The following is a 56,551-nucleotide window of genomic DNA, read 5'->3' on the forward strand; positions in this document are numbered from 1 at the left end:
TCATACGGCATGCGCGTCACGCCCGGCATGCCGACACCTGCGGCGCCGCGATGGTGCTGATTGCCGGTCGCCGCCAATGCGCCCAGCGTCACGCCGTGAAAGCCGTTGGTGAAGGATATGATGTTGCTGCGTCCGGTAATCTTGCGCGCCAGCTTCAATGCCGCTTCGACGGCGTTGGCGCCGGTCGGGCCGGTGAACTGCAGCACGTAATCCATGTCTCGCGGTTCAAGAATATATTTCTCGAACGTCGTCAGGAATTTTTCCTTGGCCCGCGTATGCATATCAAGGCCGTGCGTGATCCCGCCCGAACCGAGGTAATCGACGAGCGCGTCGCGCATGTCGGGATCGTTGTGTCCATAGTTCAGGCTGCCGGCACCGGCCAGAAAATCGATGTATTCATTCCCCTTCTCGTCGGCAAGGATCGCACCATGCGCCTTGTCGAAGGTCACCGGAAATGAACGTGCATAGCTCTGCACCTGTGATTCGCGTCTTTCGAAAATAGACATACTGAAGGACCTCGTTTCTCGTCGTCAGTTAAAAGTCACCGTTTCATGGCTGTGTCGAAAACCGGCGCCGCCGATGCGACATCCGATGAAACGGGGGATTGATTGATTTGTTGTCGCCCGGTTAGGCGATCAGGCGGCGCGGCTCAGCACCGGCATCAGATCGGACCGCTTGAACGGACCGATGTTCCACAGCATCTCGGTTTTTTGCTGGCCGTCGAAATGCTCTTCACGGTCGAACAGAACATCCCTTTCGATATCCGCGCCAAGTTCGCGGGCAATCGACTTGAAAACGCCGTGCGATGCCTTGTTATCCGGCGTGATCGTCGTCTTGATGTGGCGGATGCCCTTGATCGAAGGGCGCCGCAGAATATCGAACACCATCCGTTTGGCCAACGACAGGCCGCGTGCTTCGGGCGCCACGGCAACCTGCCAGACGAACAGGCTGTCTTCGTGTTCAGGCATCACATAGCCCGAAACAAAGCCGGCAACGTCGCCATCCAGTTCGGCAAGCGCGCTGGTCTGGCTGAAATGCGAACATTGCAGCAGATTGCAGTAGACCGAGTTCTCGTCGAGCGGCTTGCACTGTTCAACCAGTTCATTCACCGCCACCCCGTCTTCGGGGGTCGGGCGGCGCAGAATCAGGTCGCTGTCAATACGGTCAAGGCGTTCGGAAATCGTCATGGTTCTTGCTGTTCCTCTTATTTATATCAATTACCGATATAATTTTCTTGCGCATGACATAGCTTTTCATACGAGGGGCGTCAACAGGTGCGCCATAAATTCATGAATTAATTTAAATATTTCAATTTTCCGCAACATTCTGAGAGAATGCGCTATCAGAGAGTACTATAATTACATTGTATTTTGATGGTTTTAGGCTTATCTCCCATTTCATGCAGGAAGACATGTCATTTCTGGGGTATGTTTCGCTGTCTGGCCCTGATTCGGGCCTTCGGGGAGCGGGAAACATGGATCAACTGAACGAAGCGCTGGTCTCGATCAGACAGATTCTCCGCGCCACGGAACTGCACGGCAAGGCGCTGCGCGTGGCCACCGGGCTCAAAACATCGCAACTACTGGTGTTGCAGGCGCTGGAAGACACGCCGGAAATGACCGTCGGCAAAATTACCGCCCAGGTACACATGGCCCAGGCCACGGTGACCATGATCGTCGTCAGACTTGAAGAGCTGGGCCTTGTCGTCCGCAGCCGCGGCACGACGGACAAGCGCAAGGTCTTCGTCAGCCTGACCAAAGCCGGCCATGAAATTCTGGAGCAGGCACCGGAAGCGCTGCACCAGCGGTTCGCGGAACAGTTCGTCCCCCTGAAGGAATGGGAAAAGACCATGCTCGTCGCATCCCTGCAACGGGTCGCATCCATGCTGGATGCATCCGACATAGACGCCGCACCAATCTTGCAGTTTGGATCAACCGATCAATCGGAAAGCTGAAACAAGCTCCGTCATTGACAAATAAGGGGCCTGCCAGTAAACCCGCGCATGGTTTGGAGCACCTGCCGCTCGCGGGCACTGCCTTGGTGAAGCTCCGGTTTTGTTCTGTCCTACTGATCTTTGCAGTCAGCGGATCGATGGAAATGCGAGCCCCGTCAAGTATCCGGCACTGACTAGGGGATTGAGCAATGGACAAATCGAACCTATTACCACCTATTGAAGATATCAAAAGCCAGGCGAAAGCCCTGCGCCGAGCACTCAATGACGATGGCTCAGACATCAGTCATAGCCGTTCACTTGAGCTTGTCGCAAAGACTTATGGGTATCGAGATTGGAACACCCTGTACGCAACAGCCGGCAATCGTCGTGATCTGAAATTACGGCCCGGGCAGCGCGTATCCGGCGAATACCTCGGTCAACGATTTGCCGCCGAGATCATTGGTATTGTCCGCCATTCCGAAGACCGGCAGCGGATAACGCTCCAATTCGATCGCCCTGTTGACGTCATTACCTTCGAAGGTATGTCCAACTACAGATCGCGTGTTTCGTGCGTCATTAACAACGACGGTGTGACGGCAGAAAAAACGTCGAACGGCCGCCATCACCTACGTCTTGAGCGGCCGTGATCTTGACGGAGAAGACATCGCCTTAAGAAAACGCCTCTTTCAAAGCGTCACCGACATGCACGGGCGTCGACAGCACGTTGACGCCGGCCGCTTCGAGCGCGGTTTTCTTCGACGCATACGTTCCCTTGTCACCCATGACGATGGCGCCCGCATGGCCCATTTTCTTGCCCGGCGGGGCGGCGCCCCCGGCAATAAAGGCAATGACCGGCTTCGACATCGCCTTTGCATATTCGGCTGCGTCTTCTTCCATCGCGCCGCCGATCTCGCCGACCATGACGACGGCTTCGGTACCGGGGAAATTATCGAGCGCTTCCAGGGCATTACGGGTCGTCGTGCCGATCACCGGGTCGCCGCCTATACCAACGAACGCCGTCTGGCCATAACCCGCCGAGACGATGTTCTGGCACATCAGCGTGCCGAGCGAGCCTGAGCGCGACAGTACGCCGACCGTCCCCTTCTTGAAGATGCGCTGATTGAACGCCGGCATGAAGCCCATGAAGGTTTCGTCGACCGTGACGCCACCCGCGGTGTTGGGACCGACGATCTGCGTGCCGGCTTCTTTTGCCGCCGCCATGACGTACATGACGTCGTGCACCGGCACGTGTTCGGTCAGGCACAGGATCATTTTCGCACCGGCCTCGATGGCGTCGAGCGCTGCGGCTTTGACGCCCAGCGGCGGAATGAACAGCAACGAAGCATCGAAGCCCGTATCGTTCTGGGCATCGACGGCGGACGCGTGCACCGGCACGCCACAGTGTTCGGTCCCTGCCTTTTTCGGGTTCACGCCGCCGACCACGGTGGCGCCGTATTCCTGCATCCGTTCGGTCCAGAAGGTGCCCTGCTTGCCGGTGATGCCCTGCACCAGAATGCGCGTTTCCTTGCGTGGGATAATCATGTCATGCACTCCCTTTCGCGGCGTCCACGGCGGCCTTGCAGGCCTCGCTCATGTTGGGCAGCGGATCCATGCCGAGCTTTTCCTTCAGCATCCGGATCGCTTCCTCGTCGCCGGTTCCGGCGATGGAAAAGAACACCGGGATATCGGGTTTCAGCTCTTCCCAGGCGCCCAGCAGCCCTTCCATCATCACGTCGCAACGCGCGAAGGCGCCGCAGAAATTGACGACCAGACTTTTGATGCCGGGCTTGGCCAGCACCATTTCCAGGGCGAATTTCGCTTTCGTATAGGCCTCGCCGCCGATCTCGCAGAAGTTGGCGGGCGCGCCGCCGTGGTGGCGGACAACATCCATCGTCGTCATTGTCAGACCGGCGCCGTTGGCCAGTACACAGACGTCGCCGTCGAGTTCGATGTATTTGATCCCGGCAGCCTCACCGCGCGCTTCAAGTTCCGTCAGCTTTTCCGGCGCACCTTTGGTGGCCAGGTCCTCCTGACGTTTGATGGCGCTGTCATCGAGCGTGAACTTGCAGTCCAGCGCCACGACCGAACCGTCGCCGGTGACGATCAGCGGATTGATTTCCAGCAGCTCCGCATCGTTGACCATGTAGGCGTCGTAGAGTTTCACCAGCGTGTCCGCGACGCCCGCTTCGGCGCCCGACAGATCGAGACCGGCGATCAGCGCCGCCGCGTCATCGAGGCTGAAGCCTTTGCGGATGTCGACAGCGTGGGATTTCAGTTTCTCCGGCGTATCGGCGGCGATCTCCTCGATATCCATGCCGCCCTCGGTCGAGAACATGACCATCGGTCCCTTGGACACCGGATCGTTCAGCACCGCGGCATAGAACTCTCGGCGGATATCGGATTTTTCCTCGACCAGCACCTTTTCGACGGTGTGTGTGCCGATGGTCATGCCGAGGATCGCCTTGGCGTGCGCCCTGGCTTCATCCGGGCTGTCGGCGAGTTTGATGCCGCCCGCCTTGCCGCGCTTGCCGGTCGGCACCTGCGCCTTGACGACGCAGCCGCCCAGCCGCTCGGCCGCTTCCGCCGCCGCATCCGGATGATATACCAGCATGCTTTCCGGTACCTTGATGCCGCTTTGCGCCAAAAGCGGCTTCGCCGCATATTCCTCGAAGTTCATTTGGATATTTCCCTTGGTCTTCGTTTGTTATGGCTTCACGTCATTCCGGCGAAGGCCGGAATCCAGAGAGGGAGTGACACCCATGAGACAGCAGGCCCGCCGTTCTGGACCCCGGCCTGCGCCGGGGTGACGCAAAAGTGTTATCGCCCGAATTTTTCCCAATAGCCGCCGAACAGCTCTTCTTCGGAAGGCTTGTCCTCGGGAATGGTTTTGACGAGATGCGTGATGTTGATGAAGTGCGTGTAGTTCAGGTTGTCGGAAATCGAGTTCCCGGCCCACGTCCCGCCGCCCATGGAAAGCGTGAAGTTGAGGCCGTTGTTGAAGCCGCCGCCGTTTCCGAACGTGTGCGCCTGATTGACCAGCACGCGGACCACGTCGATTTCCTCGGCCAGGCGTGTCGCATGCTCTGGCACGTTGGTGTGGATACCGACCGAATGGCCCTTGCCGCAGACATCGAGGATCGTATTCAACTGGCGGATGACGTCGTCCATGTCCTTGGCGCGGTAAACGGTCAGCACCAGCGAGAGTTTCTCGTCGATAAACGGGCTGTCGGCATCGGCCGAGCCTTCCTCGACCATGAAGAACTTGTTGCCCTTGGCCTGCTCGCCCAAGCCGAAGACATCGGCCAGCACGTCGGCATCCTTGGCGATGACGTGGCGGTTCAGATGCCCGTCGACCCAAAGGTTTTCCTCGACCTTGTCCTTTTCCTCGGCCGAGCAGAGATAGCCCCCGGCGCGCTTGAGCGCATCCATCGCCTTGTCATAGACGCTGTCGAGAATGATCAGAGAGTTTTCCGACGAGCACGAGGTTGAGTTGTCGAAGATCTTCGACATGGTGATCTTTTCCGCCGCATCGTCGAAATCCGCCGTCTCGTCGATGATCACCGGGACGTTCCCGGCGCCGACGCCAATGGCCGGCGTGCCCGATGAATAGGCGCGTTTCACGTTGTTCTGCGAGCCGGTGACGATGACCAGATCGGACTGGTTCATGAGCTGCTGCGTCAGTTCCTTGTTCACGGGCGCCGGCAGGACCTGCACCAGATCGGCGGGAAGGCCGATTTTTTCAAGTTCGGCGCGCATGTAGCTGACGGTTTTCGTCGTCGTGCCGAGACCGGCCGGCGACGGCGCAATGATCACCGCGTTGCGGCCCTTGATGGCAAACATTGCCTTGTTGACCGGGGTCGCGGCCGGGTTGGTCGACGGCGTCACGGCAGCGACGACACCGACCGGCTTGGCGTATTTGACGAGGCCCTTTTCGGGAATTTCCTCGATGATGCCGACCGATTTGACGCGGCTGAGATCGCGCAGGCAACCGAAGGTCTTGCGCGTGTTCTTGATGACCTTGCTTTCGACGTTGCCGAGGCCCGTATCCTCAACCGCCAGCTCGGCAAGCTCGCGCGCCCGGCCCGGCTCGTAAATCGACCACGCCAGCGCCGTCACCGCTTCATCGACGCGGGCCTGGTCGGCATTGGCGAACTGCGCCATCGCGGCGCGGGCCTTGGCGACCAATCCACGGATGATTTCTTTTTCAGGTCCTTGTTCAGATGCTTTTGCAGCAGCTTGGGTGCTCATGACGTTTCCTCTGGGCAGATTTTCTCGGGAACCGGATTGAGTATAAAGCATACGCAAATCGAATCATAAATCAACAATTAATGAGATTAATCGTCCCATAAAATGAGATCAAAGCATATTCTAGTCGTGACTGCAGGCACCGCAATGTCCATGCAATTCGACGACGGCGCGCTCGGTCACGAAGCCGTTGCCTCCCGCCAGTGCGCCCAGGGTTTTCACGGCTTTCGGGACCGGAATTTCCGAAACCGCGCCGCAGTCGTCACAAATCGCAAACGCGACGGCGGCGTTATGGCGGTGTTCGTGCCCACCGCTGTCATGTTCATGTGCACACGCGACAAAGGCGTTCATGCTTTCAATACGATGTACGAGCGACAGTTCCATCAGGCTTTCGAGGGCGCGGTAGACCTGCGCCGGGGCGCGGATGCCCTGTGCGCGGACATCGTCGAGGATTTCGTACGCCGTCATCGCCCTACCCGCCTTTTCAAGGCGACCGAGCACGGCCTTCTGGTTCTTCGTCAGGCGGTCCGCATCGGTCATCGCCGCCCCCCGTCACCTAAGGCCACCCGGCGAAACCGGCGGGGCAGCAAACTGACCAGAAAAATAACGGCCGCCGCAACGACGATGCTGGGTCCCGATGGCGTATCCCATGCCAGCGAGCCGCCAAGACCGGCAAAAACAGCGCCACTCCCCGCGAGCGCGGCAAGGACGGCCATGATCTCTGGCCCGGACGCATACCGCCTGGCCGTTGCCGCGGGAATGATCAGCAAGGACGTAATCAGCAAGATTCCCACCACCTTCATGGCGATGGCGATCACCGCAGCCATCAAAAGCATGAAGACGACCCGCGCACGTTCCGGGTGCAGGCCTTCGGCTGCCGCCAGTTCGCTACTGATGGTGCCGGCCAGCAAAGGCCGCCAGATTATGGCGAGAACGCCCAGGACAACGGCACCGCCGCCGTAAATCATCACGATATCGGTCCACGACACGGCAAGGATATCGCCGAACAGAAACGCCATCAGATCGATCCTGAGCCAGGTCATCATGGCAACGATGACGATCCCCAGCGCCAGCGTCGAATGCGAAAGAATCCCCAGCAGCGCATCGCTGGACAGGGTTGCGCGCCGCTGCAGGGCGATCAGCGCCAAGGCACCGAGGGCGGCGACGGCAAACACGGCCCCCGTGATTGAGACATCGAAAAGCACGGCCAGTGCGACGCCGAGCAGCGCCGAATGTGCCATGGTATCGCCGAAATACGCCATCCTCCGCCAGATGATGAAACAGCCGAGCGGCCCCGCGACCAGCGCAACGCCGATCCCGGCCAACAGGGCGCGGAGCAGAAAATCATCCATGCGGCTCGTGCTCCGGGTGCGTACAGGCCGAATGATCGTCGGCGCCGTCGGTATGAACCACCGTACCGTCGGGTAGGTGCCGGTGATCGTGATGATGGTGATAGACGGCCAGCGCCTCGGCGGCGCGGGCACCGAACAAGGAGCGGTATTCGGGACTTTCCGATACCGTCTGCGGCGTCCCGGAGCAGCACACATGCCCGTTCAGACAAACAACGGTATCCGTCGCCGCCATGACGATGTGCAGATCGTGCGATATCAGCAAGATGCCGCAATCGTGCCGGTTGCGGAGTTCGGCGATAAGTTCGTAAAGCGCGATTTCCCCCGTCGCGTCGACACCCTGCACCGGCTCATCGAGAACCAGCAGTTCCGGCTCTGCAATGATCGCGCGGGCCAGCAAAAGGCGCTGGAATTCACCACCGGACAGAACCTGGACGTCGCGATTGGAAAATCCGTTCAGACCGACCTCGTCCAGGGCACGGTCGATGGCCTGGGCGGCATGTTGCGCGGTCAGCGTCATGAAACGGCGCACCGTCAGCGGCATTGTCCAGTCGATGGCAAGTTTCTGCGGTACATAACCGACCCTGAGCCCCGGCGCCCGCTCAATGCGCCCGGCATCGTGCGCAATCAACCCGAGCAGGGCGCGTACCGTGGTGCTCTTGCCGGAACCGTTCGGACCGATCAACGTAACGATCTCGCCGGCATGCACTTGCAGATCGACATGGTCGATCAGCCAACGCTGGCCATGGCGTACACCGACCCCGGCCGAGGCAATCAGCAGACGGGCAGACGATGCATTTGTTTGACCGGTAAAATTCATGATGTTATATCATAACAACATCTGCATTCCCGAAACAACATTAAAAGCGAGTTTTCCGACGATGCGTACCCCTTTTGTTATCGGCGTTCTGGCACTGTGTCTGTCCTTGCGTGCCGTTTCCGCAACCGCCGAACCGGTGCGCGTCGTTACCACGATAAAACCCGTCCACTCTCTGGTTTCGATGGTGCTGGCGGGTGTGGCTGAGCCTTATCTGATCGTGCGCGGTGCCAGTTCGCCGCACGGCTTCGCGATGCGCCCGTCGGATGCCAGGGCATTGGCGCATGCCGATGTCATTTTCTGGGTCGGCCCGGAACTGGAAACGTTCATGATCAAGCCGCTTGAAACCCTGCCCGCCTCTGCACGCGTGGTTGCTTTCGTCGACGATGACGATGCGCACGGCAAGGAAAACGGCGCACACGAACACCAAGGCCACCTGCACAGCGATGGCGAGGATTTACATATCTGGCTCGACCCGGCGCAAGCCGTGGAAATGATCGAGCAGATCGCCGCCACCATGTCGGCCGCATTGCCGGCGCAAGCACCCAGAATTAAGAAGAACACTGCCGACGCCATCGAACAACTGATCAGTGTCGATGCCGAGGTCCGCCGTCTTGTCGCGCCGCTGCAAGACGATTATCTGGTCGTCCTGCACGACGCTTATGACCACTTCACACATCATTTCGGGCTACTGGAATTCATCGCACTTTCGGTAACGCCCGAACACGAACCGGGACCGGGAAAGATCAGCGAAATCCGCAGGAAAATCAGCGACTACAATGTCCGCTGTGTCTTCGCTGAACCGCAGTTCTCAGACACCTTCGTCCGCCTCCTGATCGAGGGCACGGGCGCGAAGGCGGCCGAGATCGATCCGCTGGGCGCACAGTTGATGCCTGGTCCGGAACTTTACCTGCAACTCCTCCGGCACATGGGTTTTGCGCTCAGGGGATGTTTCGAAGAGACCTCGTAAGCGGTTTCTCAGGCCAGAACGCGGGCGAAGGTCCGCACCTCGATCGAGCGGCGCGGCGGCATATCCGCCGTCGTTTCCGGATGCTCGAACGCGGAATGCGGCGTAAAGCGCGCACGGCCGTCCAGCAAACTGTCGTAACCCTTGATCAGAATTGCCTCGGACATGGTCATTTCCGGGAAATAGAACCAGCGATGCCCTTCACGGTGCGCGACACTGTAGATCCTGCCGACACGCCCGTTCTGGCGTTGGTTGACGATACGGGTGTCGACCAGGTCGCGCGCGTCCATGCTTGAGGCATCAAGCAGCGCCAGCGGCATGCGCCGCACCGGCTCGGCAATCGGCCGCCATACATTGACCTGCACCAGACGGTCCTTGCGCCAGGCCTGGGCACGTTCCTCGCCGATCATGTCGCTGAGCCGGTCCGGACCGGATTCCTCGGTATAGTCATTATGCGCATGGCTGGCCGGGCGGCGGTAAGACGTCTGCGGATCGGTGACGCGCAGGGTGTGATCGAAAATCTCGACCTCGGCGGCACCGGTGGCAGCGGTGACGAGCTTTCTGATTTCGGGGTAGTACACTCGCTCGATTTCGGCGTCGTCTTCGAAATTCCTGACCGCGCTGGCCCCGCTGACAAAGGCGAAGCCTTCCTTGTCGAGGGAGAAGCTCGCCGCCGCATCGCGTCCGCTGGCGATCAGCACCTCGCGCAGATCGAGCCCACCCCGGCACGTCGTCCCCTGGTCATCCTTCGGAATGATGACGCTCGGCGTTTCGCCATCGGGATCGGCAAACAGCAACTCGGCCCTGACGTGGCGTAGATCGGCAATCTGTCTGAGTATCTTGCTCATGGTCTCCTCCTCAAATGGAAGGCCAAGCTTATTATATTCTAAAATGGAAACAATAAGATCATTTTACCGAGTGTTGTTCCTCACAGGAATTAATACAAGGTAATAACATTTTTACAATGTGGTAGGATTCATTTCTACGCATGAAACATATCACCGACCCTGAATATATCTGGCAAATGCCCGGGAAAGTTATTACACTGCAATGCAATATACGATTCGTAGCGTTCGGGGTTATTCCCGCTAAAGGATAAATGAGATGGTAGATCAAGCAATGCTCGCAGGCGCCTCACAGGCGGCGGATTTTCTTAAGGCGCTCGGCAATGAGAACAGACTTCTTATTCTGTGTCACCTGAGTGAAGGCGAACTGTCGGTTTCCGAGCTTGAAACCGCGCTGGGGCTGCGTCAGCCGACCCTGTCGCAACAGCTTGCCCGGCTACGCGCCGACGGTCTTGTGGAAACTCGCCGCGACGGCAAAACCATCTATTACTCGCTCGCCAGCGATGACGTCGGCCAGATTCTCGAACTGATGTACAACCTGTTCTGCTCGGCCGAAGCAAAAGCCGCACGCGAAAAGATGTCTGCACAACGTAAAAGCGCCGCAGCCTGATTTCCCTGTAAATTTAAATGCTGTTTCCGCAAGACGGTTACGTCCCCGAAACCTTTGCCATGAGCAAATTTCGGCACGATCCAGGCGCCGACGTCATCCCGCGGACTGGGCGCGCACGAATTCGTGGAATTTCTGCTTGGTGTAGGCTTTTGCCTCGACATATTTAAACATGGCGAGAAAATGCGCCGGTTTGAAATAACCGGGGATCCGCGCCACTTCATTTTCACGCCCATTCTTGCCGTCCGCGGCTTCCGCATCGTCGGTAAAGAACTGAATAGTCGGTGTAAAACGAACCTGCCACTTGCGCGCCAGTTCCTTTTCCGACAGTTCCTCGCCATCGAAATCGGTCACCATACGCGACCCGATAACATTCAGCTGCAGGATCGTGAAATTGCTTTTCACATAGTCGAGGATTTCAGGCTGCGCCAGGTTGACGCGGTGCGTCTCCTTGCAATACGGGCAGCCTTTGAGTTCCCAGAACACCGCAAACCGCTTGCCGTTCGACGTCGCCTCAGCCAGATCCTCTTTCAGGATCAGAAACGATTCCAGAAACCACGGCTGAATAATCAGCCCGTCATCGTTGTATTTCAGATCATCGGCAAGAAGCCTACCCGGCCACGTGCCGATCGCCGTAGCGGCGGTGGCCAGTCCAAGTTGGTGAAAACGTCGGCGCGTCAGTGTATTTTTTTGCACGGTAACCTCTAAACGCATTCCCATTATCGAATGTGTAGATTAGTCTAGACGTTGTCGTTCGCCAAGATGGCAAATGCATTCTCAACAGGATACAGCACGATGTTTCGTTTCATACTCGTCCTCGGCCTTTTTGTATTCATGACAGGCACGTCCGCACGTGCCGACAGGAATACCGCGTTCCACGATGCCCTGAGTGAGGCATACGGCGGCTACCGGGCAGCGACGAGTTATCTCAGAACGGAAAACCCGGGTCTCGCCTCTCTGGAAATCGCCGGCGCGCTGGATGTCTGGCGCGATATTGTCCAGACCTACGCCGGATCGCCGCCGCCCGCCTATGCCAAGGACAGCAGCTTCAGGGACACGCTCAGCGGAATCGGAAAGGTACTCGAGGCCGCCCTCGCCGCGGCTGAAGAAGGCGACACCAAAGCTGCCGCCAAGTACCTGACCCCGGTTCGCGACACGCTTTACGATCTTCGCAAACGCAACGGCGTGCGGCTTTATGCGGATTGCATTACCGAGCTGAACCGCGCCGTCGAGCCGCTCTACAAGCATCGGCACCTGACACCCGAGCTGGGAATTCCAAAAGTCCGCGAACAGATCACCGGGGAAAGCCGGACTTACGAAACGCTCTTGTTGGATTGCCGGGGCATGGCGCCGAAAAAATACACCGAAGACCCTGAATTCATCCGCCTTTTCGACGGCACAACCGATTCCATCCGTTCCATGTACCCGGCCATCAAAAGCGAAGACCCAGTCCGAGTCATCAACGTGCTGCGTGAACTGCGCTCGTTCGACCGGATCATATACTTCCGCTTCGGCGGCTGACGATCAACCTCCCCATGCTTCGAGACGAGCGCAATGCGCTCTCCTCAGCATGAGGGCGGTAAAAAGCTGCGCCTCATCCTGAGGAACGGCGCAGCCGTGTCTCGAAGGATGGGGTGAAGACTCAGCCGACCTTGCCGAGTGACGGGAAGGCTTCGAGAAGCCAATAGGCGACGTCGGCAATATTCCCGGTCAGGAACAGTATGCCGGTCAGAATCAGGAATACCCCGATCACCTTTTCCACCGTCCCCATATGCTTGCGGACACCCGGCATGAGCCGGAGGAACGGCCCGATCCCGAGTGCCGCAATCAGAAATGGAATACCGATCCCGGCCGCGTAACTGGCCAGCAAAAGCGTACCACGGGACACGGATTCCTCGCTACCCGCCATCATGAGGATCGCCGCCAGCACCGGCCCGACGCAGGGCGTCCAGCCGAACGCGAACGCCAGGCCCATCAGGAAAGCCCCGAAAAAGCCGACCGGCTTGGCCGGTCCCTGAAACCGCGCTTCACGGTACAGCAGCGGAATTTTGACGATGCCGAGGAAGTGCACCCCCATGACGATGACCAGCACGCCGGCAAAGCGGCCGATCCAGATCATGTTTTCAGCCAGCAGTTGGCCAAGGAAGGATGCCGTCGCGCCGAACAGGATAAAGACCAGTGAAAAGCCGATGACGAAGAACAGCGCCGACATGAACACGCGGCGGTTGGCGCCTGGCGGCGGCCCGTCATCCCCTGTCATCTCCGTCAGGCTGACACCGCCAATGAAACAGAGATACGGCGGCACCAGCGGCAGCACGCACGGTGACAGAAAGCTCAGCAATCCGGCGATAAACGCACCGGCAAACCCGATATCAAGACCTGCCATGGCCAGTCCACCCTTAGATGTTCACATGGGCCGCCCCGACGGAACGGCGTTTATCAGGCGCCCCGGACCGTTACGGTCTGGTTCTCCGGTATGTTAACCGTCTTTTTCTTGGCAATATAGCCGGCAACAAGATCGTACGCGGGCGGCCCCTCGGTGCCTTCGTTGACCGAAGCCCAGCCGGACACAACATAGTTGCGGTTGGGATCGATCGGCTTGCCGTCCTTGTTGGTGGTCATGTTGGAAATACGCGAACCGATTTTCTTGCCGACATCGATGGTGTAGCTCATGCCGCCGACGCGCACCATGTCTCCGCCCTGTTGATAATACGGATCGGGGTTGAACAGGTTATCGGCAACATCTTCGAGGATTTCCTTGATGAAGGATCCCTTCATTTCGGTCCGGTACACGTTCGGATAAGTGATCGAGGTGTGGTGGTGCACATGCTCGACGGTGATTTCCTGACCCGGTAACAGGCTTGAGCCCCAGCGGAAGCCCGGCGACAAGGCGATTTCCGCATCGCGTTCTTCCAAAAGCGCCTGACAGATCAGATCGTCGAAGGTGCCGTTGAAATTGCCGCGGCGGTAAAGCGTGGTGTCGGCCGTCCCGAGAACCTTTTCGATCTCGTCCTTGTGCGGCGCGCGGATTTTCTCGACCAGTGCCGCCATTTCCGCATCCGGCGTGATGACATCCGAAAAAACGGGGATCAGCTTGAAGCGGTAGGCATTGACCTTGCCGCCCTGCACATCGAGATCGAGGCGGGACAGGAACTTGCCGTGACTGCCCGAGGCGACGAGGATCGCGTTGTTGACGATCTCGACCTTCGGCAGCGCGTCGTGCGTATGCCCGGTCAGGATTACATCGATGCCGTTGACCCGGCTGGCCAGCTTGCGATCGACGTCAAAGCCGTTGTGCGACAGCAGCACCACAAGCCCGGCGCCCTGGGCGCGTGCATTGTCGACGTGCTTTTGGACTGTCTTTTCATTGATCCCGAACGACCAGTCGGGCATCAGGTAGCGCGGGTTGGCAACCGGCGTATAGGGGAATGCCTGGCCGATGACCGCAACCTTGACGCCGCCGCGGTCGAAATAGGCGGTCGATTCGAATACCGGCTCTTTCCATTCCGTATCGGTGACGTTCCCGGCGAGGAACGGAAACGCGAGCATGTCCTTCAGCTCGTTGACACGGTCCTGCCCATAGGTGAATTCCCAGTGCGCCGTCATGGCATCGAGGCCGAGCGCATTTTGTACCTGAACCATATCCTCGCCCTGGGTTTCAAGCGACGTAAATGATCCTTGCCAGGTGTCGCCGCCGTCCAGGAACAGGGTGTTGTTCGGCCGTTCGGCGCGGATCGCCTTTACCAGGGTCGCCATGCGGTCGATACCGCCGACCTTGCCGTATTCCTTGGCCAGGGATGTGAAGTCCTGGCTGGACATGGCATAGGCTTCGGGCGTGCCGGGCTTGATGCCGTAATGGCCGAGGAAATCCTTGCCGGTAATATGCGGCGGCAGTCCGTTAACCTCGCCGACACCGATGTTGACGGACGGCTCGCGGAAATAAACCGGGGTCAATTGCGCATGGAGATCGGTGAAATGCAGAAGCGTCACCTGGCCCAGAGCGTCGAACTCCAGAAGGCTGGACTGATCGATTTTCTGCTGTGCCATGGCACGGCCGAACGGCATGCTGGTACCGGTAACGGCTGCCGTTGCGGCGGCAAGATGGAAGAATTCGCGACGGGAGATCACGGCGCAGACCCTCTGTACTGGAATTTGAAAATTAGACCGGAGGGACGATCACGCCCCTCCGGTCCAGGCTGTGGTTTGCTAGTTGCGAACTGCCGGCGTTTCGACCGGAAGTCCCATGCCACGAGATTTCACGTAAAGTTCGAGGTTCACATACTCATCCGAACCATAGGCATACGGTTTCGCGCGAACCATCTTGTTACATCCGCGGAAGCGGCGGTGTACGGAACCCACCTTCTGCCATTTCAGACGGTACGTCGGGAACCCGTTGATCTGCCCCTGTGTCAGGGTATTGGCACGGATGATCCCGCCGGCATAGTCTTCGTGGCAATGCTTGCACGCCAGATCGAGCTGGCCACGGCGCTCGTAATAGAACGCCTTGCCCTTTTCGAATGCGGCGGCAGCGGGGCCGTCGATCTTGACGTTGACCGGCATGCCGAGCGACTGGTTGTTGATGAACACCGTCATCGACAACATTTCACCCGATTCCCACTTGTACGGCTTGGCTTCCATGCGGTTCTCGAGGCAGTAGTTGATCTGCTGCTCAACGGTCTGCACTTTGCCGAGTTCCTGATCGTACTCAGGATAGCTCGCCGCAACGCCCTTCATGGTTTCTCCAGAATCGCCGTGACAACTGGCGCAGGATTTACCGGCCTTGCCGTCAACCTTGCTCCAAAGTTCGGCACCCTGTTCAGCCCAGAGCATGCCCGGGTTCTGGAAGTTGTCGACCTGCATGGCCCGGCTTTCGTCGGTCATGTAGGTGAAACCGCTTCGGCGGTCATCGACTTGATATTGTCCCCAATCCGCAGCATCGGCGGTAGCGGCGAACACGCTTAAACCGACAGCAACGGCAGCCGACAGAAACGTGATCTGTTTCCAGTTCATTTTCATAGGTGTTTGCCTCCCAATGTTTTGTTAGCCGCTTATGCTACGGTGATGCTCGCGGTTTTCTTATAAACGGAACCGTCGTCATCAGTCCAAGCGAAGGCAAACTCACCACTTTCTTCGACCTTCGCAAAGAAGGACATGTATGGATTTGCCGAAATAGCCGGAGCCCAGTCAGAACTGAACAACGGCTTGCCGTTAAACGTGACTTCCATCTTGTTGATGATGCTCCGGGGGATCAGCTTGCCGTCCTTACCTTTACGGCGACCGGATTCCATCTTGTGCGAAATCAGTGTCTTGATTTCGACGATCTCGCCTTTCGCAGCCTTCTTCTGGACACGAACGCGGGGTTTTACATTTTTAGCCATGATATTCTCCTTTTGCTCGCGTCAGCCGCCGCAGCCGCCGATTGTGACTTTAACTTCCTGCTGGAAACGGAACGCACTGCCGTCGCTCATTTCGGCGACTGCAACAACGTTCTGCGTACCGGCAAGACGCATACGCGTCGACGCCGAAGCTTTCCCGCTCATCGGTGTGAAGTACATCGAAGCGACTGCCGGCGCCGGGTTGCCGTCAGCGAACAGGTGCACGGCTTTCACATAGTTATCGGCGGTCATTGGGCTTTCGACCGTGAAACCGACCGGAACCGTGTTGCCGTTTTCGGCGATTTGCGGAAGATCGAGCGTGATCTTGCCTTCGGCCGGTTTTTTACCGACCAGTTTCATGACTGCTTCATCGACCATTTTCTGGTCTGCATTTGCGGTGCCGCTCGTCAAAACGACGCCCCCGGCGGCGACCATCGTCGCTCCGGCAGCCAGCAACAGTGCCTCGCGGCGCGTCAATGCTGAAAGTGCTTGTTTCGTGGACATGTCTGTTCCTCTTGGTTTTTTATGCTTACTTGAGGGTTTTCAGATAAGCGACGACATCCTCGACCTCTTCGGCGTTGAGGATCGGCTTATCCTTGAATTTATCGAGTACTCGGTGAAAACCGTTAACGCGATAAAATGCCGGCATGATGGTGTCGGGGTTGATCACCTTTGCGTTGATGACCTGCATACGAAGCTGTCCTTCGCTGTAACGCCCCGCAACACCGTCTAGTGACGGGCCGATCTCACCGTGGAACGGCTGAGCCGACAATGCAGTCACTTGATGACACGCCAGACAGTTCCCAAGCTTGCGGTTGGTGAACGTCTTAACCCCCTTTTGGGGATCGCCGGCTTTGCCGGTCAGTGATTTGTTTACGGAATTATCGACGACCTCGTATTTCACGAGATCGGCGGCATAGGCCGTCCCTGCCAGCAAAAATGCAGCAGCAAGGGCCGGAACAAATGTTCTCAACTTTGGCATAGGGCAATCGCCTCCCAATAAAATGTGCCTCATTCAGGAGCGATCATTTTCCTTGTATTCGGAATCATATTCCACACGTGGTGAATTATGATCGTCGCTCCAATTCCCTTAATCATATTCAAAATATATTATATATCAACATTGAATACGATTCCTAAATAACACATCCTAGTGTGAACAGGGTTGGGGGAGTTTGACAAGTTCCTGTGCCAGAAGCGGCCAGAAAAAATCTTCCCCCGCATAACCGACGAGACGGGCAACTTCCTTGCCCTCATGGAAAAGGACGAAGGTCGGAGTGTATACGATGGCGGAAACACCACTAAGATCGTCGGGCCGCTGATCGTGAATATCCACACGGCGCAAAGGCGCACACTTGGATTCCGGCGTGTTAGGATAGGCTGGGCCGATTTCATCATGCCAGCGCTTGCACCACGCGCAAGTCTCGCTTTCGAACATCACCAGCTCTGCACTTCCGGCTGTTCCGGAGATACCGCACAGCATCAAAGCAATCGCAAAACAGCGCCCCGCAGCCAGGATCGATTTTGTACCCATGGATTGTATTATACCCTTCATTGACCGGCCCCACAGCTGCAACAATCGCTACAGGAATTCATACTAAATGACCAAAACTCCGTACACACGCCGGAACATGCTGATAGGCAGTGCGGCTTTTCTTGCTACGGGCGGTGCCGTGCTTGCCGATGGCAAAAGCCCCAGAATGTCGCAGGCAAAGGTGCGGATCGTTATCATCGGCGGCGGCTTCGGCGGTGCAACGGCGGCGCGCGCGGCGCGGGCCAACATGCCGGCGGCCGAGGTGACCCTGCTGACCGACCAGCCGAAATTCTGGATGTGCCCGGGCAGCAATTCCGTCATCGCCGGATATCATGAACTTGCCTCGGTCGAAGTCGGCTACGACAGCATCAAGGCGCACGGCATCGCCGTCGAGCTTGACCCCGCCGTCGGCATCGACGCCACCGCCCACACCGTCACCACGGCCAGCGGCCGCAAGCTTGTCTATGACAAGCTGATCCTTTCGCCTGGCGTTGCCTTTAATTACGATTCCATCGACGGCATCTCGCTCGACACCGCCGAGCGCGTGCCGCATGCCTGGAAGGCCGGCCCGCAGACACTGCTTCTCAGAAGCCAGTTGCAAGCCATGCCCGACGGCGGGTTGTTTGTCATGACCATGCCGCCGGCGCCATACCGCTGCCCCCCGGCGCCGGCCGAGCGGGCCTGCCTTGTCGCGGATTATATCAAGAACAACAAACCCGGTGCGCGGTTGCTGATCCTCGACGCCAAGGACGAATTTCCGTTTCAGGACCTTTTCAGCGAAGCCTGGGATCAGCTTTATCCGGATATTATCGAATACCGCTCGATCGCCGATGACGGCGTGGTGCGCGAGGTCGACCCCGAGACCCTGACCGCAATTACCGATTTCGAAGAGATCAAGGCCGACGTGCTCAACGTTATTCCGCCGCAGACCGCCGGTCGTATCGCCATCGATGCCGGGGCCACCGATGAAACCGGCTGGTGTCCGGTCGACATCCGTACCTTTGCCTCGACGCTGCTCGACGACGTGTACGTCATCGGCGATGCCGCCCTCGCCGATCCGCTGCCCAAGGCGGGGTCTACGGCCGCCAGCCAGGCGCATGTCGCCATCGAGGCTATTGCCGCCGAACTCAACGGCGATCCGGTCCCCCAGCCGTCGTGGATTGCCAACTGCTATTCGCTGGCCGCGCCGGATTACGGTGTGCGTCTCGGCGCGACATATACATACGAAACGGATCACGTCATCCGCAACAGCACCAACTTCTCCGAGCTGGGCGCCAGCGCCGGTGACCGCAAGGCCGACGCGGAATACACCGATGCATGGCTGCAGCAGATCAAGCTCGAAGTCTGGGGCTGAAAACACGTCGAAATTCCCTTCTTAACTCATCCAGAGGGGCGGCTGGTTGCGCCTCGTAGGATGAGACCCGCGCCACTGTCCGGGGCCGCGTTCTATTCGAACTCCATCTGTACGAACACACGGCCTGCATTGCGGGTCGCCAGCTGTTCATAGGTATCGAGATGCTTGTACGGTGTCTGATCGACGTAATACGCCTGTTCAAGCGTGCCGCCGTTCTCCAGATGCGCCGCGATCTTGCCGCGAAGATAAACCAGATAATCATGGGTATAGCGGCGCACCTGCGCCATGTTCGTCGGGTGCCCGTGGCCCGGAATGACGTAGGTCGCTTTCAAGGCCTCGAACGGGCCCTCCCAGGTTTCCAGCCAGCCCTTGGTGTCGGTGTCGTCGAAGATCGGCAGCATGCGTTCGTGAAACGCCATGTCCCCGGCGATGACCAGCGACTGTTCCGGCAACCAGACCTGAATATCGCCGGGGCTGTGTGCGGGGCCGAGATGCAGGACCTCGATCCTGAAGTTGCCCATCTCGATCTCGTATTTGTCCTCGAAGGTTTCCGTCGGCCCCTGGATTTTCGTGCCCTGGGCACGCTCCCTCAGCTGCCGCTTGGCGCTATCCATAATTTGCCCGGCACGGTCGTTGAATTCGTGTGCGGCATCGGCATGCGCGAGAATCTTCACGTTCTGCTCGATCCAATAGCTGTTGCCGAGCATGGCGTGACCCTGACCGTTTTCATTGATCACCAGTTTCACCGGCTGATCGGTGATCAGTTTTATTTCGTCATGCAACGCCTTGGCCAGCAGGTATGCCCCGCCGCCGTTGACGACGATCACCCCGTCGCCGGTGACGATGAAGCTCAGATTATTGTTATGCCCGGTGTTGTCGTAACCAGGCGGGGCCGTGGCGCCGATCGCCGACCAGACATGCGGGATCACCTCGACCGGTTTCGAATACAGCATTGATGCCGGATATTGATCGGGGATGTCCTCGCTGGCGAATGCCGTCAACGGCACTATCAGAGCCATGAATAAACAGATGACTGAACGCATGAATTCCTCCGGTACTTTTTTGCTTACGGGAAGTATGCCTAAACAATTAAGAAAAATCGAATATGAAAATCCGATGTACGCGGCGGGCTGGATTTCGGCGGCACGGGACATGATTTCAAGGCGCACCGGGGTGCTGCTCTGAGGCACGGATTTTCCGCAAATCCATTGTGCTACAAGGGAGGGTTGGCCATCATTGCATGACCGTCCCCTATGGGCCGGCAACAACTCCGGGAGACTCTGCTGAATGACGGATACCCTACCCGAAGTCGCCGTCAGCGACGCCGATACGGAAACCCGCGACATCTACGAGCGTATCATGACCGCCACGGGGGTCGGCTCACCGGCGCTGATATACAGGCACTTTGCCGTGTATCCCGGCATGCTCGCCTGGGTCTGGTCGATCGTCGGCGCGTCCCTGGAAAGCGGACAGATCACCGCACACGCGCTCAAGGCCGTCGGCGACACTCCTATTGTCCCCTTGCCCGCCGTCAGCGCCGCTGAGATGCAGGCCACAGGAGTCGATGCCGACGGGCACCGGCTGATCGAGGCCATGATCGCCACCTATAATCGCATGAATCCGGTCAACCTGAGCCTGATCACGGCGATCCGAAATCTGCTCGACCCGACTCAACCGCCGGCACCGGCGGCATCGCTTCCACCTGTTGCCGTGCAGCCACCACCCGTCGCGCACAAGCTGCCGGCGCCCTTGAGTCTGAATGCCATGCGCGGTGACGTGCGCGACGCGGTACTGGACCTCAGCGCCGCCATTCCAAGCGCGCTCCCCTCATCCGGGACGCAGGTGATCCCGACGCTGTACCGTCACCTGGCGATCTGGCCGGATTTTCTGATGCATGTGGCGCCGGGCCTTTTGCAGGCAATGCACCGCGGCGAGGTCGAGGCCCGCATGGCCGACCTGAACGCCGCCATGCAGCCGCTCATCGACAGCGTGACGGCTGCGGCCCGCGATGCAAACCCGCCGGCACCGCCGCTCGACGATCCGCAGGCGATGGTGACGACGCTGAATTCGTTTCTGTACACAATCCCGCAACTGGTTGTCGTCGGCACCGCATTACGCGCCGCCATTCCCACCGCGAAAACCACCTGACAGGATTCAGGCCGGCGCGTCGACCCGGCGGAACGTCGATGGATCGGCACGCCGCCAGTGCATGGCGTATTCCTCGGGACAGTCGTCGCGCAGCAGCTGACCCGGCTCCAGCGTCACCATGGTGGTGCCGCTCAGATGCGGTTCGCGGAAATTGATCATGTTCAGCGTGATCTGATCCGGCGCGGTCAGGCCCATGGCACCCAGCATCTCGGCAAAGCCGAGCAGTGTGTTGCCGTGGAAATTGGCGACGCGTCGGGCCTTGTCGCCGACGTGCAGACCGGACTGGCGCATCTGATCCTGCGTTGCGACCCCGGTCGGGCAGCGGTTGGTATGGCAAGCCCGGGCCTGGATGCAGCCGATCGAGAACATGAAACCGCGCGCCGAGTTACACCAGTCCGCACCGAGCGCGAGCGCCCGCGCCATGTCGGCACCGGAGACGATCTTGCCGCTGGCGCCGAGCTTGACCTTGTCGCGGATACCGGCGCCGACCAGCGCCTGATGCACGAAATGCAGCCCGTCCCTGAGCGGCAGGCCGAGAGAGTTGGAAAATTCGACTGGTGCGGCCCCGGTGCCGCCTTCCTTGCCGTCGATGACGATGAAGTCGGGATAACAGTCATTGGCCAGCATCGCCTTGATCATGGCCATGAATTCGCGCCGGTGTCCGACGCAGAGCTTGAAACCGACCGGTTTGCCTTCGGCGTTATCGCGAAGCAGTTGAATGAAATCGACCAGACCCTGCGGGCTTGAAAATGCCGAATGCGCCGACGGCGAGATGCAGTTGACCCCAATCGGAACCCCCCGCGCTTCCGAGATTTCCTCGGTCACCTTGGCCCCCGGCAGCATGCCGCCATGCCCCGGCTTGGCACCCTGCGACAGCTTGATCTCGATCATCTTGATCTGATTGTCGGCGGCCTTCTCCCTGAAGGTGTCGAGACAGAAACGGCCGTCCGCCGTGCGACAGCCGAAATACCCCGAGCCGATTTCCCAGATAATGTCGCCGCCGTTCTCGCGATGATAACGCGAAATGCCGCCTTCCCCGGTGTCATGCGCAAAACCGCCCATCGCCGCGCCACGGTTCAGTGCCGCAATGGCATTGCCGCTGAGCGCACCGAAACTCATTGCCGAGACGTTCAGCAACGAGCAGCTATAGGGCTGTTTGCAGGCGTCCCCACCGATGCTGACCCTGAGCGTTTTCGGATCGACGTGTTCGGGCAGCATGGAATGGCTGAAGTACGTATAACCCGGCGCATACACATCTTGCTGGGTACCGAAGGGAATGGTCTGCAGATCGTTCTTGGCGCGCTGGTAAACCAGCGAACGTTGCTCGCGGTTGAACGGAAAAGCGTCGGCATCGCTTTCGATCAGGTACTGGCGGATTTCCGGGCGGATGCCTTCGAACAGCCAGCGCATATGCGATATGATCGGGTAGTTGCGCCACAACGTATGCCGCGTCTGGATCAGGTCGTAGACCCCGAGTGCCGCCAGCGGCGCACAGACGCCAAGAACCCACCAGCCGATAAAGCTGCCGGCGACCAGCAACACAAACCCGGCCCCGATGCCGATACCGGCACCGATCAATGCGAAAAACCTCCCCATGGGTAACGTCTCCCCTCTACCCGAGCGATCACAAACGCTCCCCGATCATAAGTCGGGCAACGGTCATATTCTAATTTTATCAACGGCGTTGGTGAAGAAACCCTAAAAGCCTGCGACGTCGCCGTCGCTGCGCGGGTTGCTGGCCCCTTCGAGCAGACCGTTCTCATGCCGGCAAACCGCCTCGGCGTGTCCCATGATGGACGTGAACGGCGCCATGATGTCGACGGCATGCCCGGAATCGCGCAACGCCTTGACGGTATCCGGGTCGAAGCGGCTTTCGAGCTTGAACGTGGTGTTGTCCTCGCCCCAGGTCCGCCCGAGCAGCCAACGCGGCGAGGTGATCATCCCGCGTGTTGCCGTGGGCGTATAGAGCATCCAGATCTCCCGATTGCGGCATTGCGCCGGCGCTGCTGTGTCAGCGCATATATGAGGCTCAGGGCCATTGCATCAAGCGAAGATGCCCAAAAACGCCCGCATAGCGGAATAGGCAGGTCTGAATTCCATGCTTTACGAGGCGGCCGGGGATGGTCGATCCTAGCCCCAGGACAAGATTAACGGAGAATATTTGCATGATCCGCACCAGCCAAAGACAGCCCGGCACACAAACGGGAGGCGGCATATGACATTTTCCATCGTCGCCCGATGCCGCAATACCGGCATGTTCGGCGTTGCCGTCACATCGTCGAGCCCAGCCGTTACGGCACGCTGCGCATTCGCCGAAGCCGGCGTCGGCGCCGTCGCCACGCAGAATATTACCGATCCGTCTCTCGGCCCCCGCGGACTCGGACTGCTGCGCGCCGAAGCCGACGCACTGGAAACCATCGAAACGCTATTGAGCAGTTCCCAACACATGGAATTTCGCCAGGTCATGGTCATTGATCGTAGCGGCGACACAGCGATCCATTCGGGTACGGAAATTCTCGGCGCATGGGGCGAAGCGGCGACAAAAAATGCCGCCGCGGCGGGCAACCTTCTCGGCGACAAGTCCGTGCCGCGATCCATGATCCTTGCCTTCGAGGAATCGGAAAACAGCGCGATGCATCTTGCCGACAGGCTGATCGATGCCCTGAAATCGGGTCTTGCGGCAGGTGGCGAAGCGGGGCCGGTGCATTCCGCCGGCATCAAGGTCGTCGACCGTGTCTCGTGGCCGATCGTCGATCTCCGTATTGACTGGACGGATGGCTGCCCGATCAACGAGCTGGAAGCGCTGTGGCAGCGTTACAAGCCGCAGATGGATGATTACGTGACCCGTGCCCTCGACCCGTCCGCGGCGCCGAGTTACGGCGTACCGGGCGACGCGTAGGCTTTTTCCTTCCGTCACCCTGAACTCGATTCAGGGTCCATGCATACCAACCGAAATCACGCCGGAAATTATGGATCCTGAATCAAGTTCAGGATGTCTGCGGAAATTCTCCGGTATCAGTCCTTTAGAATAATCGGCTCCGGTGGCGCGATACCGCGGATCATGTCGGCGGCTTTTTCGGCAATCATGATGGTCGGCGCATTCAGATTGGCCGACGGCATCATCGGCATCACCGAAGCATCGACGACGCGCAGCCCTTCCAGCCCGTGAACCCGAAGCCGGTCATCGACGACCGCCGTCGGGTCGGTATCGGGCGCCATGCGGCAGGTCCCCATCGGATGGAACGTCGTCGTGCCGCGTTCCTTGGCAACCTGCAGCAGTTCGTCATCCGACTGCACGTCCGCACCGGGATAGATCCAGTGATCGAAATAGCGTTGCATGGGTTCGGTCGTCAGCATCCTGCGTGCCAGCTTCATCGCCGCCAGCAGGACCCGGCGGTCTGTTTCGTGTTCCAGATAACGCGGTTGAATAACCGGTTTTTCGAACGGGTCGGATGACTTCGCGCGCACGTATCCGCTGCTTTCCGGACGCTGCTGCCAGGATGCAATGGTCATACCCGGGAAGTCGTCGAGTTCGGACTGCACCCCTTCCTTGTAGCTGGCGGGCGTGAAGGTGAACTGCACGTCGTTATAGTCGATATCCGGATGCGAGCGCCAGAAGCAATAGACCAGGGTCGGGCTCAGCGACAGGATGCCCTTACGCGACATGCCCCAGCGCGCGATCTCGCTGAGCAGACGCAATCCCTTGGTCCGTTCGTTGAGGCTCTGGACATTCTTGACCCGCGCCGTGAAGCGGGGTGCGTAATGATCGCGGAGGTTTTCACCAACCCCCGGCAGGGCGTGCATGACCTCGATGCCGAGCGATTTCAGGAAATCGGGCGCACCGATCCCGGAAACCTGCAGTAGTTGCGGCGAATTGATGGACCCGCCGGACAGAATTACTTCCTTTCGCGCAATGACCTGCATCGGTTTGCCGTTGCGACCGCCCTTGTTATAGGCGACCCCGGTCGCGCGCTTGCCGTCGAGAATGACACGGGTGGCATGCGCATTTGTAATGACACGGACATTGCCGCGCTTCACCGCCGGGCGCAGGAAAGCCCGCGCCGTCGACATCCGCCGGCCGCCTGCGATGGTCCTTTGCGAGTACGTCGCACCTTCCTGCTTGGCGCCGTTGTAGTCGTCCGCCTTGGGAATGCCGATGGTCTGCACGCCTTCGATAAAGGCATCCGTCAGCGGGTGCGACCAGTCGATATCAGTGACCGTCAACGGCCCGCCCCGGCCACGAAAAGTGTCATCGCCCGCACCGACCCGGTTTTCGGAACGCTTGAAGTACGGCAACACGTCGGCATAGCCCCAGCCCCGGTTGCCGCGTTGCGCCCAGCCGTCGTAATCCATGCGGTTGCCGCGCGTATAGATATGCCCGTTGATCGAGCTTGAGCCGCCCAGCGTCTTGCCGCGCGGCTGCTGTATGGCGCGCCCGGCGGTCCATTCCGTCGGTTCGGTTTCATACAGCCAGTTAATGCGCGGGTTCTTGATGGTATAGATAAACCCGGCCGGAATATGGATGAAGGGATCCCAGTCCGACGGCCCGGCTTCGAGCACGCAGATGCTGACGTTCGAGTCTTCGCCGAGCCTGTTGGCGAGAACGCTGCCCGCCGAACCCGCACCGACGATCACATAATCAAAAGTTTCCATCCCGCACCCATTTCAATACCGGTTTATCCCGGCATTATGAAAATACTAGGCACCGGACCGGAGCTTGAAAAGCGTCTACAGGTGTGACGGCAAACCGCCGGGATCGAGCATAGGATAGTCGAAGGCGGCAAAATCCTCTGCATACAGATCGTTGACCAGTTGAACCGTCGCACGGTTGTATCGGGACAAGTATTTCGGCTGCTCTGGCGTACCTGCGGCGGGCTCACGCATATTGAACTTCTCCACCGTGCCGATTTCGATCCCGAGTTTATCCGCAAGCGCATGCAGGTCGCGCTCCAGATGCTCGGTGCGGCCGATCCAGTCGAGCGCGAAGGCCCCGTTCAGGTGCGAGAACGCGACCATCGGACAAAAGCAGACCCAGTCCCAGGCATGGACGATATCGGCCTTGGCGACGTATTCGTGCATGTAGAGGTTAAAGTCATCGCCGATCGCATCGAAGATCGGCTTCTTGGCGGCAATCCACGATGTCCATGTCTTCGACGCCAGCATGTCCTGGCGGAAACCGGAATACAGCCGGTCATAGGGATTGCGCACAAAGGTGAACTTGAAATATCGCTCGAAACGGTTTTCGCAATCGTATTGCCCGAGGAATTTTTCGATCGTCACATGCTGTTCGAAATCCGTCACCGGATAGCCAATGTCCGTATACGGCGCCATCGCGTGCCGCACCGATGCCGAACCGCATTTGGGGATGACGAAATACAGGTAACGATAGCAGTCCGAAATCACCATCCCGTCACCGGCTTGTCATGTCGCGGGCGCGGCGCGCTTGTGCATCGGATGATCCGCGAAGCTTTCAAGTTTATGCAGTCCGGCAGTGTCGAGCGGTTTCGACGCATGGCAGCACAGCAGGCTGAACGAATAGATGTTCGGGAAAATGTTTTCCGCCTGCCCGGCCAGATTATCGGGGCGGAACAACGGCACCTGATGCCACCACACGTCATAGCCGAAACCGCGCACCGTTTCGTACAGTTCCTGCGACAGTGCCGGGCGGTCGTCTTCCAGATAAAGGACCGGCTTGTCCCGTTCGATCAGCCGGCGCGCGCCTTCAATGACCCGTACCTCCATCCCCTCGGCATCGCACTTGATCAGGGCGGTTTTCAGCTCTGGTCCAATGATGTCGTCAAGCCGGACAATCGGCGTTTTCCCGAGCGCCATGCCGCCGCCGGCCTCGATACGATCCTGATTGACGCCGATGCCGCCGAAGTTAAGCGGCATGGCCGGATCGGCATCCATCATGACGGTATTGCCGGCGACATCGCCGACAGCAGCGTTGAAGGTGGCGACATTGATGCAGTCGTTATTGATGACGTTCGCGCCCAGCATCTGAAAGCAGATGCGTTGCGGTTCGAAGGCAATGACCCGCCCCGCCGTCACATGGCGGGCCAGCGGCACCGTGTGCGCGCCGATGTTGGCGCCGACCTCGACGACATTGGCATTGCGGTCTAGATAGCCGCACAACAGGTCGATTTCGCCATACGACCATTCGCCATAGGTCAGCAGCGATTTGCCGATGTACTGATCGTTCGGGTTTGCCGTCCAGTGAAAACCGGCAATGTCGGCATGAGCAAATTGCATAGCGTTCTCACCCTGCCCGATGGCGGCCGGTCAACACACACGGGACAAGCGTGTCACATGCCGTTCCGGAAGGGCGACCATTTCCTGCGCGGACATGTTCTTGCACAGGCAAACCTTGGCACCGCCGATCACCCGCAATTAAAGCAGCGTCGCAGTTAAACGAAAAGCCCCGAAACCAACAAGGTTCCGGGGCTTGTCTTAACGCCGGGTACAGGGTCGGCGTTAGTTTGCACCCTCTTGCGGGCACATGTCGGCGGGGTCGATGCCGGCGACCTGAACTGGCGCCTTCATGGCATCGCGGCGGAACGGCTCGCCCAGTTCCTGGTTAAGCACCACTTCGATGAAGGTGGTTTCACCGTTCTTCATCTGCGCATCGACGGCGGCGGCAAGCTGCTCGGTCAGTTCCGCCATCGTCGTCACCTGGACGCCTTTGACGCCACAGGCCTTGGCGATATCTGCGTACTTCACATCGAGATCAAGCTCGGTGCCGACGAAGTTGTCCGCATACCACAGTGTGGTGTTGCGTTTTTCCGCACCCCACTGGTAGTTGCGGAAGATTACCATCGTGACCGGCGGCCACGGATCGCGGCCGATCGCCGTCATCTCGTTCATGGAGATGCCGAATGCGCCGTCACCGGCAAAGCCGATCACCGGCATGTCCGGTTTTGCTATCTTGGCACCGACAATCGACGGCAGACCGTATCCGCAGGGGCCGAACAGGCCTGGTGCCAGATAGCGGCGACCATGTTCGAAGGTCGGATAAGCGTTACCGATGGCACAGTTGTTACCGATGTCCGACGAAATGATCACATCCTTCGGCATTGCCGCCTGAATGGCGCGCCACGCCATGCGCGGCGACATCCGTTCGGGCTGGCTGTTACGGGCACGCTCGTTCCAGGTGGTGCCCGGATCGTCGTCTTCGTGATCCATCGACGACAGTTGCTGCAGCCAGGCCGAACGGGTCTGGTGGATCAGCTTTTCACGGTCTTCGCGGTCGGCATTACCGGCATCTGCAGAAAGCTGCGACAGCAGGCTTTCGGCAACCAGCTTGGCATCGCCCTGAATGGCGACGGTAACTTTCTTGGTCAGACCGATGCGATCCGCGTTCATATCGACCTGGATCACCTTGGCATCCTTGGGCCAGTAATCGATACCATACCCCGGCAGGGTCGAGAACGGGTTGAGGCGCGTCCCCAGCGCGAGAACAACATCGGCCTTGGAGATCAGTTCCATCGCTGCCTTCGAGCCGTTGTAGCCGAGCGGCCCGGCGAATAGCGGATGCGAGCCCGGGAAGGCGTCATTGTGCTGATAGCCGCAGCAGACCGGCGCGCTCAGTTTTTCGGCCAGCGCCGCGGATGCCGGGATGCCCCCCGACAGCACCACGCCGGCGCCGTTCAGGATGACCGGGAACTTGGCTTCCGACAGCAGCTTGGCAGCATCGGCGATGGCGGCGGCGCCACCGGCCGGGCGTTCCAGCTTCACGGTGTCGGGAATTTCGATATCGACGACCTGGGTCCAGAAATCGCGCGGTACGTTGATCTGTGCCGGGCCGCTACCGCGCCAGGCCTGTTCGATGACGCGGTTCAGTACTTCGGCGATCCGCGTCGGATCGCGCACTTCTTCCTGATAGCAGACCATGTCCTCGAACAGGGCCATCTGCGGGATTTCCTGAAAACCGCCCTGACCGATGGTCTTGTTGGCAGCCTGCGGCGTCACCAGAAGCAACGGCGTATGGTTCCAGTATGCGGTTTTGACCGGCGTCACGAAGTTGGTAATGCCCGGGCCGTTCTGCGCGATCATCATGCTCATCTTGCCGCTGGATCGGGTGAACCCGTCGGCCATCATGCCGGCATTGCACTCATGCGCGCAGTCCCAGAACGTGATCCCGGCCTTCGGGAAAATATCGGACACCGGCATCATGGCCGAGCCAATAATCCCGAACGCATGTTCGATACCATGCTTTTGCAGAACTTTTACGAATGCTTCCTCGGTTGTCATTTTCATAGTTTCGGCTCCTTGCTTGCCAACTTTCCGGCCTTTTCGTCGGCCAGGTTTGAGCGATTATCAAAAAACAATAAAATTCATTAATGAGACGTTATGTCCTAATTTTTCATATTTATGCATCGCCGTCAAATCTATTTATCAGCCCTGGCGCGGCATGGTCCTTTAGGTAAAAAGCCCTGTATTCCCAGTCCTCCCCTGTATGGGGTAGTAGTCATTGCAGATATGAGAAAGGGCCAGCACCGTGCGGATCATGGTGCCAGTTCCCTGCCCCGGCATTTCCCGGGAGAGAATACCTGCCTAAAAAACCAAAGGCGGCGTCCGCCGGCTTGCACCGTCAAACGCCGCCTTATCGGCGGGACAAGTCCGTCAGGGATTGCTTAGCCTTTTGCGGCGCGGTTCGTCTGCAGACGCTTGTTGACCAGTTCGACCGTGTCTTCGACCATTTTCGAGTGCATACCGATCCCGTCCGACAGGGTCTTCACGAGAAGGTCCAGCCGCTCAATGTTCGGCGCACCGGCAAACAGTGCGCGCGCCGCCGACGACGGTTTCGACAGGCCCTGGGCGGCGTTCGCGTACTTTTCGAACGGTACCATGTCGGCCGGATCCGCACCCATCGTCTGGCACAGCTGATGCACCCAGTTGTAGACCTCCTTCGAGGCTTCCAGGTTGGAGTGCACGGCTTCCTTGATCGAGCGGGCCTCGTCCTCCATGACGCAGCGGTAATTGCCGGTCATCAGCATCGCCCATTTCGCCAGCGGCACGAAAACCGACTCATAGACCTTGAGCTTCACCGGCAGCTCGATCGGCGTGCCGTCACCCGGATCGAAGCGAATGTCCATAATGTCCTGTTCGATCTGGCGCAGCATGTCGGTGTGCGCGTCGGACGCAAAGCGTGCGACCTTGAAGTTGGTCGGCAGGCTGACCTGCAGAACGTTGACCGGCTCGTCCGGCGGGCGGAAAGCCTGCGGGTCGGGACTGGCCAGCGTCATCAGGTCGCTGTCGAAGTTTTCCCACACCGTCGGATCGGTATAGCAATGCTTGATGGCATCGGCCTGAATGCCCGGGAGGCGCAACAGGTACGGCAGCGGCGGCATGTTCATGATCGACATGCACGGCACGCCGGATGTGGCGACCTTGTCGAGAAGCTCGCGCACCCCGGGAGAGCGGTATTGCGGCTCCTGCATCGCCAGCGCGACGAGATCGTAATCCTTGGGATCGACGTCGCCGGGGCCGGCGGCATTCAGCTTGCCGGGTGAATTGACGGAATCCACCTGCACAAGTTCATCTCGGCCGCGAACAGGTATGCGGACATGAATGCCGTCCTTATTGATCAGGTCGGCCTCTTCCGGCAAGCAGATCAGGGTGGTGTTGTGACCCGCCAACAGAAGTTTTGTCGCCAGCAATGAGCCGTATGACGCCCCAAGGATCAGGACGTTATATTTTTTACCAGACATGTTTCCTCCAAAGTTCAGGAAAAACGGCGGCGCTCCTTTTTTTCGCGAGAAGCGTCTCATCCGCACATAGATTTAATGTTTGAAACCGGTGTTCGGCCAGTCCCCTTTAGTATCTTGATCTTCATTGCAGCACTTGGGCATTCACGGTGCCAGTACCAATAAAAAATTCAAAATATACAGGGCCACTTTTAGCCCGCCCAGCATCCGGATTCAACCTTTCACGGAGGACGGTGCTGAAATAAACTCGCCGCCGCATCAACATCGATCAAAGCACGACCAGGCGGAAGCGATTGCCAGGAAAAACCGCAAAGGTGAAGCCGTGACACAAAACCGCCCACTACAGTTCGACGTCATCGTCATCGGTGCCGGGGCCGCCGGCTTGATGTGCGCATTGACCGCAGGTGCCAGGGGGCGGCGCGTGCTGTTGCTGGATCACGCCGACGCGGCGGGCAAGAAAATCCTGATTTCCGGCGGCGGGCGGTGCAACTTCACCAACACTCACTGCCGACCCGATAACTTCATTTCCACAAACCGGCATTTCTGCAAATCCGCCCTCGCCCGCTACACGCCTGCGGATTTCATACAAATGGTCGAAAAGCACGATATTGCCTGGCACGAAAAGACCCTGGGCCAGTTGTTTTGCGACGGGCGCGCCGGGGCAGTCGTCGAAATGCTGCTCAGGGAATGCCGCGCCGGGGCGGTCGATATCCGCCTCAACCACAACGTCACCGATGTTACCCGTGCCGAGCGTTTCAAGGTCGCGACCGACAAGGGGGACTTCGAAGCCGCATCGCTGGTGCTGGCCAGCGGCGGCCTGTCGATCCCGAAAATGGGTGCCAGCGATTTCGCGCACCGCACCGCGCGCCGGTTCGGCCTGACGCTGATCCATCCCCGCCCGGCCCTGGTGCCGCTGAAGGTCGGCGCCGACGATCTCGCGTTGATGAACCCCTTGAGCGGCGTCGCCACCGAATGCATCGCCCGACACGGCAAGACAAGCTTCCGCGAAGCCATGCTGCTGACGCACCGCGGCCTGTCCGGCCCGGCAATCCTGCAGATTTCATCATACTGGCGCGAAGGCGATGCGATCTCGCTCAACATCATTCCCGACACCGACGCCGCCGGGTATCTGCTGGCTGCCAAGCAGTCCGGCGCCAAGGCCAAGCCCGGCAACGTCCTCGGCCGTCTGCTGCCGGCGCGCCTGGCGACGGCGCTGGCCGCCGCCGACCTGCCTGACCGGCCCATCGGCGAGATCACCGATCGCGATCTGTCGCAGTTCGGCCACAAACTCAACAACTGGCAGGTCGTGCCGACCGGCAGCGAGGGCTTTGCCAAGGCCGAGGTTACGCTCGGCGGCATCGACACCAAGCACCTTTCCTCGCAGACCATGGAAGCCAAGAACGTGCCCGGTCTTTTCATCATCGGCGAGGCGGTCGACGTGACCGGCTGGCTCGGCGGCTATAATTTCCAGTGGGCCTGGGCCAGCGGCCGCGCTGCGGGCGAAGCGGTGTAGGCATTTCACGCCGTATCAAAACCGTTATACTCGCGACAACATAGACCGGAGGATACCATGACCGAGACCTGGACATTCAGCCACAGCATGGCCACCGACGCCGAATGGACACCGGGGCTTCGCGATATATTCGACTATCGTGACCTGGGCCTGAAGGCGTCCACCGACGGCGATTACGTGGCACACCTGATCCGCGCCAACGGCCGCAAGGAAGCAGACGCCGTGCAACAGTGGCACTGCCATCACTGCAGGTTCCAGGTTGTCCTGGTGCTGAACGGCTGGGCCGAATTCGAATACGAGGGCGAAGGCGTGCACCGCATCGAAAAAGGCGACTTCATCCATCAGCGCCCAGGCATCCGCCACCGCGAAATCGCCTGCTCGGATGATTTCGAAGTGCTCGAGATTGTCTCGCCGGCCGACTTCAAGACCGAAATCACCGACCCGCCCGCCTGACCGGCGTCATGACGTTGTCACGAATTTGTTACATGGGCGGGGTGCCATTTCCGTGGCCGACGCGCTAGGCTTTGTGCCACAAGCAGGAGATTCCCCATGTTGAAGTCACAGGCGCATGGCCTGAAAGCGCCGGATCCCGCCGAAATCGCCAAGCGTTTCAGCGCCATCCGCGAACAAACGCAAAACCTGGCCCAGCCGCTCAGCGCCGAGGATCAGTGCATCCAGTCGATGCCAGATACCAGCCCGACGAAATGGCATCTGGCACATACCACATGGTTTTTCGAAACGTTTATCCTGAAATCATACGTCGACGGCTACGCGGTATTCGATCCGAACTACAATTACCTGTTCAATTCCTATTACGAGCAGATCGGCGCCCGCCATGCGCGGCCCGAACGCGGCATGCTGACGCGCCCGCCGCTCAGTGACATTCATGCCTTTCGTGCGCATGTCGATGCCGGGATGAAGGCCTATCTGGAAACCTCCCCGGCGCCCGACGTGCTCAACCTGATCGAGCTTGGCCTGCAGCACGAGCAGCAACATCAGGAACTTCTGCTCACCGACATCAAACACGCGCTTTCGATGAACCCGCTTTTCCCCGCCTACCACCGGCCCAGGCCGATGGATGCGACGCGCAACCGCGAAACAGGCTGGGCCGATCATCCGGGCGGCCTTGTCGAAATCGGCCACAAGGAAGGCGGCTTCGCTTTCGATTGCGAGGGGCCGCGCCACAAGGTCTGGCTGGAGCCGTTCCGTCTGGCGACGCACCCGGTGTCCAACGGCGAATATGTTCGCTTCATCGAGGACGGCGGTTATCGAACCGCGGAGCTATGGCTGTCGGACGGCTGGGCGAAGTGTCAGGAAGACGGCTGGCAGGCCCCGATGTACTGGCAGAAAGGCGATGATGGCGCGTGGCGGATTTTCACGCTCGCGGGCCTGCGCCCCGTCGATCCGGATTCCCCGGTGTGTCACGTCAGCTATTACGAGGCCGACGCCTTCGCCCGCTGGGCCGGCGCGCGGCTGGCGCGCGAGGCGGAATGGGAAGCCGTCGCCGCCGAACAGCATATGACCGGGAATTTCGCCGGCACCGGAATCTATCACCCGATGCCCGCGCCCACCGGCGGGCTGGCGCAGATGTTCGGTGATGTCTGGGAATGGACGGGGAGCGCCTACGACGCCTACCCGGGCTACCGTCCGGCCGAAGGTGCGGTCGGCGAATACAACGGCAAGTTCATGTCGGGACAGATGGTGCTGCGGGGCGGCTCCTGCGTCACGCCCGAAGCGCACATCCGCGCATCGTACCGGAACTTCTTTCATCCCTGGGCACGCTGGCAGTTTTCGGGCATCCGCCTCGCCGACGATGCCCCGGCGTCCCGCGTCGGCGCGGACGCCCCGGCAGACGGCAGCGAAGCGACGTTTCTGCACGATGTCGTCACCGGCCTTTCCGCGACGCCGAAGCGTTTGTCGCCGAAATATTTCTACGATGCCGAGGGGGCGCGGCTGTTTACGGAAATCTGCGAACTGGACGAGTATTATCCGACACGCACCGAAATGGGCATCCTGAGCAGTAACGCGGACGACATCGCGGCCAAGCTCGGCCCCGACGTGATGCTGATCGAATACGGCTCCGGCGCGCTCGACAAGGTGCGTATCCTGCTCGATGCGCTGCACGATCCGGTGTCGCTGTGCGCGATCGACATTTCCGCCGAGCAACTGCAACAGGCGGCCGATGACGTCCGCGCCGCTTATCCAGATCTTGAAGTCCTCGCTGTCGAGGCTGACTTCACCCATGCCGTCGATCTGCCGCTGCCGAAGCGCAGCCCGAAAGCACGGGTCGCGTTCTTCCCCGGCTCGACCATCGGCAATTTCGACCCCGCCGACGCCGAAGCCTTTCTTGCCGGTATCCGCCAGACCGTCGGGCGCCACGGCATGCTGGTGATCGGTGTCGATCTGAAAAAGGACGCAGGCCGCCTCGTCGATGCCTATGACGACGCTCAGGGGATCACGGAAGCATTCAACAAGAACCTGCTGACGCGCATCAACAATGAACTGGATGGTGATTTCAACCCGTCGCTGTTCCGCCATATCGCGCGTTACAATGCGCTCGCCGGCCGGGTCGAGATGCATCTCGAAAGCTGCACCGACCAGACCGTCCACGTCGGCGGGACCGGCTTTCACTTCAGCGCCGGCGAGACCATACACACCGAGAATTCATACAAGTTCACGCCTGAGGAATTCGAGGCCATGGCGCAGGCGGCGGGCTTCGCCAAGCTCGCCATGTGGTGCGATGCGGACAATCTGTTCGCGGTCATGCTGCTGCGCGTCAGGACATAAAAACACGTCGGATCATCCTTCGAGACGGCCTGTCGGCCTCCTCATGACGAGGGTCAATTTAATCTCGGGTCCCACCTTATGCTGAGGAGGATGCGGTGCATCCGTCTCGAAGCATGAGCTTTTGCTACAACTTGCCGGTATTGTTCTCGGCGCCGTGATACAGGACTTCGCGGAATGCCTGCGTGGCGCGTTCATGGAAAGCCACCGCGGCGGCGTCGAAGTCGTGCGCCGGGACCGGTGTCGGCTCGAAGTGACCGAACGGATCTTCGCCCCGCACCAGCGCCGCGCTGTCCCATGAGCCGACGATCTGTTCCGTTTCCGGCGGCATGAAGTGCATGGAAACGCCGATCCGCCGGTCGGGCGCATTGTTCGGCCCCGACGCGTGCGCGATCCGGTAGTTGTGAATCGACATCTGACCGGGTTGGAGCGGCATGAACACCGCATCCTCGTCGCGGGGCACGTTCGAGAGTTCCTGCCCGCGAGTCAGCATATTGTCCTCGTTGTAACGTTCGTCGTGTTCCAGAATATCGCCCCGGTGCGAGCCCGGCAGCACTTTCATGCACCCGGCTTCGATGCTTGCCGGGGACAGCGCCACCCAGGCGGTCACCACCTTGTCGCTGGAAAGCCCCCAGTACTTGGTGTCCTGATGCCAGCCGACAAAAGACCTGTGATCGGCTTCCTTGATCCAGAAAAGCGTGTTCCAGCAGAGGATATTCGGGCCGATCAGTTGTTCGACCGGATCGAGAACGCGCGGATCGCGGATCAGGTCATCGAGCCACTTGAAAAGAAGGTGCCCTTTCGAGCGCTGCCCGGGCAACAGCTTGCCGCCGTGCTTCGCTTCTTCCGCCTGAAGTTGCGCACGAATATCCGCAACCTCGGAAGAATCAAGGATATCGACGGGAAAAACATACCCGTCGCGGTGAAACTGTTCGATATCGGATGCTGTCAGCGTCATACCGGTCCTCCCAAACCTGCAGGGATTTTAAGTGGCCCTGTCGCCGTATCACAACCATTACCCGCCGATCCGTGATATTTATGTTGCAATGCAGCATAAATGCTTTATCACCACCGCAACAACTCTTCCCCGGCTCAGGCCTGATATTGGATTTTCAAAACGTGGTTAAGCTTTCTCTGGCGACCCTCACGGGTCGTTTTTCTTTTGCCCGGCATGAAGGCGGCTGGGCCGCTTCGATGTCGCCCCTCATCATCAAGACCGAAATACTGGCCGGACTGACCGTTGCCCTGGCCATGGTACCGGAAGCCGTGGCGTTTTCGTTCGTCGCCGGGGTGCACCCGCTGGTCGGCCTGTATGCGGCGTTTATCGTCGGTCTGGTGACGGCCTTGATCGGCGGCCGTCCCGGCATGATTTCCGGCGCCACAGGCGCACTGGCCGTGGTCATGGTCGCGCTGGTTGCCCGCCACGGCGTCGAATATTTGTTCGCAACCGTGATTCTGATGGGCATCATCCAGGTTTTTGCCGGTGTCTTTCACCTCGGCAAGTTCATCCGTCTGGTGCCGCACCCGGTGATGCTGGGATTCGTCAACGGCCTCGCCATCATCATTTTCCTGGCGCAAATGTCACAATTTCAGCTTCCCGGCACAGACGGCCGGATGCAATGGATGACCGGCATGCCGCTTGCCGTGATGCTGGGTCTGGTCGCTCTGACGATGGCCATCATCTGGCTGATGCCGAAGCTGACAAAGGCCGTGCCCGCGCCACTCTGCGCGATTGCCGTGGTCGCCGGTATCGTTATCGCCTTCGGCATCGATGTGCCGCGCGTCGGCGATCTGGCGTCGATCAAGGGCGGACTGCCTTCCCTGCACATCCCGATGGTGCCGCTGACACTGGAGACGCTGAAGATCATCTTGCCGTTCGCGCTGATCCTGTCGGCCATCGGCCTGATTGAAAGTCTGCTCACGCTCAACCTTGTCGGCGACATCGTCAACAAGCGCGGCGGCGCCTCGCAGGAATGTATCGCCCAAGGCATCGCCAACACGCTGACCGGATTCTTTGGTGGCATGGGCGGTTGCGCCATGATCGGCCAGTCTATCATCAACGTGAAATCCGGCGGCCGGCATCGCTTGTCGGGCATTTCCGCGGCGCTGTTCCTGCTGGCGTTTATTCTCGTCGCTTCGAGCATGATCGAGCAGATCCCGCTGGCCGCCCTGGTCGGCGTCATGTTCATGGTCGTCATCGGCACCTTCGCGTGGCAGAGCATCACCATCCTCAGGAAAATTCCGCTGACGGATGCATTCGTCATGCTGCTGGTCACCGCCGTCACGGTGATGAGCGATCTGGCCGTCGCCGTCGTCGTCGGCGTGATCGTCTCGGCGCTGGCCTATGCGTGGAACAATTCCAAGCGCATCCATGCCAAAATCCACACCACGCCCGAAGGCGCCAAGGTCTACCGCATCGACGGGCCGCTGTTCTTCGGATCGGTGGACGGATTTACAGAACTGTTCGAGCCGGCATCGGACCCAAGCCTGGTTATCGTCGACTTCATCGACAGCCGGGTCGTCGACCAGTCCGCCCTGCAGGCGATAGAAGCGCTGGCGATGAAGTACGAGACGCAGGGCAAGACGCTGCAGCTCAGGCACCTGTCACAGGACTGCCACCGGCTGCTGAACCGCGCCGGTCAGCTGATGGTCGATTCAGACGACGACCCGAGCTACGGCCTGGCCGTCGATTACGATGTGAAGACCGGTATTCTCGGCAGCGGTCACTAAGGCACCGCAGATTCGCGGCCTAGGGAACGATTGCCGCGCGCAAAACCGAACGGTCCGATGCCCGTGCGAACGCTTCGTCCAGTTGATCGAGCGAAAACTTGGAATCGACAAGATCGCCGAACGGAAAGCGGTCGCGATTGCTCATCACGAAATCAAGCGCCTGTATCAGGTGGCGCGGATGATAATTGTGGACCCCCTTGATATTGATCCAGCCGCGCAGGATCTGATTGCCGTCGATCGTGAATGTTGCATCCGGATTGACCAATCCGCCGATAACGTAACAGCCGCCGACCCTGAGCATGCGGATGCCAATCGGCACCACATCCGGATAGCCGCAGACCTCGATACCGACATCCGCACCGTCGGGCGGGCATTCGGCCCGCACGGCAGCGACCAGTTCGTCATCGCTCATTTTCGAAACATCGAATGTCACATCGGCGCCGAAGCGCTCCGCGATTTCCAGCCGGCTGGCCACGGTATCCAGACCGATGACCCGCCTTGCACCGCGCGCCTTGGCAATCGCGCAGCCGTAAAGCCCGAGAAGGCCGAGCCCCTGCACCACAACGGTATCGCCGATATCGATGGCCGCGGCTTCGGTCACCGAAATCATCGTCGCCACGCCGCAGTTGAGCGGCGTCGCCTCTTCGTCGCTGATCTCGTCGGGCAATTTGAGAATCCCCGTCCCCGGCAGGATGTAGCAGTACTCGGCGAACCCGCCGAGGAAATGCGGATCATCTTCCGCCAAATCGTGACCGTATTTACGCAGGCCCTTGGATTTCTGCGGCATGTCGTGAACATCGCGGTAATACGACGGCCCATGATGAAAGAACTCGGTCCAGGTAACCCGGTCGCCGATATTCAGCGTATCGCCTCGCATGTCGTGGGTAATCGTGTGCCCAAGCTGCTCTATAACGCCGACGATCTCATGGCCGAGAATACCGGGACACGGGTTCGGCCGGTGCCCCTGATAGGAATGAATATCGGAGCGGCAGATCGTCGACATGGTGATCCGTACCAGCACCTCGTCAGGCGTGACATCGCGAACCGGATAGTCGCGGACTTTGAACGGTGCATTGGGAGCGTCATATACGACGGCGCGTCCTGTTTTTGACATTTTGGTTACTCCAGCTTCTGTAAGGCACACCGCCACATGAACTTCGGTCGTGAATTCAGGCTTCCGGCGGCACACCCGCCGGCAAGTTAAAGTGAAAGAAAGCTATTTCATCTTCATCACAGCATTTCTTGCCCAGGCGGAAAGCGCTTCCGAGATGATCACCAGCACAATGATCGACAGGATGATTGCCGCCACGCGCTCGGTTTCGATCTGCAGAACGTTACGCTTGAGATACCAGCCCATACCGCCGGCGCCGAAGAACCCGACCACCGTCGCCGCACGAAACGCCACATCCCAGGTGTATATCGCGATCCCGGTGAAGGCGACGCGGACCTGCGGCCAGACACCGAACACCATCACCTGAAACAGATTTGCGCCGGTTGCCCGCATGGCCTCGACTGGCCCCATATCGACGGATTCGATTTCCTCGGCAAACAGCTTGGCCGCGAAACCGGCACTGAACAGTGTCAGTGCAAGAACGCCGGGCAGCATCCCGAAGCCCAGGATCGACACAAACAGGATTGCCCAGATGGTTTCGTGCACGGCGCGGCACGACATACCGAAAAGACGCGCAACCGGGTACACGAACAGACGGCTTGGCGTCATGTTATATGACGCGAACCAGGCAACCGGAATCGTGATGATGAGACCGAACAACGCGCCCAGGTACGCCATCTGGATGGTCTCGACGACATATTCGAAATAGTCGCGGTCCATGATGTATTCGATATCCGGCGGATAGTAACGCGACGCCAGAATGTCGCCCATCCGGCCCAGCATGCCGAACAGCCGGTCGAGTGGAATGTCCAGATACTCGATACTGAACACCACCACCGTGAACGCGAGCAGCCAGGCACCATAGGCGTAAAGGGAATCCGGATAGCGAAAGCGGCGCCATTTAAGGCGTTTGCCGTCGCCGAACAGGGTGATCGTTTCGTTTTCAGCCATCGTCGCGGGTTCCTATATCAGACGCCGGCGGATGAAATACGACACCGCCTCGCCCAGCAGAATGATGATCAGAATGGCAAGGATGACCGTCGTCACCCCGTGATAATTGAACGTGTTCATCTGCCGGAAGAACACCAGCCCGAGGCCGCCGGCCCCGACCAGACCGAGGATCGCCGAACGGCGGATATTAATTTCCCATTCGAAGATGACGACGCTGACGATTTGCGGCAGCACTTGCGGCAGAATGGCGTAGATTATGATCTGCAAGGGCGAACCGCCGACGGCGCGGATTGCTTCGACCGGGCCATGATCGATATCCTCGATCGCTTCTGCCGACATCTTGGCGATAAACCCGACCGAGCGGACGGCAATTGCCATCACGCCGGCCATGGCGCCAAGTCCGACCACGGCAACGAAGAACAATGCCCAGACGATCTCATGGATCGAGCGACTGAGCGTCATCATGAGGCGCGCCAGCGGATAGGTAACGGGCTTGTACGGCGTGATGTTCATGGCCCCGAACCACGCAGCCGGCACACACAGGATAAGACCGAAAAACGTCCCCAGACAGGCAATCAGCAGGGTTTCCAGCGCCGGCACCATGAGTGTGCCGAAAAGCTCGAAATCGATGCCGATGAAGCGGCTTGTCGCTTCCCATACCTTTTCAACGCTGCCGATGCGTTCCCAGTCCGTGTCCTGGATGACCGTAACGTCGATACTCCACGCAACCAGCGCCAGCAGAACAACGGTGGCGCCTGCCGAGAACATACGGCTGCGCCGCCGCTTTTCGACGACACCGTCCGCGACCGCGGCCAGCGAGCCTTTGAGATTGGGTTTCAGGGGTGCTGATGCCATGATGATCCCTCAGAGCACTTCCATGGCATAAATCTCGCCAAGTTTTTCTTCGTTCATCAGTTCCGTCACGCCCGAGAACATGGTCACGCCGTCCTGCAGACCGATGATCTTGTTACAGAACTCCTGTGCCAGCTTGACGTCGTGAATATTGCAAAGGCACGGCACCTTGAGTTCCTGCGCCATCTGCTTGATCAGTGCCATGACCTCGCGCGAAATCTTCGGATCGAGCGCCGAGGTTGGCTCGTCGAGCAGCATCAGTTTCGGATTCTGCATCAATGCACGCGCGATTCCGACCCGCTGGCGTTGACCGCCGGACAGCTCGTCGGCGCGTTTGTCGACGTGATCGATCAGGCCGACACGTTCGAGCAGCATCAACGCATGGTCGATATCCTTGCGCGGAAAGGCCCGGAACAGGGTGCGCAGATCGGACGTATACCCGAGGCGGCCGGACAACACGTTGTCCATGACGCTCATCCGGTTGATGAGATTGAATTCCTGGAAAATCATGCCGATGTCACGGCGCAGACGCCTAAGCTCTCGCCGGCGTAGTGCCGTCACGTTGCGCCCGTCGAAAACGATACTGCCGGACGTCGGCTCGACAAGCCGGTTGATGCAGCGGATCAGGGTCGACTTGCCGGCGCCGCTGGGGCCGATAATCGCAAAGAAATCATTGTCTTCGACTTCGAATGAGATCCCCTTGAGGATTTCCGGGCCTGAGGCGCTGTAGCGCGCGCGTAGATCGCTGACTTGTAGGACAGCCATGTCAATAGTTCCTGTCGTCTCGAATGAGGCGGATAGATTAATTCAAGGCAAGATTGCGGGCGACCGGTTTCGGATTGCAACCAGGGTTAAACCGGCCGCCCGTGGGAGCTGGCGTTAATCAGCTCTTCTTTTTCTTGCGTTCGTCTTTCGCTTTCTTCAGCGCGCGAATGATGTCGTAATCCTCGGACGTCATCGGAACGAATTTGTTCGACTTCACGTTGGCGAGGAATTTTTTCGCGGAAGCTTCCTTCGAGAGACCGAGGAACGTTTCGCGGACGTTCTTTTTAATGTCTTCGCAAAGCGTGTTGCGATAGACGAACGGATCCTGCGGGATCGGCTTCGACTGCCAGAGAATATTGACGTCGTCGAGTTTCGCTTCGCCCTTGGAAACGACATTGTCGAAACGGTGCGTGGCGACAAACGCGGCATCGACCTTGCCCTGGACGACAGCGACCGACGACAGTTCATGCGACCCGGTATAAGCGACCTTGCCGAAGAATTTGTCGATATCCATGCCGACGACCTGCGAGAACACGACACGCGGCATCAGGTTGCCGGACGTGCTGCCCGGGTCGGTCAGACCGACGGTGGCGCCCTTCAGTGAATCGATGGTCGTGAACTTCGAGCCTTTTTTGGAAATCAGCGCAGCGCGATAGCCGGGGCCTTCTTCCTGCATATGCCCCTTCTTCTTGGCATAAGTCGCAAAAACCTCGACGCTCGGATCTTTCTCGCTGGCGATCACGTACGAGTACGGACCAAGCACGGCGACATCGACAAACTTGCTAAGCAGCCCTTCGACCACCGACGCATAAGATGTCGGCATGAAGAACTGAATTTTCTTGCCGGTCAGCTTGGCCATACGGTCGGTCACGGGCTTGTAAAGCTGCAACTCGGCAACGGATTCCTCGGTCGGTACGATGGCGAACGTCAACGCATCGGGGTTTTCACATTCGGCAGCCTTTACTGCACCGCTGAATGCGAGTCCGGCAATCGCCGCGATACCCAGAACGCCAATTGCCTGTTTACAGGCGCCGACGCAGGATTTGGTAAGTTTGGATCTGGACTTCATTGGATGTCTCCTCATTGATGACTATTACGTCCACCGGCAACATGGCCGACGAACATTGCCCCGTCTCATTTCCATTTTCGGATTATTGGACGTGACCGGGGACCTGGGAAATCTCCGGGCATCGCCGTTTCGGCATGTTTTTCCGTGAATTTGCCGCCTTTGAAAAAAGGCAGCACACAGCAAAGTACAAAATCATGTGCAGAGTTATTCATCGCTTCTCCCAGCCATCGCTTGCCGATTATATTTACTGTTCGGCTTGGCGATCAGGCAAGATGATGATCCTATGAAGCTATCTATTGGACAAATTCATATTTAAGATGTTATCCATTTAAATAAGCAATGATATTTACACAGCTCAGATCCTTTCACGCCGTCGCTGCCGAGCATGGGTTCACCGCTGCTTCGCGGGTGCTGAATGTCGGCCAGCCGACATTGACCAGTCAGGTCCGCGCACTCGAGGAAATGTTCCAGGTCGAGCTTTTCCACCGCCGCGGCCGCGAGATCGCATTGACCGATGCCGGAAAAGCGCTGTTCGTGATCACCCGGCGTATCATGGATCTGGAAGGGGAAGCCCGAGATGTGCTGAATGCCTTCGGCGGGTTTCACACCGGCACGCTCAGGGTCGGTGCGGTCGGCCCGTTCCATGCGACGGAAATGCTCAGCGCCTTTAGCGAACGCTATCCCGGGATACGTTTGGCCGTGACCGTCGGGAACTCACGCGAGATGGTGAACAAGCTTCTGGATTACTCAGCCGATGTCGCTGTTCTCGCGCATGTCGAAGATGACCCGCATATCTTCGCTATGCCCTACAGCCGTCACAAGGTCGTTATCTTCAGCAATAAATCGCATCGCTTTGCCAGACGCCGAAGCATCCGCATTGCCGAGCTTGAAGGCGAACGCATGGTGCTGCGCGAACGTGGCTCGACGACACGCCTCGCTCTTGAAGCCGCCCTTAAGGATCACGGCGTTTCAATCAACCCGGTCATGGAAATTGGCAGCCGCGAAGCGGTCTGGCTGGCCGTCGCGCGCGGCATCGGGATCGGGGTGGTATCGGACATTGAATTCATCCCCCACCCCGATCTGCATGTCTTCGGCGTTTCCGATGCCGATATCTACACCACGGCGCACGTCAACTGCCTGATGGAGCGACGCAACTCGCGGCTGATCGACGCCTTCTTCGAGATCGCAAAACTGACCCGACGTTCATAGTCCGAAAATTACGATGGCGCCGGGATCGGTTGCTGCTTACATATCACCTTCAACGACAGTCAGGCCGAGGATATGCCAGGCCTGCATGCCGCCCCGGTAATAAAGGATTTTATCCGCCGGATAGCCTTCCCGCAGCATCGCCTTGATTGCCATCGGCGACTGGCCACACCAGGGGCCGTTGCAGAAAAGCAGAACTTTTTCGGCTTTGGTGCAATCCCATTTGCCGGCAGCGCCGGTGCAGCCGATCTCGTCCAGCCGGTCGGCCATTTGCGTATAAGGCATGTTAACGGCGCCCGGGATCGTTCCATCAAGATGCCATTCCACCGTCCGGCCATCGATCAACTTGCCGCCGTTCTTGGCGAATTCAAGCAGTTCGACCTCGCCGACGGTGGTCACGCCGGGTGCGACCTGCATCGGCTGGATGCAGAACGGCGGACATTTGCGTGAGGTCTTCGCATATTTCGAATCGACCGTCGCATCCATGTCCTGATTGCGCATGATTTCGACCGGCCCTTTGGCCGTCGGCACGGTCACGCTCGGTGTCCGCGCATTGATTTTGACATCAAGTTCGGCAGCCGTTGCATTCGTAACAACCAGGCCCAGAACAAGCGTCAATACGGTAAAAAGCATCTTCATGGATATCCCCTTTCTTTCGTGGCCCTGATCGGGCGTTTTATAAAACGTCTTAATTTATACATTATCATTATATGATATTTGAATGTATTAGTTGCTCGTTCAACGCCCCGTCAGGATTTACCTCCGTTATGCGCGTCTTCGTGCGGGCCGCGTCTCATAATGCGTTGATCGGGATTTTCATGTAGCTGGTGCCGTTGTCCTCGGCGGGCGGCAATGCGCCGGCACGCATGTTGATCTGTACCGCCGGCAGGATCAGCTTGGGCATGCCGAGCGTCTTGTCACGTTCGGTCCGCATCTTGACGAACGCATCCTCGCTGATGCCGTCATGCACATGAATATTGTTGGCGCGCTGGTCGGCGACGGTGCATTCCCAGGCGAATTCATCGCGGCCGGGCGCCTTGTAATCGTGACACATGAACAGGCGGGTTTCCGGCGGCAGCTCGAAAATCCGCTTGATCGAGGCATACAGCGCCCGCGCATCACCGCCCGGAAAATCACACCGTGCCGTACCGTAATCGGGCATGAAGATGGTGTCGCCGACAAAGGCCGCATCGCCGATCGTATACACCATGCATGCGGGTGTATGGCCGGGCGTATTCATGGCCTTCGCCTCGATGTTGCCAAGCATGAAGGTATCGCCGTCGGAAAGCAGCCGGTCGAACTGCGAGCCGTCTTTCTTGAATTCAGGTTCGGCATTGAAGATATCGGCGAAGACCGTCTGAACGATTGTGATGTTTGAGCCGATACCGATCGCAGCGCCGGTTTTTTCACGCAGATAAGGTGCCGCGGTCAGATGGTCCGCATGCACGTGGGTTTCAAGAATCCATTCCACCGACAGTTCCTGTTCTGCGATGTAAGCGAGAATGGCATCGGCGGAAGCATGAGACGTCCGGCCTGCGGCCGGGTCGTAATCGAGGACGGAATCGATGATGGCGCATCTATTCGTTTCACGATCCGTTACCACGTACGAAACCGTAAAAGTCGCCTCGTCGAAAAAGGCTTTCACGTCGGGATTTGCCACCAGTACCTCCGCAAAATATTCAAAAGCAGCGTTGCCGGAAAAAAGAAACGCCGGACCTTGGCCGTCCAAACGCAAACATATTCAAGAAATATAAAATATATTTCCCGCCCTTCAAGTGTAAAATAAACTTCTATCCAGCATCGGCGCACGTTTTACGGCGGCAGGGATCCGTGATCTTGCCGCAGCAAACAAGCCGTTCTTATTGTCAGAAAATACAGAATACGAAAGTCGGATTGATCTAATCCAATCCGGGGAAATTTCTACTTTGCGACGCCAAGCACCTGATATGGCGGGCAATCATGCATGCATGAATCAGCGTATGATTCTTTCGTCTTTCTATTGTCCATGTAAAATCCATCGACATTAGGCATTTCAATCCCGGTGATGCTGGTCTGATTTAATATGAAATCCTTTGGCACGATATTATTGATGTACAAAACATACGAAGTGACAGAATAAACGTCTTCATCCGCCAAACTCTGCGGTGCCTGCATGGGCATTGTCCGCTTGATATAATCGAACAGTGTCGTCGCGAAGGGCCAGTAATTGCCGACTGTCCTGATGGGTCTGTCATCCAACAGCGTGCCGCTGCCGCTTATCAGTTTGGGCATATTACCTACCCCCTCGCCGAAGTCGCCGTGGCAGTGAGCGCATTTTTCGAAATAGACCGCTTCACCGTTTGAGACATTGCCGCTCCCCGGCGGCGCCCCGGCACCATTTGGCGCGACATCGATGTTCCAGGCACGGATCAGATCCGCAGAAGCGGCAGCGCCAATGCCATCGTATCGGGCTTCGCCGGCTTCCGCGCCGTGGCTGCCCACGATAGCGAGCCCCGTCAATCCACAGCGTATGATCCTAGCCCAAACGGACATTCTGTACTTCACCGCTGGGTTTCACATGCCACGTTTGAATGGCATTGTTATGATATGTGGAGTTCACGCCCCGGACCTTTTTGAGCGCCGCCATCTGTGGCTGGACGTATCCCGTACTATCGACAGCGCGGCTTTGCAGATAAAGTTCTTCGCCATTCCACGACCAATCCTCAAGGAAAAAACGGGTCAGGCATTTATCGTAGACAGGCCCCTCCAGTTTCGCGTGGCGCCAATTCCGTCCGCCATCAAAAGACACGTGCACTTCCGCAATCATGCCGCGACCGGACCACGCAAGTCCCCGCAACAGGTTGGTCCCTTTCCGGGCAATCGGATTTTCCGGGCATGGTGTCGTGATCACGGACTTGCAGTCCATCTCCCACGTGAAGCGGCGTGCGCGACCGTCGGGCATCAGATCGGTGTAGCGCGCCGTTTCCTCGCGCGTTTGCCAGGCACCTTCCCCTACTTCGATCCGGCGCAGCCATTTGATCCACATGCTGCCCTCGAACCCCGGCACCACCAGCCGTAACGGGTAGCCTTGCTCCGTGCGAAGGCGCTCGCCATTCATGAACAACGCGATCATGCAGTCATCCAGGGCCTTGTCGATCGGCAGGGAACGCGTCATTGCCGCGCCGTCGCCGCCTTCTACCAACAGCCATTTGGCTTTGTCGCTGATGCCGGCGTGCTCCAGCAGCAGCCTCAAGGGCACGCCTGTGTACTGTACGCAATGCACCATGCCGTGCGTGAATTGCACCGCATTCATTTGTGCATTTCGCCATTCCATGCCGCCATTGGCCGCACATTCGAGAAAATAGAAGCGTGAAATCCTGGGCAACCTGAGCAGGTCCTCAAGCGTGAATGTCATCGGCCGGTCGACCATGCCATGCAAAAGCAGGCGGTGCGCAGACGGATCGACCACCGCAGCGCCGGCATGGTGCCGCTCGAAACAAAGGCCGTTTGGGGTGACGATGCCCTCGAGCGCATGCAGGGGTGTGAAATTCACCGATGACTCGCGCGTTGGCGTCAGCCAGTCGACATTCTTGCGCACCACGTCCGCTTCATACGGCGACGGCATGCCATAAGGCGACGCATCGACCCCCGCCCCGAGCGAACGCGTCCATTCCGGGACAAGGCTATTGCCCTCTTCCGCTCGCGACACCGATGCCCCTGCACCGCCGGCAACGGCGGCAAGGGATCCTGCTACAAGAAAACGCCGGCGCCCGAAATCGGGTCGCACCCAGTCAGGCCTTTTTGATCTGGAACGTAAATACGCCCGCGTCTTCGTTCCATTCCAACAGCTCATTGCCTGTTTTGCGGGTGAATGCCTCGAAGTCTTTCACCGCGCCGGGATCCGTCGCCAAAATTTCAAGAACCTGCCCTGCGGACATGTCTGCGAGTGCTTTTTTTGCCTTAACGATAGGGATAGGGCAGTTGAGCCCCTTTGTATCGAGCGTTTGGTCCGCCATGAATCATCAACCTCCCGTGTGTACTGCTACAAATACCAAAACTTGAATCGAACACTTACATAAACTGTTGTAAAAAAAACTGTTTTTTCATATTCGATTTTTATATATTGATAGTATCATGTGAAATCAAATTTTGAAGTCTTAAAATCGCAGGACACCGTGATTGTCCGCGACAGGCAGGAATAAAATGATCGAATTTTCAGTCACCACGCAGGTGGCCTTACTTGGACTGCTGCTCGGTGGTATTTTTGGAGCAACGGCACACAGAACAAATTTTTGTACAATGGGCGCCGTTTCCGATCTGGTCATGATGGATGACTGGAATCGCTTTCGCGCCTGGCTGCTAGCGATTGCCGTGGGCATTTTCGGCACGCAGGTTCTGCACCTCGCGGGCTATATTGACATCAACAACGCCATATATCTGACACCGAGCCTTGGCTGGCTGGGGGCGATTCTAGGCGGCCTCATGTTCGGCTTTGGCATGACCCAGGCAGGCGGGTGCGGCTCGAAAACACTTATTCGGCTCGGTGCGGGCAACCTCAAATCGCTGATCGTCGCGCTTATTCTGGGTGTCTTCGCCTACATGACGCTACGCGGCCTGATTGCGTTGGGGCGTACGGCGCTGGAGGGTGCTACCAATATAGATATGCTGACGATCGGTGCGAACAATCAGGGCATCCCCGATGCACTCGCCGCCAGCGGCGTCATCGATATCGATACGGCACGTTTGCTCGTCAGCGCCATCGCGGTTCTGGGTCTGCTGTGGTTTTGCCTCAAGGATGCCGATTTCAGAGCCTCTAAACCCGATGTCATTGCCGGCATCGTCATCGGTCTGTGCGTTCCCGCCGGCTGGATCATCACCGGCATCGTCGGGTTCGACGAATTTGAGCCGACACAAATGGCATCGCTGACATTCGTTGCCCCTGTCGCCAACAGCATTCAGTACCTGATGACCTTCACCGGTTCGACCATCGACTTCGGCATTTCCACCGTCGGCGGGGTTATACTCGGGTCCTTTATCTCGGCTAAGCTTGCCGGCGAGTTCAAGTTCGAATCGTTCGTCGGCACCGACGACATGCTGCGCCATATCGGTGGCGCGGCGTTGATGGGAATCGGTGGCGTGCTGGCGCTCGGATGTACCATTGGTCAGGGACTGACCGGAATGTCGACGCTGGCCATCGGGGCTTTGCTGGCGTTCCTTTCAATCGTTGCCGGCGGCGTTCTCGGCATGAAGTACATCGAGGAAGGTTCGTTCGGCGGCGCCGTTGCCGCAATGATGGGCCGCGGATAAATACGACAATCCGTAAACAACGAAAAAGGCCCGCAGATTGCGGGCCTTTTTGTTTGTCCGCCCGTCGAGCCGTTCAGCCGCAGCCGGCGAACCCGTCTGCTTCCATCTTCGCCTCGTAAGGGGCTGCAACGTCGCTGCCGGCAACGAGATCGCCCCGCACCGAGTCCCAGTCTTCAGGCTTCAGGATGACAAGCCAACCCGCGTCGTAAGGGTCCCCGTTGATAATATCCGGTTGATCGACGACCGCCTGATTGATCTCGACGATCTCGCCCGCTGCAATGGATTTTGCCGGCCCGACCCACTTTCCGGATTCGATGGTGGCGCAGGATTTCCCGGCCTTAACGCTACGTCCGGCTTTCTTGGGGGTGACCGCGACCAACTGCCCGGCCATTGCTGCGGCAACCGCCGTCATGCCTATCTTGACGTTACCGTCGCCCATTTCCTTGAACCACACCTGATCTTCCACATGATAAAGCAGATCGTCAGGCAGGTTACATCCCCTCACATTAGCCATCGGTCGTAACTCCTTTACTTCCAGTGCCGCGCACCACTGATTTATTCTGCCGCATGGAGCGGCTTCGAGGAACAACAGAATTCACCAAGTCCCTCGACTTCCATCTTTCCGGATACGAACAGATACAGATGCATGGCGACAAGGGCCATCATCTGCAGCTTCGCCCGCTGCTGGTCTTCGTTCGCTTCCCGCTCAATCAGGTTATAATGATAAACGAGCTCGCGGCAGGTTTCACGGCAGGCGTTGAACGACGGCGACCCTTTGGCCCCTTGCCGGTGCAATGCCAGCAGCCGAAAGCCTTCCTTTTCATCCAGCGTCGGCTGTTCGCCGCGTCCGATAATCCAATGTTCCAGCACCGTCTCGCCAATCGAAACAAGCGTTTGAGCGCCGTGTTTCGCATCGCCTTCAGCGGCGGCGACGGAAATCGCCAGCTCAAGCTCGGACAGAGGCGTCATACGAACCCCCTGTCCTGCAGAAAGCCCATGGAGTCGGAGATATTTTCATGCACGCCGAGATCGCGGAGCGGCACGCCGAGCGCCATGCCGAGAAGCTGCGTGAAATACAGGATTTTCACGTTGGACTGAAAACCGAACCGCTTCTCGCCGCGGATCTGATGCATTTCCAGGCCCGAATGACAGGTCGGGCATTCGGTGGCAATAACCTCGGCACCCGAGGCCTCTGCCGCGCGGATGATATTGATCACCAGCTTGGTCGACATATCGGAATCGGAAAGCGTGTGCGCGCCGCCGCAGCATGCCGTCTTGAGCGGAAAATCCACGTTCTCCGCACCGGCTGCGGCAAGAAGATCGTCCATGAAGTGCGGCTGAGATGTCGACTCGCTCCCCGGCCCCTGATCCTTTTCAGGAAAAATGTGCCGTGGGCGGGTGTACATGCAACCGTAATAGTTGGCGACTTTAAGCCCCTTCAGTGAATTCTTGACGCGCGCCTTGAGGCCTTCTTCGCCGATACCTTCCTTGATCCAGTCGAGCGCATGGATGGTTTCTATCTGCCCCGCCTCATAGGTGCCGTGCCCTGCCTTGCCGGACAACCGGTCGACGACTTCCTTGCTCTCTTCGTCGTGTTCAAGATCGTATTCGGCTTTTTTAAGGTTGTGATAGCAGCCGTTGCACGGTGCCATAACGGTGTCGAAACCCATTTCATTGGCGGCTGTATTCATCACCCGCGAGGAAAGATAGGTCTGGATCTTCGGGTCGATGTTCTTGACTTCCATCGCGCCGCAGCAGTTCCAGTTATCGACCTCGGTCAACTCCATGCCGAGGTTCTTGCCGATCGCCTTTGTCGACGTATTGTAGGAATGCCCGGATCCTTCCAGCGCACAGCCAGGATAGTAGGCGACCTTTTGATATTTTTTTGAGGTCTCGTTCATCGTCTTCTCCCTCATTCGGCCGCTTGCGGCTGATCCAGTTTAAGCGCCTTGCGATGCTCGGCATCTTTTTCGGCAACGTATTCCTCGATTGCGGCGCGGGCGCCGTCCCATCCCTTGGTGCGCGGACGGAGCACGCCCTGCATGCCCATTGCGAACAGCATCTTGACCGGCAGGTGACGCAGCATGCGGCGCACCATTTCGATCAGCCAGTCCTGATTTAAGGATTGCTTGGTACGTGCAAAGAAGCCCCGGATGATCCGGCCTTCTTCTATCTTGCCCGTGGCGATAACTTGCGACGCGAACTCTTCATCAAAGTGCATCGATGGTGATTTCTCGGTGTGGCCCTTCAACTCGCACCAGTGCGACAACGCCTTCATCACGCCTTCGGGATTGACGTCGCGCGGACAGGCATAGGTGCATTTATTGCAAGAAACGCACTGCCAGATGATGTCCTTGTCTCTAAGCAATTCATCTTCCATGCCGAGACGCGCCAGATAAATCCAGTATCGGGGGTTAAAGTCGGGATTTACAGCGTTCACCGTACACGCGTTGGTGCACGATCCGCACTGCCAGCAGCGGTGTATGTATTCACCGCCGGGAAGTGCCGCGATTTCCTCCTGCATCTCCTCGTTATAGTCCCGAACGACGCGGGATTCGATGAAGGTACTCCAGTGTCCCGAAACATCCACACCGTCTATTTCCAGGTGTTCCTGTTCGATCAGGTTTTCGGGCCGGATCAGCGATTTCTCATGGATTGGCATAAATGCTTCCCTCGCGGTTCAGTGCGTCGTCTCGTCGATGTCGAGTATAATCGGCCGGCCCTCAATGCCCTTGGCACGGGTCCGCCCGGTTTCGGGGTCGATGCCCTCCAGGCCAAGCATCCGGCGCGTATACTGAAGCGGATCCTCTGCCGCGGAAAAGTCCGTACGCAAATAACTGCCGCCCTGTTCACAGATGTAATCGGCGTAGATTTGCGCACAAAGGATATCCACATACGCCATCACGTCCCGGAAGACCCCGTTATCCGAAAGATACTGGCTCAACTCTTCGCGCAGCATCAGGAACGTGTCGTAATTGTCCGGCACATCCAGCGTCATATGGTCGATATTCGGGTCATGCCATAATTCACGGATCACACCCGTGTTGGCCTTCACATCCCAGACCCACCTGTTCATCAGCGGATAACGTTCGGGCATCACGCCATGCAGGATTTCAGCGGCGAGATCACGAACCCAGCGATACCCCCGGCCATCCGGAAATTTCTCACAGAAACGGCGCACGGCGTCATCGCACTCGCTCGCGGCCTGCGCCTGGTCCAGAAGCGATGCCACGGCCGTCCTGATTGTTTCCATGCCCGAGGTGCCCGCTTCTTCGAGCCAGGGACCGATACGGCGGCGCACCGGCGCCATAAAAGCGACGACGCTGAGAAACGTATCGATATCCAGCGCGTCGATGCCGTCACGCTTGAAGACATCGGCGACGACCTCGGACTTGAACTGCACGCCCCTGACAAGAAATTCGATCCCGCCGACACCTTCCGATCTCGAAACCACGGTTTCGAGTGCCGCAGCGAGTTTCGGCCCATCCAGGTGCAGGACTGGCCGGCTGGTACTTGCGATCGGCTTTCTAGATAAGATCATCCCATCCATCCGATGTTCTTATTCCGCGGCCTGAATTTTGTTGCCGTTGGCGACAGCCAGGGCCGCCAGGGCCGCTCCCTGACCCTGGGCAATGGAATCGTCGATCGTCTCGGGGCCCGTTGCGGCACCGGCCACGAACACGCCTGCACGAGACGTTTCCGCCATCGAGCTGTAGGTATCCATGCGCTTGATATGCCCATGTTGTTGCAGCTCGACACCGAAGATCGATGCAATCAGGACGTTGTCCACATTCGGGTCCATGCCAATGGCGTGAACCACCATATCGAACGGCACCGTGATCGGGCGCTTGACCAGCGTGTCTTCGCCTTTGACGATCAGCTTGTTCCCGTCCGACGTCACCTCGGCGATCCGCGCCTTGATGTACTTGATCTTAAACTCTTCCTGGCTCTTCCAGTAATACGTGTCCTCATAAAGACCGAATGTGCGAATATCCATGTAATAGATATAGACGTGACAGTCCGGCAGCTCTTCACGAATTTCCATGCCGAGGTTGGACGACACGGTGCAGCATATTTTGGAGCACCACTCACGGCCGATCTGCCGGTCACGCGAGCCGACACAAAGCAAAATTGCAACCCGCTTCGGTTTACGCCCATCCGACGGACACCTGACGCCCGCACCTGATGAAATCATCTGCTCGACCTGGGTCGTTGTGACGACATCGGGGAAGGTGCCGAAACCCCACTCGGGTTTGTTGACGGAATCGAAATGAGTGAACCCCGTGCAGAGCACTGCCGTCGACGCGTTGATCGACTCGCCATTCGAAAATTGAGCCGTGAAATCACCAGGCGTACCGTCGAAGGCCTGTACCATGGTATCCGTATAGACCTTTATCGAGCCGTTGCCGGTGACACGATCGACCATGCCGCCAATGGCATCCTTCGCCCATTCGCCGCTCGGGACCAGCTTTGCGTAACCAGACAATATCGGCGTGCCGCCCAGGCGATCCGCCTTGTCGACCAGGACAACTTCCTGACCGACCGATGCCAAGGCATGTGCAGCAGAGAGCCCCGCCGGCCCGGCGCCGACAACAAGAACAGGTTTAGTCATGCTCAATTTCCTCAATCTTTTATTCAGCGGCCGCCTTAAAACCCGGCCCCGACGTAATCATGCGGCGCGGATCGTACAGATTTTCGCCATTACCCGCTTCGACTTCCTTGAGATAAGCCTCGAACTCGGCCTTCGATTTTTCCCAATCGATACCCATTTTCGCGAGCAGGGTCTCAACCGGTGAAGCATGCCAGTGCATTTGTGCGATCTTGTAAGGGTGTGCACCGCAAGCCAGCGCCGCAAATTGGCAATCTGCGACGACGGGCAGGGAAACACTCGATTTGTCGGACGCCTGGCTGATCCACTGGTTCTTGTCGAGCGTCGTGATGCAGCCGGTATCGTGGCCGATCATGACGTCGGATTTGGCTTCCTCGACAGCGACTCGGATTTTGCGGTCGATGGCAAACGAGCGGGTAAACTCTCGCTCGGAAATAATGTGACGGAAGCCGAAACCGCAGCAATCGTACCATGTCGAATAGTCGATGACGTCTGCGCCCAGTTCCTGCATCAGGCCGGTCGACACCGCAACGCGGTTCCCTTCAAGAATATCATCGTCGTAGATCGCATCCTCGGGGATCATCTTGTAGACGTGACAGGCCGGATGGACCGTGGCGCGGATATTGGAGACATCGATGGTCTGATGTTCCTTGATACGGTAGCGCATGGCGTGAAGCCATTCCGAGTAATGCACGATCTCTTCCGGGATCAGCAGCTTGCCGTCGACCAAACGGCCGAGTTTGCCGAGAATTTTCTTCACGCGCTCGCGCAATTCCGCGGAATGCAGCAGGAAGCCCCGAATTTCCTTATAATTGCCGAAAGACGTCCCGCAATGAACCAGCGGGTAATAATGGCCGCGGCCCTTACCCTCTGCTTCACCGGCGACGTAGGCCTGATGGAAATTACGGAGGAAAACGGCAGCCAGGCTCTCGACGTTGCCGATACCTGATCCATGGTAATTCCAGGCGGTGCAGGAGGTCTGGTCGGTCTCGTCCAGATACTCGATCCCCATCTGGTTCATCAGCCACAGCAGCGAGGTCGGATAGCCGGGAATATTACCGCACTGACCGCAGGATTTATGGTGCCACAACCGCGTTGTCGGGATTTTCTTTTCCCATCCGAACAGGGTGCGGAGCGTGATCGGCTCGTATTCATCGCGCATGCGATGAACGATGATCTCGCCGTCCTTTTCAAGCTGCCACATGATGTCGCGGACATCCTCGACCCGGTCTTTGTTGGTCAGCATCGAGCGCTTGTCTACGCGCGCCTCAACCCACGAGGTGGCCGTCTGCGCCTGCTCGGGGCTGAGTTGAGCATCCCGCCATTCTGAACCGTGCCCGGTGAAACGTGTGTCGTCAGTTTGATCGCTCATTTTCTCATCCTTTCGGTCGCCGCGCGCCTGTTTCGGGCGGGCAATTCCCTATCAATCGTCGTCCTCGTCATCGTCCTGGTCTTCCAACCAGTCCTCATAATCGTCACGCTTCTCGTCCATGATGTCCGAGATCACGTCGTACAGGTTTTCGTCGATTGTCTCGAGTTGCTCGAGAACACCGGTCATTTCCCAGATCGTATACAGTTCGACCGATGTCTTGAGGTTCACTTCCCAGGCCGTATCCGTGGTATTCAGGGTCGGCATGGGTATCGCCTGGCGCAGCAGTTTAAGCGGCGCATCGACCTTCGAGATGTTCGGTCCCCAGTCCGGGAAGTGATCGGGCGTGATCATGTTCGGGGCAAGCTGGTTGCCGGTCGAAATCAGCTTCAGCATGACACGGGAAAACGGCCGCAACACGTCCTTCGCGGACTGCATGCCATGCTTGATGGCAACTTCCCGCATGATCATCACCAAACCGCCCGGAGAGTTCCCGAAGGGGCAACGCGCGGCACAGGTATAGCATTGCGCGCAGGACCAGATTTTCTCCTGCATGGCATCGTGAATGCCTTCGAGATTCTCGGTCCATAGCAACTGCACGATCTCTCGTGGACTGAAATCGTAATAATGAGCTGCCGGACAGGTCGCCGTACAGATCCCGCAATTCAGGCATCCGTTCAGTTCATGGTCATAACGCATGTCCGCCTGAATATCCTGGAACACCTTTTCCATGGTGTCGTAATCGACCGCCGGCTCCGCAGAGACGGGGTCGCCTATGAATTCCTGAATACGGCTTCCGCTTGCGTGGCTCATGTGTGCATCCTCAATACGTCAGAACCTTGGCGTCATCGTTCTCCATCACCTCTTCGATGACATGCGCGCCGCCGACAATCCCCGAACATTCAGGGATCAGGTCGTCCTCGGTCATGTCGAAAAGATCAAGGTTCGGCGAACAGCAGTAAAAAGTGACACCCGCCTCATGCGCGTCCTTGATGAAATCGTAAACGGTCTTGGGGGAGCCTTCCTTGACGACAAGACTTTCAGCAAAGCCCTTTTTCATAAGCTGCCCTGAGGTTGCCGTGCATATGACCTCGACCTCGTAATCCATCGCCGCTGCGACGGTGGCCTGGAAAAACGGCGCACCGAGCTCCTCACCGTTACGAGGATCGGTGTTCACCATAATGATCACGAGTTTTTCGGCCATAATGCCTCCCAAGCTGTTTTTGTTTTTACGTTAGGCACATAATCACAAAGGAGACGCGTCAAAGCAATAACAAATTCACTTTTTCGAATGTGTTATTTTGCGTCAATGCAACCCGCAATACCGATACTTGCAGGTCTTGGCATTAGGGCTTGTCAGGTTTCGGCTGCATCAGCCCTGTGATCTGAATAACCCCGGTCATCATTTCGACCAGCGCATCTTCG

61 protein-coding genes (2 of these 61 only partly in view) are annotated in these 56,551 nt (G+C 58.4%); 15 read left to right on the forward strand and 46 right to left on the reverse strand.

Translation table 11 applies throughout. The features are described 5' to 3' along the window. Positions 1-506: the 5' portion of a diaminobutyrate--2-oxoglutarate transaminase gene (gene ectB, locus L2D14_13510; protein WNJ98884.1), read on the reverse strand. It extends 775 nt beyond the left edge of the window; the window shows 506 of its 1,281 coding nt (coding positions 1-506); it begins with the start codon at positions 504-506; the stop codon falls past the left edge of the window. A 129-nt stretch (positions 507-635) separates the two neighbouring features. Then, positions 636-1,187 carry a diaminobutyrate acetyltransferase gene (gene ectA, locus L2D14_13515; protein WNJ98885.1) on the reverse strand — a complete coding sequence of 184 codons (552 nt, stop codon included), beginning with the start codon at positions 1,185-1,187 and terminating at the stop codon, positions 636-638. 287 nt (positions 1,188-1,474) lie between these two features. Here ectA and L2D14_13520 point away from each other — a divergent pair, with 287 nt between their 5' ends. Then, a complete protein-coding gene (locus L2D14_13520; GenBank protein WNJ98886.1) occupies positions 1,475-1,954 on the forward strand; it encodes a MarR family transcriptional regulator in 480 nt (159 codons plus the stop codon). A 188-nt stretch (positions 1,955-2,142) separates the two neighbouring features. Then, entirely contained in the window at positions 2,143-2,580 is a 438-nt protein-coding gene (locus L2D14_13525) for a glyoxalase superfamily protein (GenBank protein WNJ98887.1), read from the forward strand. A 22-nt stretch (positions 2,581-2,602) separates the two neighbouring features. Here L2D14_13525 and L2D14_13530 read toward each other — a convergent pair whose 3' ends face one another. The 6 genes from L2D14_13530 to znuC form a co-directional block, all read right to left on the reverse strand. Beyond that, the gene (locus tag L2D14_13530) at positions 2,603-3,475 is read right to left on the reverse strand and encodes a succinyl-CoA synthetase subunit alpha (GenBank protein ID WNJ98888.1); all 873 of its coding nucleotides are present in this window, start codon (positions 3,473-3,475) and stop codon (positions 2,603-2,605) included. A 1-nt stretch (position 3,476) separates the two neighbouring features. After that, on the reverse strand, positions 3,477-4,610 hold the full coding sequence (locus L2D14_13535) for an ATP-grasp domain-containing protein (GenBank protein ID WNJ98889.1): 1,134 nt from the start codon (positions 4,608-4,610) through the stop codon (positions 3,477-3,479). A gap of 140 nt (positions 4,611-4,750) precedes the next feature. Next, positions 4,751-6,181, reverse strand: coding sequence for an aldehyde dehydrogenase family protein (locus L2D14_13540; protein ID WNJ98890.1), 1,431 nt, complete (start codon positions 6,179-6,181; stop codon positions 4,751-4,753). A gap of 120 nt (positions 6,182-6,301) precedes the next feature. Next, a complete protein-coding gene (locus tag L2D14_13545) occupies positions 6,302-6,718 on the reverse strand; it encodes a Fur family transcriptional regulator (GenBank protein WNJ98891.1) in 417 nt (138 codons plus the stop codon). Next, complete coding sequence (locus L2D14_13550; protein WNJ98892.1) at positions 6,715-7,530, reverse strand: metal ABC transporter permease; 816 nt, start codon at positions 7,528-7,530, stop codon at positions 6,715-6,717. Before L2D14_13550 ends, L2D14_13545 begins: the two co-directional genes overlap by 4 nt. Further along, entirely contained in the window at positions 7,523-8,347 is an 825-nt protein-coding gene (gene znuC / locus L2D14_13555) for a zinc ABC transporter ATP-binding protein ZnuC (GenBank protein ID WNJ98893.1), read from the reverse strand. Before znuC ends, L2D14_13550 begins: the two co-directional genes overlap by 8 nt. A gap of 61 nt (positions 8,348-8,408) precedes the next feature. On the opposite strand from znuC, the gene L2D14_13560 reads away from it, so the two are divergent. Continuing rightward, the gene (locus tag L2D14_13560; protein WNJ98894.1) at positions 8,409-9,314 is read left to right on the forward strand and encodes a zinc ABC transporter substrate-binding protein; all 906 of its coding nucleotides are present in this window, start codon (positions 8,409-8,411) and stop codon (positions 9,312-9,314) included. A gap of 8 nt (positions 9,315-9,322) precedes the next feature. On the opposite strand, the gene L2D14_13565 is transcribed toward L2D14_13560, so the two are convergent. Continuing rightward, positions 9,323-10,159, reverse strand: a complete 837-nt coding sequence (locus L2D14_13565) for a CmcJ/NvfI family oxidoreductase (GenBank protein WNJ98895.1) — start codon at positions 10,157-10,159, stop codon at positions 9,323-9,325. 256 nt (positions 10,160-10,415) lie between these two features. Between L2D14_13565 and L2D14_13570 the strand changes: the two genes are divergently transcribed. After that, positions 10,416-10,766 (forward strand): metalloregulator ArsR/SmtB family transcription factor, encoded by a 351-nt coding sequence (locus L2D14_13570; GenBank protein ID WNJ98896.1) that lies wholly within the window; start codon positions 10,416-10,418, stop codon positions 10,764-10,766. Between the two features lie 93 nt (positions 10,767-10,859). Here the strand turns inward: L2D14_13570 and L2D14_13575 are convergent, their stop codons facing one another. Beyond that, positions 10,860-11,459, reverse strand: coding sequence for a thioredoxin family protein (locus tag L2D14_13575; GenBank protein WNJ98897.1), 600 nt, complete (start codon positions 11,457-11,459; stop codon positions 10,860-10,862). Between the two features lie 99 nt (positions 11,460-11,558). On the opposite strand from L2D14_13575, the gene L2D14_13580 reads away from it, so the two are divergent. After that, positions 11,559-12,284 (forward strand): hypothetical protein, encoded by a 726-nt coding sequence (locus L2D14_13580; protein WNJ98898.1) that lies wholly within the window; start codon positions 11,559-11,561, stop codon positions 12,282-12,284. Positions 12,285-12,405: 121 nt separating this feature from the next. Here L2D14_13580 and L2D14_13585 read toward each other — a convergent pair whose 3' ends face one another. The 7 genes from L2D14_13585 to L2D14_13615 form a co-directional block, all read right to left on the reverse strand. After that, complete coding sequence (locus L2D14_13585; protein WNJ98899.1) at positions 12,406-13,149, reverse strand: cytochrome c biogenesis protein CcdA; 744 nt, start codon at positions 13,147-13,149, stop codon at positions 12,406-12,408. A 53-nt stretch (positions 13,150-13,202) separates the two neighbouring features. Beyond that, positions 13,203-14,891, reverse strand: coding sequence for a thiosulfohydrolase SoxB (gene soxB, locus L2D14_13590; GenBank protein WNJ98900.1), 1,689 nt, complete (start codon positions 14,889-14,891; stop codon positions 13,203-13,205). 78 nt (positions 14,892-14,969) lie between these two features. Continuing rightward, positions 14,970-15,779, reverse strand: a complete 810-nt coding sequence (gene soxA, locus L2D14_13595) for a sulfur oxidation c-type cytochrome SoxA (GenBank protein WNJ98901.1) — start codon at positions 15,777-15,779, stop codon at positions 14,970-14,972. Positions 15,780-15,811: 32 nt separating this feature from the next. Beyond that, positions 15,812-16,141: a thiosulfate oxidation carrier complex protein SoxZ gene (gene soxZ, locus L2D14_13600; GenBank protein ID WNJ98902.1), complete on the reverse strand. Its 330-nt coding sequence runs from the start codon at positions 16,139-16,141 to the stop codon at positions 15,812-15,814. A 21-nt stretch (positions 16,142-16,162) separates the two neighbouring features. Then, complete coding sequence (gene soxY / locus L2D14_13605) at positions 16,163-16,642, reverse strand: thiosulfate oxidation carrier protein SoxY (protein WNJ98903.1); 480 nt, start codon at positions 16,640-16,642, stop codon at positions 16,163-16,165. Between the two features lie 25 nt (positions 16,643-16,667). Further along, a complete protein-coding gene (gene soxX / locus L2D14_13610; protein WNJ98904.1) occupies positions 16,668-17,120 on the reverse strand; it encodes a sulfur oxidation c-type cytochrome SoxX in 453 nt (150 codons plus the stop codon). Between the two features lie 168 nt (positions 17,121-17,288). After that, entirely contained in the window at positions 17,289-17,672 is a 384-nt protein-coding gene (locus L2D14_13615; GenBank protein WNJ98905.1) for a transcriptional regulator, read from the reverse strand. Positions 17,673-17,739: 67 nt separating this feature from the next. On the opposite strand from L2D14_13615, the gene L2D14_13620 reads away from it, so the two are divergent. Further along, positions 17,740-19,026, forward strand: coding sequence for an FAD/NAD(P)-binding oxidoreductase (locus L2D14_13620; GenBank protein WNJ98906.1), 1,287 nt, complete (start codon positions 17,740-17,742; stop codon positions 19,024-19,026). Positions 19,027-19,118: 92 nt separating this feature from the next. On the opposite strand, the gene L2D14_13625 is transcribed toward L2D14_13620, so the two are convergent. Continuing rightward, on the reverse strand, positions 19,119-20,045 hold the full coding sequence (locus L2D14_13625; GenBank protein ID WNJ98907.1) for an MBL fold metallo-hydrolase: 927 nt from the start codon (positions 20,043-20,045) through the stop codon (positions 19,119-19,121). A gap of 10 nt (positions 20,046-20,055) precedes the next feature. Between L2D14_13625 and L2D14_13630 the strand changes: the two genes are divergently transcribed. Both L2D14_13630 and L2D14_13635 read left to right on the forward strand, forming a co-directional pair. Next, positions 20,056-20,211 (forward strand): hypothetical protein, encoded by a 156-nt coding sequence (locus L2D14_13630; protein WNJ98908.1) that lies wholly within the window; start codon positions 20,056-20,058, stop codon positions 20,209-20,211. 102 nt (positions 20,212-20,313) lie between these two features. Further along, positions 20,314-21,174: a hypothetical protein gene (locus L2D14_13635; GenBank protein ID WNJ98909.1), complete on the forward strand. Its 861-nt coding sequence runs from the start codon at positions 20,314-20,316 to the stop codon at positions 21,172-21,174. A gap of 6 nt (positions 21,175-21,180) precedes the next feature. Here L2D14_13635 and L2D14_13640 read toward each other — a convergent pair whose 3' ends face one another. Together L2D14_13640 and L2D14_13645 are read right to left on the reverse strand one after the other, a co-directional pair. Beyond that, positions 21,181-22,770, reverse strand: a complete 1,590-nt coding sequence (locus tag L2D14_13640; GenBank protein WNJ98910.1) for an FMN-binding glutamate synthase family protein — start codon at positions 22,768-22,770, stop codon at positions 21,181-21,183. Between the two features lie 102 nt (positions 22,771-22,872). Beyond that, the gene (locus tag L2D14_13645) at positions 22,873-23,145 is read right to left on the reverse strand and encodes a gamma-glutamyltransferase (GenBank protein WNJ98911.1); all 273 of its coding nucleotides are present in this window, start codon (positions 23,143-23,145) and stop codon (positions 22,873-22,875) included. A 244-nt stretch (positions 23,146-23,389) separates the two neighbouring features. Here L2D14_13645 and L2D14_13650 point away from each other — a divergent pair, with 244 nt between their 5' ends. Next, on the forward strand, positions 23,390-24,073 hold the full coding sequence (locus L2D14_13650) for a DUF1028 domain-containing protein (GenBank protein WNJ98912.1): 684 nt from the start codon (positions 23,390-23,392) through the stop codon (positions 24,071-24,073). Positions 24,074-24,189: 116 nt separating this feature from the next. Here the strand turns inward: L2D14_13650 and L2D14_13655 are convergent, their stop codons facing one another. From L2D14_13655 to L2D14_13675, 5 genes are all read right to left on the reverse strand, one after another. Continuing rightward, positions 24,190-25,827, reverse strand: coding sequence for a GMC family oxidoreductase N-terminal domain-containing protein (locus L2D14_13655; protein WNJ98913.1), 1,638 nt, complete (start codon positions 25,825-25,827; stop codon positions 24,190-24,192). Positions 25,828-25,902: 75 nt separating this feature from the next. Beyond that, the gene (locus L2D14_13660) at positions 25,903-26,580 is read right to left on the reverse strand and encodes a sulfotransferase family 2 domain-containing protein (GenBank protein ID WNJ98914.1); all 678 of its coding nucleotides are present in this window, start codon (positions 26,578-26,580) and stop codon (positions 25,903-25,905) included. A 15-nt stretch (positions 26,581-26,595) separates the two neighbouring features. Continuing rightward, positions 26,596-27,426, reverse strand: coding sequence for an FkbM family methyltransferase (locus L2D14_13665; GenBank protein WNJ98915.1), 831 nt, complete (start codon positions 27,424-27,426; stop codon positions 26,596-26,598). A 222-nt stretch (positions 27,427-27,648) separates the two neighbouring features. Then, positions 27,649-29,430 (reverse strand): sulfoacetaldehyde acetyltransferase, encoded by a 1,782-nt coding sequence (gene xsc, locus L2D14_13670; protein WNJ98916.1) that lies wholly within the window; start codon positions 29,428-29,430, stop codon positions 27,649-27,651. A gap of 377 nt (positions 29,431-29,807) precedes the next feature. Then, complete coding sequence (locus L2D14_13675; protein ID WNJ98917.1) at positions 29,808-30,884, reverse strand: hypothetical protein; 1,077 nt, start codon at positions 30,882-30,884, stop codon at positions 29,808-29,810. A 319-nt stretch (positions 30,885-31,203) separates the two neighbouring features. On the opposite strand from L2D14_13675, the gene L2D14_13680 reads away from it, so the two are divergent. The 3 genes from L2D14_13680 (at position 31,204) to egtB (ending at position 35,181) form a co-directional block, all read left to right on the forward strand. Beyond that, positions 31,204-32,394, forward strand: a complete 1,191-nt coding sequence (locus L2D14_13680) for an NAD(P)/FAD-dependent oxidoreductase (protein WNJ98918.1) — start codon at positions 31,204-31,206, stop codon at positions 32,392-32,394. Between the two features lie 57 nt (positions 32,395-32,451). Further along, positions 32,452-32,847 (forward strand): cupin domain-containing protein, encoded by a 396-nt coding sequence (locus L2D14_13685; protein WNJ98919.1) that lies wholly within the window; start codon positions 32,452-32,454, stop codon positions 32,845-32,847. 96 nt (positions 32,848-32,943) lie between these two features. Further along, the gene (egtB, locus tag L2D14_13690; protein WNJ98920.1) at positions 32,944-35,181 is read left to right on the forward strand and encodes an ergothioneine biosynthesis protein EgtB; all 2,238 of its coding nucleotides are present in this window, start codon (positions 32,944-32,946) and stop codon (positions 35,179-35,181) included. Positions 35,182-35,305: 124 nt separating this feature from the next. Here the strand turns inward: egtB and L2D14_13695 are convergent, their stop codons facing one another. After that, complete coding sequence (locus L2D14_13695) at positions 35,306-36,136, reverse strand: phytanoyl-CoA dioxygenase family protein (GenBank protein ID WNJ98921.1); 831 nt, start codon at positions 36,134-36,136, stop codon at positions 35,306-35,308. A gap of 236 nt (positions 36,137-36,372) precedes the next feature. On the opposite strand from L2D14_13695, the gene L2D14_13700 reads away from it, so the two are divergent. Beyond that, positions 36,373-37,908 (forward strand): SulP family inorganic anion transporter, encoded by a 1,536-nt coding sequence (locus L2D14_13700; protein WNJ98922.1) that lies wholly within the window; start codon positions 36,373-36,375, stop codon positions 37,906-37,908. Between the two features lie 19 nt (positions 37,909-37,927). Here L2D14_13700 and L2D14_13705 read toward each other — a convergent pair whose 3' ends face one another. The 5 genes from L2D14_13705 to L2D14_13725 form a co-directional block, all read right to left on the reverse strand. Further along, positions 37,928-39,022, reverse strand: coding sequence for a zinc-binding dehydrogenase (locus tag L2D14_13705; protein ID WNJ98923.1), 1,095 nt, complete (start codon positions 39,020-39,022; stop codon positions 37,928-37,930). 102 nt (positions 39,023-39,124) lie between these two features. Next, a complete protein-coding gene (gene phnE / locus L2D14_13710; protein WNJ98924.1) occupies positions 39,125-39,970 on the reverse strand; it encodes a phosphonate ABC transporter, permease protein PhnE in 846 nt (281 codons plus the stop codon). Positions 39,971-39,982: 12 nt separating this feature from the next. Continuing rightward, positions 39,983-40,825 carry a phosphonate ABC transporter, permease protein PhnE gene (gene phnE / locus L2D14_13715; GenBank protein ID WNJ98925.1) on the reverse strand — a complete coding sequence of 281 codons (843 nt, stop codon included), beginning with the start codon at positions 40,823-40,825 and terminating at the stop codon, positions 39,983-39,985. Positions 40,826-40,834: 9 nt separating this feature from the next. Then, the gene (gene phnC / locus L2D14_13720) at positions 40,835-41,587 is read right to left on the reverse strand and encodes a phosphonate ABC transporter ATP-binding protein (protein ID WNJ98926.1); all 753 of its coding nucleotides are present in this window, start codon (positions 41,585-41,587) and stop codon (positions 40,835-40,837) included. A 118-nt stretch (positions 41,588-41,705) separates the two neighbouring features. Further along, a complete protein-coding gene (locus tag L2D14_13725; protein ID WNJ98927.1) occupies positions 41,706-42,656 on the reverse strand; it encodes a phosphate/phosphite/phosphonate ABC transporter substrate-binding protein in 951 nt (316 codons plus the stop codon). Positions 42,657-42,995: 339 nt separating this feature from the next. On the opposite strand from L2D14_13725, the gene L2D14_13730 reads away from it, so the two are divergent. Then, positions 42,996-43,865, forward strand: a complete 870-nt coding sequence (locus L2D14_13730) for a LysR substrate-binding domain-containing protein (protein WNJ98928.1) — start codon at positions 42,996-42,998, stop codon at positions 43,863-43,865. Positions 43,866-43,901: 36 nt separating this feature from the next. Here L2D14_13730 and L2D14_13735 read toward each other — a convergent pair whose 3' ends face one another. The 5 genes from L2D14_13735 to L2D14_13755 form a co-directional block, all read right to left on the reverse strand. Then, the gene (locus L2D14_13735; GenBank protein WNJ98929.1) at positions 43,902-44,501 is read right to left on the reverse strand and encodes a rhodanese-like domain-containing protein; all 600 of its coding nucleotides are present in this window, start codon (positions 44,499-44,501) and stop codon (positions 43,902-43,904) included. Between the two features lie 154 nt (positions 44,502-44,655). After that, positions 44,656-45,522 (reverse strand): MBL fold metallo-hydrolase, encoded by an 867-nt coding sequence (locus tag L2D14_13740; GenBank protein ID WNJ98930.1) that lies wholly within the window; start codon positions 45,520-45,522, stop codon positions 44,656-44,658. Positions 45,523-45,782: 260 nt separating this feature from the next. Continuing rightward, on the reverse strand, positions 45,783-46,343 hold the full coding sequence (locus tag L2D14_13745) for a cytochrome c (protein WNJ98931.1): 561 nt from the start codon (positions 46,341-46,343) through the stop codon (positions 45,783-45,785). Between the two features lie 34 nt (positions 46,344-46,377). Continuing rightward, positions 46,378-47,694 carry a sulfite dehydrogenase gene (gene soxC, locus L2D14_13750; protein ID WNJ98932.1) on the reverse strand — a complete coding sequence of 439 codons (1,317 nt, stop codon included), beginning with the start codon at positions 47,692-47,694 and terminating at the stop codon, positions 46,378-46,380. Then, positions 47,633-47,857: a sulfurtransferase TusA family protein gene (locus L2D14_13755; GenBank protein ID WNJ98933.1), complete on the reverse strand. Its 225-nt coding sequence runs from the start codon at positions 47,855-47,857 to the stop codon at positions 47,633-47,635. The genes soxC and L2D14_13755 overlap by 62 nt, the downstream gene beginning before the upstream one ends. 187 nt (positions 47,858-48,044) lie before the next feature. Here L2D14_13755 and L2D14_13760 point away from each other — a divergent pair, with 187 nt between their 5' ends. After that, complete coding sequence (locus tag L2D14_13760) at positions 48,045-49,148, forward strand: YeeE/YedE family protein (GenBank protein WNJ98934.1); 1,104 nt, start codon at positions 48,045-48,047, stop codon at positions 49,146-49,148. Between the two features lie 73 nt (positions 49,149-49,221). Here the strand turns inward: L2D14_13760 and L2D14_13765 are convergent, their stop codons facing one another. The 10 genes from L2D14_13765 to L2D14_13810 all read right to left on the reverse strand — a co-directional run. Then, complete coding sequence (locus L2D14_13765) at positions 49,222-49,662, reverse strand: hypothetical protein (GenBank protein WNJ98935.1); 441 nt, start codon at positions 49,660-49,662, stop codon at positions 49,222-49,224. Positions 49,663-49,703: 41 nt separating this feature from the next. Beyond that, the gene (locus tag L2D14_13770; GenBank protein WNJ98936.1) at positions 49,704-50,117 is read right to left on the reverse strand and encodes a hypothetical protein; all 414 of its coding nucleotides are present in this window, start codon (positions 50,115-50,117) and stop codon (positions 49,704-49,706) included. After that, the gene (locus L2D14_13775; protein WNJ98937.1) at positions 50,114-51,049 is read right to left on the reverse strand and encodes a CoB--CoM heterodisulfide reductase iron-sulfur subunit B family protein; all 936 of its coding nucleotides are present in this window, start codon (positions 51,047-51,049) and stop codon (positions 50,114-50,116) included. Before L2D14_13775 ends, L2D14_13770 begins: the two co-directional genes overlap by 4 nt. A gap of 11 nt (positions 51,050-51,060) precedes the next feature. Next, positions 51,061-51,810 carry a 4Fe-4S dicluster domain-containing protein gene (locus tag L2D14_13780; GenBank protein ID WNJ98938.1) on the reverse strand — a complete coding sequence of 250 codons (750 nt, stop codon included), beginning with the start codon at positions 51,808-51,810 and terminating at the stop codon, positions 51,061-51,063. A gap of 18 nt (positions 51,811-51,828) precedes the next feature. Further along, positions 51,829-52,689, reverse strand: coding sequence for a hypothetical protein (locus L2D14_13785; GenBank protein ID WNJ98939.1), 861 nt, complete (start codon positions 52,687-52,689; stop codon positions 51,829-51,831). 18 nt (positions 52,690-52,707) lie between these two features. Beyond that, the gene (locus L2D14_13790; protein ID WNJ98940.1) at positions 52,708-53,760 is read right to left on the reverse strand and encodes an FAD-dependent oxidoreductase; all 1,053 of its coding nucleotides are present in this window, start codon (positions 53,758-53,760) and stop codon (positions 52,708-52,710) included. A 19-nt stretch (positions 53,761-53,779) separates the two neighbouring features. Next, positions 53,780-55,129: a heterodisulfide reductase-related iron-sulfur binding cluster gene (locus tag L2D14_13795; protein ID WNJ98941.1), complete on the reverse strand. Its 1,350-nt coding sequence runs from the start codon at positions 55,127-55,129 to the stop codon at positions 53,780-53,782. Between the two features lie 51 nt (positions 55,130-55,180). Then, on the reverse strand, positions 55,181-55,939 hold the full coding sequence (locus L2D14_13800; protein WNJ98942.1) for a 4Fe-4S dicluster domain-containing protein: 759 nt from the start codon (positions 55,937-55,939) through the stop codon (positions 55,181-55,183). A 10-nt stretch (positions 55,940-55,949) separates the two neighbouring features. Continuing rightward, positions 55,950-56,330, reverse strand: coding sequence for a DsrE/DsrF/DrsH-like family protein (locus L2D14_13805; protein ID WNJ98943.1), 381 nt, complete (start codon positions 56,328-56,330; stop codon positions 55,950-55,952). A gap of 142 nt (positions 56,331-56,472) precedes the next feature. Further along, positions 56,473-56,551 carry the 3' portion of a hypothetical protein gene (locus L2D14_13810; protein WNJ98944.1) on the reverse strand. 644 nt of this gene lie beyond the right edge of the window, so only the last 79 of its 723 coding nucleotides appear in the window; its start codon lies off the right edge, out of view; its stop codon occupies positions 56,473-56,475.

This window comes from Thalassospiraceae bacterium LMO-JJ14, from assembly GCA_021555105.2.
Taxonomy (GTDB): Bacteria; Pseudomonadota; Alphaproteobacteria; order Rhodospirillales; family Casp-alpha2; genus UBA4479.

Coding starts and splice junctions, on each gene's coding strand:
- soxX (WNJ98904.1), bottom strand. CDS start 17,120: ATGCCAAAGTTGAGAACATTTGTTCCGGCCCTTGCTGCTGCATTTTTG.
- L2D14_13675 (WNJ98917.1), bottom strand. CDS start 30,884: ATGTCTGGTAAAAAATATAACGTCCTGATCCTTGGGGCGTCATACGGC.
- L2D14_13585 (WNJ98899.1), bottom strand. CDS start 13,149: ATGGCAGGTCTTGATATCGGGTTTGCCGGTGCGTTTATCGCCGGATTG.
- L2D14_13775 (WNJ98937.1), bottom strand. CDS start 51,049: ATGAACGAGACCTCAAAAAAATATCAAAAGGTCGCCTACTATCCTGGC.
- L2D14_13630 (WNJ98908.1), top strand. CDS start 20,056: ATGACTGAACGCATGAATTCCTCCGGTACTTTTTTGCTTACGGGAAGT.
- L2D14_13525 (WNJ98887.1), top strand. CDS start 2,143: ATGGACAAATCGAACCTATTACCACCTATTGAAGATATCAAAAGCCAG.
- phnC (WNJ98926.1), bottom strand. CDS start 41,587: ATGGCTGTCCTACAAGTCAGCGATCTACGCGCGCGCTACAGCGCCTCA.
- L2D14_13800 (WNJ98942.1), bottom strand. CDS start 55,939: ATGAGCCACGCAAGCGGAAGCCGTATTCAGGAATTCATAGGCGACCCC.
- L2D14_13565 (WNJ98895.1), bottom strand. CDS start 10,159: ATGAGCAAGATACTCAGACAGATTGCCGATCTACGCCACGTCAGGGCC.
- L2D14_13760 (WNJ98934.1), top strand. CDS start 48,045: ATGATCGAATTTTCAGTCACCACGCAGGTGGCCTTACTTGGACTGCTG.
- L2D14_13685 (WNJ98919.1), top strand. CDS start 32,452: ATGACCGAGACCTGGACATTCAGCCACAGCATGGCCACCGACGCCGAA.
- L2D14_13765 (WNJ98935.1), bottom strand. CDS start 49,662: ATGGCTAATGTGAGGGGATGTAACCTGCCTGACGATCTGCTTTATCAT.
- L2D14_13735 (WNJ98929.1), bottom strand. CDS start 44,501: ATGAAGATGCTTTTTACCGTATTGACGCTTGTTCTGGGCCTGGTTGTT.
- L2D14_13755 (WNJ98933.1), bottom strand. CDS start 47,857: ATGGCGGACCAAACGCTCGATACAAAGGGGCTCAACTGCCCTATCCCT.
- L2D14_13545 (WNJ98891.1), bottom strand. CDS start 6,718: ATGACCGATGCGGACCGCCTGACGAAGAACCAGAAGGCCGTGCTCGGT.
- L2D14_13785 (WNJ98939.1), bottom strand. CDS start 52,689: ATGATCTTATCTAGAAAGCCGATCGCAAGTACCAGCCGGCCAGTCCTG.
- L2D14_13560 (WNJ98894.1), top strand. CDS start 8,409: ATGCGTACCCCTTTTGTTATCGGCGTTCTGGCACTGTGTCTGTCCTTG.
- L2D14_13580 (WNJ98898.1), top strand. CDS start 11,559: ATGTTTCGTTTCATACTCGTCCTCGGCCTTTTTGTATTCATGACAGGC.
- soxA (WNJ98901.1), bottom strand. CDS start 15,779: ATGAAAATGAACTGGAAACAGATCACGTTTCTGTCGGCTGCCGTTGCT.
- L2D14_13520 (WNJ98886.1), top strand. CDS start 1,475: ATGGATCAACTGAACGAAGCGCTGGTCTCGATCAGACAGATTCTCCGC.
- L2D14_13655 (WNJ98913.1), bottom strand. CDS start 25,827: ATGGAAACTTTTGATTATGTGATCGTCGGTGCGGGTTCGGCGGGCAGC.
- ectA (WNJ98885.1), bottom strand. CDS start 1,187: ATGACGATTTCCGAACGCCTTGACCGTATTGACAGCGACCTGATTCTG.
- L2D14_13730 (WNJ98928.1), top strand. CDS start 42,996: ATGATATTTACACAGCTCAGATCCTTTCACGCCGTCGCTGCCGAGCAT.
- L2D14_13695 (WNJ98921.1), bottom strand. CDS start 36,136: ATGACGCTGACAGCATCCGATATCGAACAGTTTCACCGCGACGGGTAT.
- soxZ (WNJ98902.1), bottom strand. CDS start 16,141: ATGGCTAAAAATGTAAAACCCCGCGTTCGTGTCCAGAAGAAGGCTGCG.
- L2D14_13725 (WNJ98927.1), bottom strand. CDS start 42,656: ATGAAGTCCAGATCCAAACTTACCAAATCCTGCGTCGGCGCCTGTAAA.
- soxY (WNJ98903.1), bottom strand. CDS start 16,642: ATGTCCACGAAACAAGCACTTTCAGCATTGACGCGCCGCGAGGCACTG.
- L2D14_13640 (WNJ98910.1), bottom strand. CDS start 22,770: ATGGGGAGGTTTTTCGCATTGATCGGTGCCGGTATCGGCATCGGGGCC.
- L2D14_13540 (WNJ98890.1), bottom strand. CDS start 6,181: ATGAGCACCCAAGCTGCTGCAAAAGCATCTGAACAAGGACCTGAAAAA.
- soxC (WNJ98932.1), bottom strand. CDS start 47,694: ATGAGCTGTTGGAATGGAACGAAGACGCGGGCGTATTTACGTTCCAGA.
- L2D14_13660 (WNJ98914.1), bottom strand. CDS start 26,580: ATGGTGATTTCGGACTGCTATCGTTACCTGTATTTCGTCATCCCCAAA.
- L2D14_13620 (WNJ98906.1), top strand. CDS start 17,740: ATGACCAAAACTCCGTACACACGCCGGAACATGCTGATAGGCAGTGCG.
- L2D14_13615 (WNJ98905.1), bottom strand. CDS start 17,672: ATGGGTACAAAATCGATCCTGGCTGCGGGGCGCTGTTTTGCGATTGCT.
- L2D14_13570 (WNJ98896.1), top strand. CDS start 10,416: ATGGTAGATCAAGCAATGCTCGCAGGCGCCTCACAGGCGGCGGATTTT.
- L2D14_13795 (WNJ98941.1), bottom strand. CDS start 55,129: ATGAGCGATCAAACTGACGACACACGTTTCACCGGGCACGGTTCAGAA.
- egtB (WNJ98920.1), top strand. CDS start 32,944: ATGTTGAAGTCACAGGCGCATGGCCTGAAAGCGCCGGATCCCGCCGAA.
- phnE (WNJ98925.1), bottom strand. CDS start 40,825: ATGGCATCAGCACCCCTGAAACCCAATCTCAAAGGCTCGCTGGCCGCG.
- L2D14_13790 (WNJ98940.1), bottom strand. CDS start 53,760: ATGACTAAACCTGTTCTTGTTGTCGGCGCCGGGCCGGCGGGGCTCTCT.
- L2D14_13650 (WNJ98912.1), top strand. CDS start 23,390: ATGACATTTTCCATCGTCGCCCGATGCCGCAATACCGGCATGTTCGGC.
- L2D14_13665 (WNJ98915.1), bottom strand. CDS start 27,426: ATGCAATTTGCTCATGCCGACATTGCCGGTTTTCACTGGACGGCAAAC.
- L2D14_13780 (WNJ98938.1), bottom strand. CDS start 51,810: ATGCCAATCCATGAGAAATCGCTGATCCGGCCCGAAAACCTGATCGAA.
- L2D14_13530 (WNJ98888.1), bottom strand. CDS start 3,475: ATGATTATCCCACGCAAGGAAACGCGCATTCTGGTGCAGGGCATCACC.
- L2D14_13805 (WNJ98943.1), bottom strand. CDS start 56,330: ATGGCCGAAAAACTCGTGATCATTATGGTGAACACCGATCCTCGTAAC.
- L2D14_13700 (WNJ98922.1), top strand. CDS start 36,373: ATGTCGCCCCTCATCATCAAGACCGAAATACTGGCCGGACTGACCGTT.
- L2D14_13625 (WNJ98907.1), bottom strand. CDS start 20,045: ATGGCTCTGATAGTGCCGTTGACGGCATTCGCCAGCGAGGACATCCCC.
- znuC (WNJ98893.1), bottom strand. CDS start 8,347: ATGAATTTTACCGGTCAAACAAATGCATCGTCTGCCCGTCTGCTGATT.
- L2D14_13535 (WNJ98889.1), bottom strand. CDS start 4,610: ATGAACTTCGAGGAATATGCGGCGAAGCCGCTTTTGGCGCAAAGCGGC.
- xsc (WNJ98916.1), bottom strand. CDS start 29,430: ATGAAAATGACAACCGAGGAAGCATTCGTAAAAGTTCTGCAAAAGCAT.
- phnE (WNJ98924.1), bottom strand. CDS start 39,970: ATGGCTGAAAACGAAACGATCACCCTGTTCGGCGACGGCAAACGCCTT.
- L2D14_13705 (WNJ98923.1), bottom strand. CDS start 39,022: ATGTCAAAAACAGGACGCGCCGTCGTATATGACGCTCCCAATGCACCG.
- L2D14_13550 (WNJ98892.1), bottom strand. CDS start 7,530: ATGGATGATTTTCTGCTCCGCGCCCTGTTGGCCGGGATCGGCGTTGCG.
- L2D14_13645 (WNJ98911.1), bottom strand. CDS start 23,145: ATGCTCTATACGCCCACGGCAACACGCGGGATGATCACCTCGCCGCGT.
- L2D14_13770 (WNJ98936.1), bottom strand. CDS start 50,117: ATGACGCCTCTGTCCGAGCTTGAGCTGGCGATTTCCGTCGCCGCCGCT.
- L2D14_13635 (WNJ98909.1), top strand. CDS start 20,314: ATGACGGATACCCTACCCGAAGTCGCCGTCAGCGACGCCGATACGGAA.